General features: G+C 67.4%; 55 protein-coding genes (1 of these 55 running past the window's edge). 33 read left to right on the top strand and 22 right to left on the bottom strand.

The window, feature by feature from the left end:
• The 5 genes from E1263_RS04075 to E1263_RS04060 all read right to left on the bottom strand — a co-directional run.
• Window positions 1-923, bottom strand: partial view of a hypothetical protein gene (locus E1263_RS04075; RefSeq protein WP_132165483.1) — the 5' portion only. It extends 28 nt beyond the left edge of the window; only the first 923 of its 951 coding nucleotides appear in the window; the start codon lies at window positions 921-923; the stop codon falls past the left edge of the window.
• The gene (locus tag E1263_RS42520) at window positions 920-1093 is read right to left on the bottom strand and encodes a hypothetical protein (RefSeq protein WP_165956456.1); all 174 of its coding nucleotides are present in this window, start codon (window positions 1091-1093) and stop codon (window positions 920-922) included. Before E1263_RS42520 ends, E1263_RS04075 begins: the two co-directional genes overlap by 4 nt.
• 89 nt (window positions 1094-1182) lie before the next feature.
• Window positions 1183-2013 carry a DUF72 domain-containing protein gene (locus tag E1263_RS04070; RefSeq protein ID WP_132165481.1) on the bottom strand — a complete coding sequence of 277 codons (831 nt, stop codon included), beginning with the start codon at window positions 2011-2013 and terminating at the stop codon, window positions 1183-1185.
• Between the two features lie 10 nt (window positions 2014-2023).
• Complete coding sequence (locus tag E1263_RS04065; RefSeq protein WP_132165479.1) at window positions 2024-3103, bottom strand: inositol-3-phosphate synthase; 1080 nt, start codon at window positions 3101-3103, stop codon at window positions 2024-2026.
• Window positions 3100-3681 carry a PadR family transcriptional regulator gene (locus E1263_RS04060; RefSeq protein WP_132165477.1) on the bottom strand — a complete coding sequence of 194 codons (582 nt, stop codon included), beginning with the start codon at window positions 3679-3681 and terminating at the stop codon, window positions 3100-3102. The genes E1263_RS04065 and E1263_RS04060 overlap by 4 nt, the downstream gene beginning before the upstream one ends.
• 225 nt (window positions 3682-3906) lie before the next feature.
• On the opposite strand from E1263_RS04060, the gene E1263_RS04055 reads away from it, so the two are divergent.
• The 5 genes from E1263_RS04055 to E1263_RS04035 all read left to right on the top strand — a co-directional run bounded on the left by E1263_RS04055 (window position 3907) and on the right by E1263_RS04035 (window position 10470).
• Entirely contained in the window at window positions 3907-5406 is a 1500-nt protein-coding gene (locus E1263_RS04055; RefSeq protein ID WP_132165475.1) for a short-chain fatty acid transporter, read from the top strand.
• A 111-nt stretch (window positions 5407-5517) separates the two neighbouring features.
• Complete coding sequence (locus E1263_RS04050; RefSeq protein ID WP_132165473.1) at window positions 5518-7749, top strand: transglycosylase domain-containing protein; 2232 nt, start codon at window positions 5518-5520, stop codon at window positions 7747-7749.
• A 103-nt stretch (window positions 7750-7852) separates the two neighbouring features.
• Window positions 7853-8950, top strand: coding sequence for a mannosyltransferase family protein (locus E1263_RS04045; protein WP_132165471.1), 1098 nt, complete (start codon window positions 7853-7855; stop codon window positions 8948-8950).
• 270 nt (window positions 8951-9220) lie between these two features.
• Entirely contained in the window at window positions 9221-9733 is a 513-nt protein-coding gene (locus E1263_RS04040) for a SigE family RNA polymerase sigma factor (RefSeq protein ID WP_238161064.1), read from the top strand.
• Window positions 9730-10470, top strand: a complete 741-nt coding sequence (locus E1263_RS04035) for a hypothetical protein (RefSeq protein ID WP_132165469.1) — start codon at window positions 9730-9732, stop codon at window positions 10468-10470. The genes E1263_RS04040 and E1263_RS04035 overlap by 4 nt, the downstream gene beginning before the upstream one ends.
• Before the next feature lie 21 nt (window positions 10471-10491).
• On the opposite strand, the gene E1263_RS04030 is transcribed toward E1263_RS04035, so the two are convergent.
• Window positions 10492-14427: a GH92 family glycosyl hydrolase gene (locus E1263_RS04030; protein WP_238161063.1), complete on the bottom strand. Its 3936-nt coding sequence runs from the start codon at window positions 14425-14427 to the stop codon at window positions 10492-10494.
• Window positions 14428-14651: 224 nt separating this feature from the next.
• Here E1263_RS04030 and E1263_RS04025 point away from each other — a divergent pair, with 224 nt between their 5' ends.
• Window positions 14652-15482 carry an NAD-dependent epimerase/dehydratase family protein gene (locus E1263_RS04025; RefSeq protein ID WP_165956455.1) on the top strand — a complete coding sequence of 277 codons (831 nt, stop codon included), beginning with the start codon at window positions 14652-14654 and terminating at the stop codon, window positions 15480-15482.
• Here E1263_RS04025 and E1263_RS04020 read toward each other — a convergent pair.
• Together E1263_RS04020 and E1263_RS04015 are read right to left on the bottom strand one after the other, a co-directional pair.
• Window positions 15419-15919, bottom strand: coding sequence for a GtrA family protein (locus E1263_RS04020; RefSeq protein WP_165956454.1), 501 nt, complete (start codon window positions 15917-15919; stop codon window positions 15419-15421). The genes E1263_RS04025 and E1263_RS04020 overlap by 64 nt on opposite strands.
• 102 nt (window positions 15920-16021) lie before the next feature.
• Complete coding sequence (locus tag E1263_RS04015; RefSeq protein ID WP_132165463.1) at window positions 16022-16744, bottom strand: methyltransferase domain-containing protein; 723 nt, start codon at window positions 16742-16744, stop codon at window positions 16022-16024.
• Window positions 16745-16865: 121 nt separating this feature from the next.
• Here E1263_RS04015 and E1263_RS04010 point away from each other — a divergent pair, with 121 nt between their 5' ends.
• On the top strand, window positions 16866-18275 hold the full coding sequence (locus tag E1263_RS04010; protein WP_132165461.1) for an amidohydrolase family protein: 1410 nt from the start codon (window positions 16866-16868) through the stop codon (window positions 18273-18275).
• Here E1263_RS04010 and E1263_RS04005 read toward each other — a convergent pair.
• The 3 genes from E1263_RS04005 to E1263_RS03995 all read right to left on the bottom strand — a co-directional run bounded on the left by E1263_RS04005 (window position 18272) and on the right by E1263_RS03995 (window position 21393).
• Entirely contained in the window at window positions 18272-19273 is a 1002-nt protein-coding gene (locus E1263_RS04005) for an alanine racemase (RefSeq protein ID WP_132165459.1), read from the bottom strand. The two genes, E1263_RS04010 and E1263_RS04005, sit on opposite strands and share 4 nt — an antisense overlap.
• A gap of 4 nt (window positions 19274-19277) precedes the next feature.
• Window positions 19278-20408: a lipid II:glycine glycyltransferase FemX gene (locus tag E1263_RS04000; protein WP_132165457.1), complete on the bottom strand. Its 1131-nt coding sequence runs from the start codon at window positions 20406-20408 to the stop codon at window positions 19278-19280.
• Window positions 20409-20475: 67 nt separating this feature from the next.
• Window positions 20476-21393 carry an SDR family NAD(P)-dependent oxidoreductase gene (locus E1263_RS03995; protein WP_165956453.1) on the bottom strand — a complete coding sequence of 306 codons (918 nt, stop codon included), beginning with the start codon at window positions 21391-21393 and terminating at the stop codon, window positions 20476-20478.
• Window positions 21394-21519: 126 nt separating this feature from the next.
• On the opposite strand from E1263_RS03995, the gene E1263_RS03990 reads away from it, so the two are divergent.
• The 3 genes from E1263_RS03990 to E1263_RS03980 are packed head-to-tail and all read left to right on the top strand — an operon-like array spanning window position 21520 to window position 24052.
• Complete coding sequence (locus tag E1263_RS03990) at window positions 21520-22089, top strand: TetR/AcrR family transcriptional regulator (RefSeq protein WP_132165453.1); 570 nt, start codon at window positions 21520-21522, stop codon at window positions 22087-22089.
• Between the two features lie 4 nt (window positions 22090-22093).
• Window positions 22094-22810, top strand: coding sequence for an SDR family NAD(P)-dependent oxidoreductase (locus tag E1263_RS03985; RefSeq protein WP_132165451.1), 717 nt, complete (start codon window positions 22094-22096; stop codon window positions 22808-22810).
• A gap of 33 nt (window positions 22811-22843) precedes the next feature.
• Window positions 22844-24052 (top strand): MFS transporter, encoded by a 1209-nt coding sequence (locus E1263_RS03980; RefSeq protein WP_132165449.1) that lies wholly within the window; start codon window positions 22844-22846, stop codon window positions 24050-24052.
• Here the strand turns inward: E1263_RS03980 and E1263_RS03975 are convergent.
• Window positions 24021-24563 carry an NUDIX hydrolase gene (locus tag E1263_RS03975; RefSeq protein WP_132165447.1) on the bottom strand — a complete coding sequence of 181 codons (543 nt, stop codon included), beginning with the start codon at window positions 24561-24563 and terminating at the stop codon, window positions 24021-24023. The genes E1263_RS03980 and E1263_RS03975 overlap by 32 nt on opposite strands.
• A 36-nt stretch (window positions 24564-24599) precedes the next feature.
• On the opposite strand from E1263_RS03975, the gene E1263_RS03970 reads away from it, so the two are divergent.
• Window positions 24600-25106, top strand: a complete 507-nt coding sequence (locus tag E1263_RS03970; RefSeq protein ID WP_132165445.1) for a hypothetical protein — start codon at window positions 24600-24602, stop codon at window positions 25104-25106.
• Here E1263_RS03970 and E1263_RS03965 read toward each other — a convergent pair.
• Window positions 25103-25906 (bottom strand): deoxyribonuclease IV, encoded by an 804-nt coding sequence (locus E1263_RS03965; RefSeq protein ID WP_132165443.1) that lies wholly within the window; start codon window positions 25904-25906, stop codon window positions 25103-25105. The two genes, E1263_RS03970 and E1263_RS03965, sit on opposite strands and share 4 nt — an antisense overlap.
• A 58-nt stretch (window positions 25907-25964) precedes the next feature.
• Here E1263_RS03965 and E1263_RS03960 point away from each other — a divergent pair, with 58 nt between their 5' ends.
• From E1263_RS03960 to rplI, 5 genes are all read left to right on the top strand, one after another.
• Window positions 25965-26624, top strand: coding sequence for a DUF4241 domain-containing protein (locus tag E1263_RS03960; protein WP_132165441.1), 660 nt, complete (start codon window positions 25965-25967; stop codon window positions 26622-26624).
• 211 nt (window positions 26625-26835) lie between these two features.
• Complete coding sequence (rpsF, locus tag E1263_RS03955; protein ID WP_132165439.1) at window positions 26836-27126, top strand: 30S ribosomal protein S6; 291 nt, start codon at window positions 26836-26838, stop codon at window positions 27124-27126.
• A 92-nt stretch (window positions 27127-27218) separates the two neighbouring features.
• A complete protein-coding gene (locus tag E1263_RS03950) occupies window positions 27219-27815 on the top strand; it encodes a single-stranded DNA-binding protein (protein ID WP_132165437.1) in 597 nt (198 codons plus the stop codon).
• An 80-nt stretch (window positions 27816-27895) separates the two neighbouring features.
• Complete coding sequence (rpsR, locus tag E1263_RS03945; protein WP_012924539.1) at window positions 27896-28129, top strand: 30S ribosomal protein S18; 234 nt, start codon at window positions 27896-27898, stop codon at window positions 28127-28129.
• Between the two features lie 14 nt (window positions 28130-28143).
• Window positions 28144-28590 (top strand): 50S ribosomal protein L9, encoded by a 447-nt coding sequence (rplI, locus tag E1263_RS03940; RefSeq protein WP_132165435.1) that lies wholly within the window; start codon window positions 28144-28146, stop codon window positions 28588-28590.
• 82 nt (window positions 28591-28672) lie between these two features.
• Here the strand turns inward: rplI and E1263_RS03935 are convergent, their stop codons facing one another.
• Window positions 28673-28915 (bottom strand): hypothetical protein, encoded by a 243-nt coding sequence (locus E1263_RS03935; protein ID WP_132165433.1) that lies wholly within the window; start codon window positions 28913-28915, stop codon window positions 28673-28675.
• Complete coding sequence (locus tag E1263_RS03930; RefSeq protein WP_132165432.1) at window positions 28912-30348, bottom strand: hypothetical protein; 1437 nt, start codon at window positions 30346-30348, stop codon at window positions 28912-28914. The genes E1263_RS03935 and E1263_RS03930 overlap by 4 nt, the downstream gene beginning before the upstream one ends.
• 252 nt (window positions 30349-30600) lie before the next feature.
• Here E1263_RS03930 and E1263_RS03925 point away from each other — a divergent pair, with 252 nt between their 5' ends.
• The 9 genes from E1263_RS03925 to E1263_RS03885 are packed head-to-tail and all read left to right on the top strand — an operon-like array spanning window position 30601 to window position 41553.
• A complete protein-coding gene (locus E1263_RS03925) occupies window positions 30601-31218 on the top strand; it encodes a DUF6668 family protein (protein ID WP_132165430.1) in 618 nt (205 codons plus the stop codon).
• Window positions 31219-31232: 14 nt separating this feature from the next.
• Complete coding sequence (locus E1263_RS03920) at window positions 31233-31517, top strand: conjugal transfer protein TrbC (RefSeq protein WP_202868712.1); 285 nt, start codon at window positions 31233-31235, stop codon at window positions 31515-31517.
• Between the two features lie 29 nt (window positions 31518-31546).
• The gene (locus E1263_RS03915; protein ID WP_132165428.1) at window positions 31547-32386 is read left to right on the top strand and encodes a DUF8175 domain-containg protein; all 840 of its coding nucleotides are present in this window, start codon (window positions 31547-31549) and stop codon (window positions 32384-32386) included.
• Window positions 32386-33294, top strand: coding sequence for a hypothetical protein (locus E1263_RS03910; protein ID WP_132165426.1), 909 nt, complete (start codon window positions 32386-32388; stop codon window positions 33292-33294). The genes E1263_RS03915 and E1263_RS03910 overlap by 1 nt, the downstream gene beginning before the upstream one ends.
• A 1-nt stretch (window position 33295) precedes the next feature.
• On the top strand, window positions 33296-34921 hold the full coding sequence (locus tag E1263_RS03905) for a TrbL/VirB6 family protein (protein WP_202868711.1): 1626 nt from the start codon (window positions 33296-33298) through the stop codon (window positions 34919-34921).
• Window positions 34908-36416 (top strand): SCO6880 family protein, encoded by a 1509-nt coding sequence (locus E1263_RS03900; protein WP_202868710.1) that lies wholly within the window; start codon window positions 34908-34910, stop codon window positions 36414-36416. The genes E1263_RS03905 and E1263_RS03900 overlap by 14 nt, the downstream gene beginning before the upstream one ends.
• Window positions 36413-39340: an LAGLIDADG family homing endonuclease gene (locus E1263_RS03895; protein WP_132165424.1), complete on the top strand. Its 2928-nt coding sequence runs from the start codon at window positions 36413-36415 to the stop codon at window positions 39338-39340. Before E1263_RS03900 ends, E1263_RS03895 begins: the two co-directional genes overlap by 4 nt.
• A complete protein-coding gene (locus E1263_RS03890; RefSeq protein WP_132165422.1) occupies window positions 39333-41189 on the top strand; it encodes a type IV secretory system conjugative DNA transfer family protein in 1857 nt (618 codons plus the stop codon). The genes E1263_RS03895 and E1263_RS03890 overlap by 8 nt, the downstream gene beginning before the upstream one ends.
• The gene (locus tag E1263_RS03885; RefSeq protein WP_132165420.1) at window positions 41179-41553 is read left to right on the top strand and encodes a DUF4913 domain-containing protein; all 375 of its coding nucleotides are present in this window, start codon (window positions 41179-41181) and stop codon (window positions 41551-41553) included. The genes E1263_RS03890 and E1263_RS03885 overlap by 11 nt, the downstream gene beginning before the upstream one ends.
• On the opposite strand, the gene E1263_RS03880 is transcribed toward E1263_RS03885, so the two are convergent.
• Window positions 41550-42077 carry a hypothetical protein gene (locus tag E1263_RS03880; RefSeq protein ID WP_132165418.1) on the bottom strand — a complete coding sequence of 176 codons (528 nt, stop codon included), beginning with the start codon at window positions 42075-42077 and terminating at the stop codon, window positions 41550-41552. The genes E1263_RS03885 and E1263_RS03880 overlap by 4 nt on opposite strands.
• A gap of 26 nt (window positions 42078-42103) precedes the next feature.
• Window positions 42104-43426: an MATE family efflux transporter gene (locus tag E1263_RS03875; protein ID WP_132165416.1), complete on the bottom strand. Its 1323-nt coding sequence runs from the start codon at window positions 43424-43426 to the stop codon at window positions 42104-42106.
• A gap of 360 nt (window positions 43427-43786) precedes the next feature.
• Here E1263_RS03875 and E1263_RS03870 point away from each other — a divergent pair, with 360 nt between their 5' ends.
• From E1263_RS03870 to E1263_RS03860, 3 genes are read left to right on the top strand one after another with little or no spacing between them, the layout of a single operon-like run.
• The gene (locus E1263_RS03870) at window positions 43787-46921 is read left to right on the top strand and encodes a replicative DNA helicase (protein ID WP_420323369.1); all 3135 of its coding nucleotides are present in this window, start codon (window positions 43787-43789) and stop codon (window positions 46919-46921) included.
• A 44-nt stretch (window positions 46922-46965) separates the two neighbouring features.
• On the top strand, window positions 46966-48351 hold the full coding sequence (locus E1263_RS03865) for a hypothetical protein (protein ID WP_132165414.1): 1386 nt from the start codon (window positions 46966-46968) through the stop codon (window positions 48349-48351).
• A complete protein-coding gene (locus E1263_RS03860; protein ID WP_132165412.1) occupies window positions 48348-48854 on the top strand; it encodes a hypothetical protein in 507 nt (168 codons plus the stop codon). Before E1263_RS03865 ends, E1263_RS03860 begins: the two co-directional genes overlap by 4 nt.
• Here E1263_RS03860 and E1263_RS44005 read toward each other — a convergent pair.
• A complete protein-coding gene (locus E1263_RS44005) occupies window positions 48851-49474 on the bottom strand; it encodes a MerR family transcriptional regulator (protein WP_132165410.1) in 624 nt (207 codons plus the stop codon). The genes E1263_RS03860 and E1263_RS44005 overlap by 4 nt on opposite strands.
• 78 nt (window positions 49475-49552) lie before the next feature.
• Between E1263_RS44005 and E1263_RS03850 the strand changes: the two genes are divergently transcribed.
• A complete protein-coding gene (locus E1263_RS03850) occupies window positions 49553-50026 on the top strand; it encodes a DoxX family protein (protein ID WP_132165408.1) in 474 nt (157 codons plus the stop codon).
• Window positions 50023-50424: a hypothetical protein gene (locus tag E1263_RS03845; protein WP_132165406.1), complete on the top strand. Its 402-nt coding sequence runs from the start codon at window positions 50023-50025 to the stop codon at window positions 50422-50424. Before E1263_RS03850 ends, E1263_RS03845 begins: the two co-directional genes overlap by 4 nt.
• On the opposite strand, the gene E1263_RS03840 is transcribed toward E1263_RS03845, so the two are convergent.
• Window positions 50414-51382: a helix-turn-helix transcriptional regulator gene (locus tag E1263_RS03840; protein ID WP_132165404.1), complete on the bottom strand. Its 969-nt coding sequence runs from the start codon at window positions 51380-51382 to the stop codon at window positions 50414-50416. The two genes, E1263_RS03845 and E1263_RS03840, sit on opposite strands and share 11 nt — an antisense overlap.
• Before the next feature lie 42 nt (window positions 51383-51424).
• Between E1263_RS03840 and E1263_RS03835 the strand changes: the two genes are divergently transcribed.
• Window positions 51425-52672: an FAD-binding oxidoreductase gene (locus E1263_RS03835; RefSeq protein WP_202868709.1), complete on the top strand. Its 1248-nt coding sequence runs from the start codon at window positions 51425-51427 to the stop codon at window positions 52670-52672.
• Here E1263_RS03835 and E1263_RS03830 read toward each other — a convergent pair.
• The 3 genes from E1263_RS03830 to E1263_RS03820 are packed head-to-tail and all read right to left on the bottom strand — an operon-like array spanning window position 52656 to window position 54433.
• Window positions 52656-53051 carry a RidA family protein gene (locus E1263_RS03830; protein ID WP_132165400.1) on the bottom strand — a complete coding sequence of 132 codons (396 nt, stop codon included), beginning with the start codon at window positions 53049-53051 and terminating at the stop codon, window positions 52656-52658. The genes E1263_RS03835 and E1263_RS03830 overlap by 17 nt on opposite strands.
• Before the next feature lie 33 nt (window positions 53052-53084).
• Window positions 53085-53504, bottom strand: coding sequence for a protein-tyrosine phosphatase family protein (locus E1263_RS03825; RefSeq protein ID WP_132165398.1), 420 nt, complete (start codon window positions 53502-53504; stop codon window positions 53085-53087).
• A gap of 35 nt (window positions 53505-53539) precedes the next feature.
• Window positions 53540-54433, bottom strand: coding sequence for a LysR family transcriptional regulator (locus E1263_RS03820; protein ID WP_132165396.1), 894 nt, complete (start codon window positions 54431-54433; stop codon window positions 53540-53542).
• Window positions 54434-54514: 81 nt separating this feature from the next.
• Between E1263_RS03820 and E1263_RS03815 the strand changes: the two genes are divergently transcribed.
• On the top strand, window positions 54515-55735 hold the full coding sequence (locus E1263_RS03815) for an MFS transporter (RefSeq protein WP_132165394.1): 1221 nt from the start codon (window positions 54515-54517) through the stop codon (window positions 55733-55735).
• Window positions 55736-55745: 10 nt separating this feature from the next.
• Window positions 55746-56435, top strand: coding sequence for a dienelactone hydrolase family protein (locus tag E1263_RS03810; RefSeq protein WP_132165392.1), 690 nt, complete (start codon window positions 55746-55748; stop codon window positions 56433-56435).
• Window positions 56436-56792 lie beyond the last annotated feature (357 nt).

Raw genomic sequence — 56792 nt, 5'->3', positions numbered from 1 at the left:
GCAGGCCGGGACCTCGGAGCAAGCCCAGTCGAGCCAGGTGCGGGTGGCGGTGTGGCGGTGGGGCTAGCGATACCGGCGAACGCTGTGTGAGTGGGATGGGGCGGGTAGAGCGACTCGGCTCGGGCGATTTCGGTGTGGAGCTGAGAGAGGAAGGTCTGGGTGACGGCTTGGGCGCGGGCGGTCGCTTGCGGGTGCGGCTGGAGCACGAGCGGGTCGAGGGTGCTCAGGTGCTTGCGGAGCAGGTAATCGAGGTGGAGACGGGTTTGCGGACCTGAGGGCTCCAGCTCGGGGAGGCGGGTGGAGTTGTAGTAGAGAGTGCTGAGCACGTCGAACTGGCGCTCGGCGGTCTGGTTGTTGAGGGCGGTGAGGACTGTGCCGGGGGTCAGGGCAGCGCGCGATTCGAGATCTGACGTGAGCATCCGGACGGCAGCGACGTACGGGGCGTAGTGGCCGTTGGTCCGGAAAGAATCGATGCCGGGGGCAACCTTCTCGATGCCTAGGCGGTGCAGATACTCGTTGAGGTGAGCCTGGGACCAGGCCTCGGCTACGCCTTCTTCGAGTTGGCGGCTGCCGGGGCGGATGAAGCCCTCGCGGGCCGCCTCCTGGGTTGCGCCGTCGGGGCCGAGGAAGTGCGAATGCTCGTGGAGGATCGTGGCGATGGCCTCGCGGTAGCGGGCCAGGTGCGGAGTGGGGTGGTGTTTGCCGGCCAGGGCATACATCTCGCGGACCGGGTCGAGGATGGACTCGCGGTCGAGATGCAGCGTGCCGTCCCAGTGGGCGAGGCCGAGGACGTCGCCGTCCGACTCGACGATCCGGCCGTTCCAGGCGGACTGCTGCGCACCGGACAGCTCGAGCGCCGCCGATCCACTGCGGAGCAGGAGCTCCTCGAGGGAGGCCGGCGGAGTGAGAGCTCGGGTGCTCACGGCCGGTACGCCGTCGCCAGGCGGATGAGAGAGTCGGCGGAGCGCCGGATTCGGGCTCGCTCGTCCGGATTGTCGGTGGTAGCGGCGATCTGCTGCAGCTCCGCGACTAGCATCTTTGCGCGGGCTCGATGCTCGGCGACAGTGCTCCGGGGTGTCTCGACGTGCTCCATGGGTTTCTCCTCCGAGGTCGAATCTCGGCAGAGAAGATACGAGGATTCACCTCGCGTTCAGCAGGAAACTTTCTTCCTGTGGATAACCCTCAGAACAGCGTGGGCGGTTCGAGCGAGACCGGCTCGGGCAGCGGTTCCAGCAAGGGCAACCGCTGCCGAAGAGTGCTGTGGAAGAGGCGAGCGAGGTTGAGCGCCTCGGCGTTGTCCGGCGTGTGCAGGAAGATCGTCGGCGAGCGGCCTTCGGTGAGCCAGGTGTGCACCAGCTCGACGAGGTAGGTCCACCCCTCGACGGTCTCGTCGACGGAGTCGCGGCCGATGTAGCGCACGATGGGGAAACCGGTGAGCGCGACGGCACGGCGAGCGACCCGGGGTTTCTTCATCCAGGCATCACGTTCAGCCAGGCTGCTCGCGGGGCGGCCGAACAGAGTGCCGGTGTCGAAAGGGACCCACTCGGCCCCGGTCTCGGCCAGGATGGATTCCAGCTGCTGCGCGACGCGGGGATCGTCGAAGAACGCACGGTGGCGGACCTCAACGGCGTACCGGTGTTCGCGGGGTGCGCCGCGCAGGAAGGCGGCCAGTGTGCCCAGGTCGCCGGGCGCGAACGATGCGGGGAGTTGCACCCACATCGCGTGATTGCGGAGACCGAGCGGCTCGACCGCGGCAGCAAACGCGTAGAACTCGGCCGCGATGGCGCTCAGACGACGTTCGTGCGTGATGGTCTGCGGCAGCTTCATGACGAAGCGGAAGTCGGGCGGCGTCTGCGCGGCCCAGTTCTCCACCGACGAGCGCGCGGGGATCCCGTAGAAGGTGGTGTTGCCCTCGACGGCGTTCACCCACGTCGCGTACGACGCGAGTTTGTCGCGGGACGGTTGCGGCCACGCGGGATGCGTCCATTGAGCACATCCCACGTGGAGCCGCATACCTTAAAACCTAGCGCTCGACCTCACCGCGGATGAACTTCTCCACCAGGTCGCGGCAGACGTCGTCGGCGTACTGCTCCGGCGGCGACTTCATGAAGTACGACGACGCGGACAGGATCGGGCCGCCGATGCCGCGGTCCTTGGCGATCTTCACCGCGCGGATCGCGTCGATGATGATGCCGGCCGAGTTCGGCGAGTCCCACACCTCGAGCTTGTACTCCAGCGACAGCGGGACGTCGCCGAAGTTGCGGCCCTCGAGCCGGATGAAGGCCCACTTGCGGTCGTCCAGCCAGGCCACGTAGTCCGACGGGCCGATGTGCACGTTGCGCGGGTCGATGTCGTCGACCAGCTGCGAGGTGACGGACTGGGTCTTGCTGATCTTCTTGGACTCCAGCCGGTCGCGCTCCAGCATGTTCTTGAAGTCCATGTTGCCGCCGACGTTCAGCTGGTAGGTCCGGTCGACGGTGACGCCGCGGTCCTCGAACAGCTTGGCCAGCACGCGGTGCGTGATGGTGGCGCCGATCTGCGACTTGATGTCGTCGCCGACGATCGGGACGCCCGCGGCGGTGAACTTGTCGGCCCACTCCTTGGTGCCGGCGATGAAGACCGGGAGCGCGTTGACGAACGCTACGTTCGCGTCGATGGCGCACTGGGCGTAGAACTTGGCCGCCTGCTCCGAACCGACCGGCAGGTAGCAGACCAGTACGTCGACCTGGGCCTCACGCAGGGCAGCTACTACGTCCACGGGGGACGCGTCGGACTCGGTGATCGTCTCGCGGTAGTACTTGCCGAGACCGTCCAGGGTGTGACCGCGCTGCACGGTGATCCCGCTCGGCGGCACGTCGCAGATCTTGATCGTGTTGTTCTCGCTGGCGCCGATGGCGTCGGCGAGGTCGAGGCCGACCTTCTTGCCGTCGACGTCGAACGCGGCGACGAACTCGACGTCGCGGACGTGGTACTCACCGAACTGGACGTGCATCAGACCGGGGACGCGCTCCTCAGGCTTCGCGTCACGGTAGTAGTGCACGCCCTGGACGAGCGAGCTGGCGCAGTTGCCGACGCCGACGATCGCTACCCGGATCGAGGTCATCTGGAATCTCCTTGGTCAGGCGGTGGGGGATGTTGGGAGGAATGCTGACGCCGCTCGCCGTCGATCAGCTCGTTCAGCCAGCGGACCTCGCGCTCGGCCGACTCCAGGCCGTGCCGTTGCAGCTCGAGGGTGTAGGTGTCGACCCGTTCCGCGGTCCGGCTCATCGCGGCCCGGAAGTTCGCCAGCCGCTCCTCCATCCGGGCGCGCCGGCCCTCGAGGATGCGCAGCCGGGTAGCCGGATCGGTCCGGCCGAAGAACGAGAACCGGACACCGAACGTGTCGTCCTCCCAGGCCGACGGACCCGCATCGTGCATGGCGTGCGCGAAGTGGTCCTTGCCGTCGGCGGTGATCGTGTAGACGATCTTCGGCCTGCGCCCGGACTCCGGCGTACCGGGGTCGGCGGTGATCAGGCCGTTGCGGAGCATCACCTTCAGGCACGGGTAGAGCGATCCGAACGACAGCACGCGTCCCCAGCCGAACTGGGCGTTGACGCGCTTGCGGAGCTCGTAACCGTGCATCGGCGCTTCGTGCAGCAGACCGAGTACGGCGAGCTCCAGGACTCCACTGCGGTTTCCCATGACCCACCTCCTCGATCCAGTTTGTCAGAACCTGATGTATCGGTTCGATACATCGCTCCGCCACTGTAAGCAGAGCTCCGACCTGTGGACAACTCATGACAAAGGTCAGCTTTGTCACCTCCCGACTGAGTCATCACGGGGCGCGCGCCGAGGAAGCTGTTACGTCAGGCGCCGATCTGCGTTAATCGGGTGACACCCAGCGTCGCGATCCAGGAGCACAGCGTCATGACCGACCACGGAAAGCACGCCAAGCACGAGCTCGAGGCCGAGACCCCGCTGGCCCGGGTGGCGCTGCGGTTCACCGCCTTCACCGAGAAGTGGTTGCCGGACGCCTTCGGCTTCGTGCTGGTCGGCACCTTCGTGGTGCTGCTGTTCGGGCTGGTGACCGGTGAGCCGTTGCTCAAGCGCCCGGATGATCCGGCCGCGACCAAGGGGTTCGGGATGGTCGATGCCTGGGGCATCGGGTTCTGGAGCCTCATCACGTTCACGCTGCAGATGGCGATGATCATCATCGGCGGGTACGCCGTCGCCACCAGCGGACCGGTCGCGCGGCTGATCACGCGGTTGGCGCGGATCCCGAAGAACCCGCGGAGCGCGGTGGCGTTCGTGGCCGCGGTCGCGATGCTCGCGTCGTACCTGAACTGGGCGTTCAGCCTCATCTTCGCCGCGATCCTGGCGCGCGAGGTGGCGCGGAATGTGCCGAAGGCCGACTACCGCGCGTTGGGCGCGATGGCGTTCCTCGGGCTCGGAACGGTGTGGGCACAAGGATTGTCGGGTTCTGCGGCGCTGCAGGTTGCCAGTGCGAGCAGCAGTCCGGCGCCGGTCCAGGAGGTCATCAAGGCAGGCGGTCGCGCGAGTGGTCTGATTCCGCTGAGCGACACGATCTTCACCTGGCAGGCCTTGCTGGCAACGCTTTTCGTGTACGTCGTAGGTGTGGTGATGGCGTGGTTCATCGCACCGGGTGAGGGCAGTGCGCGGACCGCGGGCGATCTCGGGGTCGAGCTCAAACCCCTTGTCGGGCGTGGATCCCCCTATAAGAAGAGTGGAGCCAACGGTCAGCACGAGGAGAGCGCGAAGCGCCGGCCGGGTGACTGGCTTGAGCATTCGCCACTGTTGAGTCTGTTCATCGTCGCGCTCGGTGTGATGTATCTGATCCGCTACTTCGACGGCAAGAGCTTCGTCAGTGCGCTGGATCTCAACACCGTCAACCTGATCCTGTTTCTGCTCGCCCTCCTATTACATTGGCGACCGTGGCGGATGGCGCGCGCAGTGCGCGACGGCGCTCCCGCGGCGGCCGGCGTACTGCTCCAGTTCCCCTTGTACGGCGGCATTTTCGGAATGATCGCGTATACCGGCATCTCCGCCCGCCTGGCCGGCTGGTTGGTGCAGGCAAGTAGTCAGTTCCTGTTCCCGCCGCTGGTGGCGATCTACTCGTGCATCCTCGGAATCTTCGTGCCGAGTGGTGGCAGCAAGTGGGTCATCGAGGCGCCGTACGTGCTGCAGGCGGCCAATGAACTCAAGGTCGACGCAGGCTGGATGGTCATCGTCTACGACCTCGGTGAGGCGAGCGCGAACCTGTTGCAGCCGTTCTGGATGTTGCCGACGCTCGCTATTTTGGGGCTCAAGGCCCGCGACATCATGGGCTACACGTTCACCATGTTCCTGGCCTGTTTCCCCGCAGCGTTACTCGCTGTGACGTTCCTGGCGCCGCATGTCATCGGATGATTCGCCCCGGAACTCCTGACTTGGTAGCCTCCGGAGCGGATTCGGGCCCGTTACCACACCCGCCGTAGTCTGTGGGGCAATGACTTCCGCGAGATCGTCGAGGATTGCACAGTGAGTGAAGCTCGTAGAAAGGCCGCCCCGGCGCGCAAGGCCTCCAAGCCTGGTCGGGTCAAGAGGCACTGGGCGCTGCGCGTTCTCGGCTGGCTGCTCGCGCTGGGATTCCTCGGCATCATCGCCGGTACCGCGGCGTTCTTCATCATTTACCAGCGGACCGAGATCCCGGACGTCAACAAGGAGTTCGAGGCCAACACCACGACGGTGAAGTTCGCCGACGGGGCGCAGCTCGGCCGGTTCTACGACCAGAACCGGACCTCGGTCCCGTTGAAGCAGATCCCGAAGCGGGTCCAGGACGCGATCCTGGCCGCCGAGGACCGGACCTTCTGGACCAACCCCGGCATCTCGCCGACCGGCATGGCCCGAGCGGCTTTCAACATCGCCAAGGGCGAGCAGTTGCAGGGTGGTTCGACGATCACCCAGCAGTACGTGAAGATCATGTACCTGAACCAGGACCGCACGGCGTCCCGCAAGTTCAAGGAACTGTTCATCGCGACCAAGCTGAGCCGCCAGCAGGACAAGAGCGAGACCCTCGAGGGCTACCTCAACACCATCTACTTCGGTGAGGGTGCGTACGGCGTCTCGGCCGCTGGGCAGGCGTACTTCAAGACCCCCGACCCGAACAAGCTGACCGTCCCGCAGGCCGCCTTCCTGGCCACGGTGCTGAACAACCCGACGCTGTTCGACATCGACAACAAGGCGAACCACAAGCGGATCCTCGAGCGGTACCGCTACGTCCTCGACGGGATGCGGCTGAGCGGCACGATCACTGAGGCTGACCAGACGAAGTTCGCGAAAGCGCTGCCGAAGATCAACAAGCCGGAGAAGAACAACAAGTACCGGGGCCCGAAGGGCTTCCTGCTCGACATGGTGAAGAAGGAACTGCTGCGCCGCGGCTACACCGAGAACCAGATCACCAGTGGTGGGTACACGGTTGTCGCGACCTTCGACTCCAAAGAACAGCAGAAGATGGTCAATGCGGCCGAGAACGAGTTGCCGAAGAAGCGGGACGGCCTGCACGTCGGCATGGCGGCGGTGAAACCCGGTACCGGTCGGCTGATCGCGATGTACGGCGGCCCGGACTATCTGAAGAGCCAGTTGAACTGGGCCACCTCCAAGGCCCGCCCCGGGTCGTCGTTCAAACCGTTCGCGGTGGCCGCAGCGCTCCAGGACGGCTGGACGATGGGTACGCAACTGCAGGGCAACAGCCCGATCGAGATCCAGGGTCAGGAACTCAACAACGAGTTCAACCATGACTACGGTCCGGTCGGTCTGCGGATGGCGACCCAGGAATCGATCAACACCGCCTTCTACGACCTGGTCGACAAGCAGATGACGGACGGGCCGGACAAGCTCGTCACCGCCGCGGAGGCGGCCGGTATCCCGAAGGGCAAGTACCTCGAGGACGGCCGGAACAACCCGTCCACCGTGCTCGGTCCGGACCCGTACGCGTCCGCGGTCGACATGGCCAACGCCTACGCGACCTTCGCCGCCGGTGGCAAACAGGTCGAGCTGCACACGATCAAGAGCATCACCGACCACGACGGCAAGGTCATCTTCACCGACGAGAAGCTGAAGGAAACCCAAGCCTTTCCCCCGGACCTCGCCGCGCAGGTCAACGACATCCTGGTCGACGTCGTCAAGAAGGGCACCGGTGAGGGCGCCAAGGACCTCGACCGCCCGGTGGCTGGCAAGACCGGTACCGCCGGTGGCGTTGCGGCCGAGCACCGCGCCGAGGACAAGAAGTGCAACGGCTGTCTGGCCGGCGGCGACACCCTGACGTCCTGGTGGACCGGATACACACCGGACCTTTCGACCTCGGTGGTCTACCGGGCGGGTAAGGACGGTGAGTCCGACCTCGACCCGTACTCGAAGGACGACGCGTTCTTCGGTGGTAACTGGCCGCTGAAGACCTGGCTCGAGTACATGAAGACGTCCCCGTCCCTCGACGGGAAGGACACGCCGTTCGCGGACGTCAAGGAGACCGACGACTTCGAGGATCCGGTCATCCCGTCGAAGACCCCGACCAGCACGCCGTCGAGCACGCCGACCAACACCCCGTCCGGCCCGCCGACCGGCACCCCGACGAAGACACCGAGCAACACCCCGTCCGGCCCGCCGACCAGCACCCCGACGAAGACGCCGACCAGGACACCCGGCTGGCCGACCTTCACTCCACCGGGCGGTGACCCGGAGAATCCGGAGAACCCCGGCGGCGGTGGCCAGTAGTCCAGCCGCCCCGCCCCCGCAGACGCCGACCCCGACACGGGTAGGGCGCGCGCGACGGGCGCGGGTGGACGGGGTCGGGCTGCGGCGGTGGTTGCCGGCGGCGATGACGCGGGAGGTGCTCGGGTGGTGGCTTGCCACTCGGGTCGGGCTGTTCGTGCTCTCGGTCTCGGCGCCGCTGCTCTTCAACCGCGGGTCCGACTATCCGGATGTCAAGCGGGCCTGGGTGCAGTGGGATGTCTGGCACCTGAAGGCGCTCGCGGAGTTCGGCTACACGCATGGTGAGCCCTCGCAGGCTCCGCTGGCGGCGTTCTTCCCCGGCTTCCCCCTGCTCGTTCACATCGTGCAGTGGTCAGGGATCGGGTACTTCGGTGCCGGCATCGCGGTGTCCGCCGTGGCGAGCGCGGTCGCGGGCGTCTACCTCGCGCGACTGGCGCAGTACGAGTTCCCCGAGCTCAAGGGACTCGGCCCAAATGCCGCAGTGGTCTGGTACGGCGCTCCGGTCGGAGTGTTCCTCGCGGCTGGGTACACCGAGGCGCTGTTCTGCGCGTTCGCCTTCCCAGCCTGGTTAGCCGCAAGACAGGGCCGATGGGCGCGGGCTGCGCTGTTCGTTGCGCTGGCGGCAACGGTCCGGGTCTCGGGGATTTTCCTGGCGTGCGCGCTGATCGTCGAGTTCATCACCTCGAAGAAGCGGGATTGGCCGTCGGCTCCCTGGCTGGCGCTGCCGGCGATCCCAGTCGTCGGCTACATGGCGTACCTGAAGGAGGTCTACGGCTCCTGGTTCGCCTGGCAGGAGGCGCAGGAGAAGGGCTGGGCGCGCGAGTTCACCTGGCCGTGGGACTCGATCATCCACACCTGGGAAGCCGCCTCCCGAGGCCATTTCCCGGGGGAGCGCAGCGACTGGACCTGGATGTTCCGGGCTGAGCTCGTCACGCTGGTGATCGGCCTGCTGTTGCTCGCCTGGCTGCTCTGGCGCCGTTCCTGGGGTGAGGCCGCCTGGATCGCCGCCACCGTCGGCGCCTTCTGTACGTCGTTCTGGATCTACTCGCTCACCCGGGCGACCCTGCTGTGGTGGCCGCTCTGGATCGGCTTGGCCGTCCTCGTTCACCGACATCGCTGGCTCGGCCGCTTCTACCTCGCCATCGCGATCCCGCTGGCCGCGATCTGGGCCGCCGGCTTCTTCACCGGCCGCTGGACGGGCTGACGACGGCAGTTTGTCCGCGATGTGGACTTTTTGGATCGGTAGGCAACCCTCCGGCGATTCCGGCCGTCGATAGGGGTGAAGGGGTGGCAGTCCGGGCGGGGACCGCCACCCCTCCTCAATTTCCGGCGGAACCTCTCAGGGGCAGGCTCCGCCGGGTGGACCAGAACGGGCGGCGACCGGACGACGGTCGCCGCCCGATGGCTTTGCAACCTCCTTCGGGGTGCACCCAGTAGATGCAGGGTGAGATCACCGACGAAGGGAGGGCAGACCGTGAGCGATCGCGAAGCGGAGTTCCTCGAGTATGTGAGCGCACATCGCGGCCGAATGCTCAGGACCGCGCGGCTGCTGGCCTCGGGGGACGACCATTGGGCCGAAGATCTGGTGCAGGTCGCGCTGACCAAGCTCTACGTGCACTGGGCGAAGGTCCGGCGGGACGAAGGCGCAGAGCGGTATGCCCACCGCATCCTGGTCAACGCCTTCCTCGACGAACGGAAGCGGATGTGGCGCCACCGGGAGGCCACGACCGAACGCCTGTACGACGCCTCGCCCCCGACCGGCGCGGATCCGGCGGACCGGTTGACGGTGCTGGCCGTGCTCGCCAAGCTGCCCCGTCGGCAGCATGCCGTGGTCGTGCTGCGGTTCTTCCGCGACTTCGACGTCCGGACCACCGCAGAGCTGATGGGCTGCACCGAAGGCACGGTCAAGTCCCAGACGTCCCGCGCCCTCGCGACGATGCGCGATCTCCTGCACGAACCCCTCGAGACGATGGAGAGCCTGCGATGACCGACCTCAAGTCCCTGCTCGACGACGCCGCGGGCCAGGAGCCCGCCCTCACCGACGCCGACCTGACCGGCGACCTCGACCGCGGCCGGCGCGCCGTACGACGCCGCCGGATCACCGGGATCGGCGCCGGAGCCGCGGCGACCGCCGCCGTGATCGGCGTCGGCTGGGCCCTCCTGCCGGGGCTCTCAGCGGCGAACACCCAGCCGCAGGTCGCGACGACCACAACGCCCACCCCGCAGCCGACCACCGATCACCCACCTGGCCGGCCGACTGGCCCGCTGCCCCCGAAACCCGCCGTACCGGTGGAGTTGGTGGCCAGGACCACGCAGTTCCCGGGTCGGCTCACGTGCGACCTGGTCCCCAAGGGATGGACGACCAAGCTGCTCCTCAGGGGCGACGACGAGCAGGTCGAGCTTTCCGACCCCAACCTGAGCAACCCCGAGCAGTACCGCGAATACACGTACCAGATCAGGTTGCGCTGGGCGACGATGCGGGACGAGGGCCACGGGCTGATACCGGACAAGTACAGCGAACCGTGGTCGGAGCTGCCGCACGTCATGGCCGGCACCAAGGAAGCCGTGAGTACCGGCAAGAGTGCCTACGACGGGCGCACAGAAGTTTTCGTCCGGCAGGAAAAGACCGGCCCGCGCGTCATTGTGGTGACCGACGGCGCAGTGAACCTCGGCTGGGACGAGAAGACCTTGCTGAAGTTCGCCGGTTCCTGCAGCCACAAGTAGCGCAGGAACCGGCGACTCGGATCAGCCGTAGTTGCGGTCGATCGACTGCGAGGGTGTCGGGCTCGGGCGGGTCTCGGCGATCCGCTTGTCGCTCGGATGTGTGCCGGTCTCGATGCCCTTCAGTGTGCCGAGCAGTTCGAACTCGGCCAGGGTCACGCCCGTCGCGTCGGCGGGCGTCAGCACCAGGCGGTACTGCGTGTAGGCCTTCGGCGACTTGACGCTGAACGACCGCGTGTACGACGTCCAGGGCCAGGTGACCCCGGTCCGTTGGTCAACGGTTGCCCAGGTCGTGCCGTCGTTGGACCCTTCCAGCACCCAGCTGGCAGGCGCCGTACCGGTGGCTCCGTTGGTCAGCGTGTACATGCCGACCGGCCGGCCCTGCTGGAGGGCGACGGTGACGGTGGGCTTGGCGCCAGTGAGGGTCACCTGCGTCTTGGCGTTGTTGTCGGTCAGGGCAGCGACGTCAGCGCCGTCCGCAGTGACGACCGCACCCTCGTCGGAGGTGGAGTCCCGCCAGGTGGTCGGGTCCTCGCCGGGGGTGGTGATCGACGGCGGCGCGGAGTTGCGACCCGAGCCCCAGGTGGACGGCTTGTCCGTCATCTCGAACTCGATCTTGCCGCCGCTGGCGATCAGGTCGTGCGGCAGGTTGGTCGACGTCCACTTCTTGCCGTTGATCCGGACGCCCTTCACGTAGACGTTCTTCGCGCTGTTGTCCGGAGCGCTGACCACCAGCTTCTTGCCGTGTGGCAGCCGGACGGTCGCCTTCTTGAACAGCGGTGAACCGATCGCGTACGTCGGCGAACCCACCTGCAGGGGGTAGAAGCCGAGCGCGCTGAACAGGTACCAGGCGGACATCTCACCGTTGTCCTCGTCACCCGGGTAGCCCTGGCCGATCTCCGAGCCCAGGTAGAGCCGCGACACGGCCTCGCGGACGAGCGCCTGCGTCTTCCAGGGCTGACCGGCGAAGTCGTACATGTAGGTGATGTGGTGCGACGGCTGGTTGCTGTGCCCGTACTGACCCATCCGTACGTCGCGTGCTTCGAGCATCTCGTGGATCGTGCCGCCGTAACCGCCGGGGTGCAGCGCGTCCTCGGGAGTCGCGAAGAACTCGTCGAGCTTCTTCGCCAGCCCGTCGCGACCGCCGTACAGGGCCGCGATTCCGGCGCCGTCCTGCGGAGCCGAGAAGGCCATGTTCCACGCGTTGGTCTCGGTGTAGTCGTGACCCCAGTCGCGCGGGTCGAACTGCGCCGGCGACGTGCCCCAGACCCCGTCCGGTCCCTTGCCCTGGAAGAAGCCCAGCGTCGGGTCGAACAGCGTGACGTAGTTGCGGGCCCGGTTCAGGAAGTACTTGTAGTTGTCCAGGTACTCCTGCTTGCGCGGGTCGCTCTTCTTGGCCTTGTCGTACAACGCCTTCGACAGGTTCGCGATGCCGTAGTCGTTGATGTAGCCGTCCATCGACCAGCTGTAGCCCTCACCGGTGGTGTTGGCCGTGTAGCCGTTGAACGTGGCCCGGTCCATGCCCTTGCGACCAACGTTCTCCGACGGCGGTACGACGCTCGCGTTCTTGACCGCGGCGTCGTACATGGCCGGTACGTCGATGCCCTTGATCCCCTTGAGGTAGGCATCGGCGAAGGCCACGTCGGACGACGTACCGACCATCAGGTTGGCGTAGCCCGGCGAGGACCAGCGGGAGATCCAGCCGCCGTCCTTGTACTGCTGGACGAAGCCGTTGACCAGATCGGCCGCCTCGTCCTGCGCGAAGAGCGAGTACGCCGGCCACACCGTGCGGTAGGTGTCCCAGAATCCGTTGTTCACGTAGGTCTGACCGGCCACGATCTTCGAGCCGGTCGTGGTCGGGGTGTCCGCGCCGACCTTCGGCGAGGTGGGCGAGGCGTAGGTGATGACCGGCTTGGACTTGGTGCCGGTGTTCTCCGAACCGTTGTTCGGGTAGAGGAACAGACGGTAGAGGTTCGAGTAGAGCGTGGTCAGCTGGTCCGTGGTGGCACCCTCGACCTCGATCGTGCGCAGCTTGGCGTCCCATTGCGCCTGCGCCGCGTCCTTCACCTTGCCGAACTTCGAGCCGGCCGGGAGCTCCATCTCGAGGTTCTTCTGCGCCTGCTCAGTGCTGATCAGCGAGGTCGCGAGCCGCAGCTGCACCTGGGTGACCTTCGGGTCGAAGCCGAAGTAGCCACCGACGTTGGCGCCGCCACCGTTCGCCAGCTTGCCGGACGACGCGACCTTCTGGTCGACGACGCCATACACGAACAGCCGGCCGGCGCCGGTCGACAGCCCGCTCTTCACGTCGGAGAAGCCAGTGACGACACCGGTCTCCGGGTCGAGCGTCAGGCCGCCTTCGTTGGTCGCGTTGTCGAAGACCAGCGACGCGCCACCCTTCGGGAAGCTGAAGCGCAGCAGCGCAGCGTGGTCGGTCGGCGCGATCTCGGCGGCGTTCCCATTGTCGAACTCGACACCGTAGTAGTACGGCCGGGCGACCTCGTTGTCATGGCTGAACGTCCACGCCCGGGCCGCACGGTTCGCGGTCGGCGTGGCGGCCGTCGACGGCATCACCTGGAAGGTCTGCCGGTCACCCATCCACGGGCTGGGCTCGTGGCTGATCGACAGCGCCTGCAGTGACGGGCGGTTCTCGGCGTCGTTCGCCTTGGCGTAGTCGTACAGCCAGGAGCGCGAGCCGGCGTTCGTCACCGGAGTCCAGAAATTGAAACCGTGCGGTACGGCGGTCGCGGGGAAGTTGTTTCCGCGCGAGAACCCACCGGTCGCGTTGGTGCCACGCGTGGTCAGCGCGAGGTCGGACGGGTGCTTGGCCGCCGTGCGGGCAGCCGCGTCGTCGGGGTTGATGGCCCCGGCGATCCGGATGTCGTCCACCCAGCCGCGGAAGTCGGCCGGCCCGGTCGGCTTGTCGTAGCCGATCAGGATCCGCTTGATCGTTTTGCCGCCCGCGACCTTACCGAGGTCGGCCTCGATGTTGTTCCACTGGTTCGTGGAAAGGCTCTTGGAGTCGCCCTGACCGCGCGGGCTGAGCCCGAAGCCGTGGTGGTCCTTGGCCTTCAGGTCGCTCAGGTACGTCCCGTCGGAGAACAACAGGTCGATCGCGGTGTAGGTGCTCGGGTAGCTGAGGTCGCCCTCGATGTGCTCGGGGAAGATCTTGTACGACAACCGGGTGTCCCGGCCGACCTTGAGGTCGACGTCCGAGATCTTGTTCCAGGTGTAGCCGCGGCCCTCGGTGGTCTGGTGACCGGCGAACCGGAACGACTTCACGCCGGTGAAACCGACCCGCGCGCGAGCGTTGTAGGCGCTGGTCGGGCCCGAATCCAGGCGCGACTCGGCGGCTTCACCAGGAGGCGGCAGCGGGGCGCCGTTCGACAGGTACCAGTCGGCGAGCTGGACGATGTCCTCGCCGTGGTTGCGCGTGACGTCCAGCTTGAAGAACTTGTACGCCGTGTCGTTCGCGAAACTGAATTCCTTGGTCTGGAACCGGTTCTCGAAGCTCTGACCGGTCTGCGTGTCGAGCACGGTCCAGTCGGTGCCGTTGTTCGAGCCCTGCACGGTCCAGTCCTGCGGGTCGCGGTCCTCGGCGTCGTTGGCCGAGGTGAGCGCGTACTTCTTGATCACGACCGGGGCTGAGGTCTCGTAGTTCACCCAGCCGACATTGGTGAAGACGAGCCACTTGGTGAACTTGTCCCCGTCGGCGACGTTGGAGGCGATCTCGCCGCCGCCGGTGTTCTCGCCGCTCGCGGTCACCTTGGTGACCTTGTCCATCTCGCTGCCGCCGATCCCGGTCGGCGTCGGGCCCTGGACCCCGTCGGCCTTCTCGGCGATATCGGTGTAGCCGGGCTGCGGCTGCCCGGACTCGAACGAGGTGAAGAACGACCCGCCGCTCACGACAGGCTCGTTGTGGGTGGCCGAGGTACTGGGTGGGACGGCATGCGCTGACGTCATAACAGGTGACAGTGTCACAACTAGCCCGAGCGACGCGACGAGCCCCAATGGGCGGCGGAGAATCATCCACGCTCCTTGCTGGGTGATTTAACGCGGCCCCGATGACAAGGTTGTCAGCCCGCGTCCGGGGTGATCTTCCCTATCTTCATGACGCTTGGTCAAGGCCTTGTCGCAGTCCGCTTCCGGCTGCCTTGCGGTTGCTCCGGCGGCGGTAGGTTGCTCCTATGGCGGAACGGGTGCTGGTGACGGGCGCGGCAGGATTCATCGGACGCGCGGTGGTGGCGGCGCTCCGGGAGCAGGATGTCCTGGTCACGGCCGTCGATCGGGAGGCGCCGGACCCGGCGTGGGACGAGGGCGTGACCGTGGTGACCGGGGACCTGGCGTCCCAGCAGGTCTGTATCGGGGCCTTCGAGACCCGGCCGACCGTGGTCCTGCATCTGGCCGCGTTGACCTCGGTGGAGCGGTCGATCGAGGCGCCGATGGCGACGTTTGCGCAGAACGTGACGATCACGCAGGTCCTGCTCGAGCTGTCCCGCGGGAGTGGCGTCGGCCAGTTCGTGCTCGCGTCGACCACGCTCAGCCCACAGACGCCGTACGGCGCGACCAAGGCGGCTGGCGAGGCGCTGTTGGCGGCGTACTCGGGTAGCTACGGCCTGGCCGGCGCCACACTGGGGCTGACGGATGTCTACGGACCGGGGATGCCGGACAAGGACGACCTCGTGTCGCGGGTGATGCGGGCGGCCCAGGCTGGGACCGGCGTCGAGATCGGGCCGCAACGCCGCGATCTCGTCTACATCGACGACGTGGTGAACGGCGTACTGATCGCACTCGACAACCAGTACGACGGCCGCTTCGTCATCGGGTCCGGTCGTTCGGTGACCGAGCTCGAGCTGGTCGAGGCGGTGCGCGCGGTGACCGGGAAACCGCTGCCGGTCGAGCAGATCGACGTACCGGTCGAAGAGGTGGTTGTGGACGTTGCCAACGACCTTGGTTATGCGCCGACGGTGTCGCTGGAAGACGGGCTCGCGCTGACCTGGGAGTACTTCAAGGGCTGAACAGGCGCGGCGAAAACCCAGCTGTCGAAGAGCCAGAACTTGACCACGAACAGCGCCGCGAACGTGGCGAAGTACGAACCGCTGACCGCCATCGTCTGCCAGAACCGGGAGTCGACCCAGGCTTGCGCCGCTTGGTCGGCCAGCGTCGTCGTCAGCGCTGCCACCGCAGCACTTCCGACCACGATGATTGCGTAGGGCAACATTTGGCCGCGGCGGTTCCAGGCCCAGCGGCGGCTGAGGGCGTAGTTCGGGATGCCGCCGGCCATCCAGGCGATCACCGTGGCCCACAAGGCCGCAGCGCCGAAGAAGTAACACAAGGCGAAGGCAACTTGACTGACTGCAGTCGATATCGCCTGCGACGCCGAATACTTTGCCCACAGCACCATCCGGCTGCGCCGCAGGCCGAAGCGCGCCGCGAGTCGGTAAAGGATGCGCACGGCATCCATTGTGCACGTCAACTATTGCGGGTTGATCTTTGACCGGACAAGTTCTGCGCGGCGTGGCCGACCGGTTGCACTAGGTCAACGCTAAGAGGGCGTCTAACGCCGAGCGCTGACCAGCAGCGTCGGAAGAACGGTGAGGAAGCGGTCGGACCGGCCTCTGGTTTCCTGCTCGGCCAACCAGCCGTCAGCATCGGCCCGCGTGATCAAGGCCTTGCCGACGGCTGCCGTCGCGGCGGCCGCGAGCTGCGGCGCCAGGGCGGCGTAGTCGGTGACGGCATCGGTGTGTACGACGACCTCGGGGTCACGGAATCCGGCGTCCAGGAGGAGATCTCGGAGGTTCCGGACCGCGCGCGGAGCGACCGAGCGCGACTCGAGACCGAGCAGGATGACGTCGGTCAGGTCCTGATCGGAGCTGTCGATCAGCAGGAAACCGTAGTCCTGGCCGCCGACCACGATCCGCCCGCCGGGGCGCAGCACCCGATAGGCCTCGGTGACCGTCGGGACCGGATCTTCGAGCAGATGGAAGAGCCGCAGCGCCCGGTAGCCGTCCATCGACTCGTCGGCGAGCGGCAGGTCGCCGGAATGTGCCACGTGAAACATTGCGCCCGGGACGCGGGTCCGGGCGGCCGCGATCGCCTCGGAATCGGCGTCCAGCGCGGTCACCTTCAACCCTTTGGCCGCCAGTTCCTCGGCCGCGTGCCCCGCGCCACAGCCCACGTCGACCACGCTCGCGCCGCGCTTGAGACCCAGCAGCCGGTACGACTCGGCCCGAAGCTCGGCGGCTCCGGGCTGTTCCTCGATCCGTTCCAGAAAGCCCATGGCCTCACGATGCAACTTCAGGTGCACCTGAAGTCAAGAACCTGCGCGATCAGGCAGACAAGGTTCGACCGAGCTGGAAAGGGGTGGGGCACCGGACCTGGCAAGAGTTAGGTTCGGCGCCATGATCACCAGGCGCAACGCCCTCGCCCTTGGACTCACCCTGCTGGCCGGTGTCGCGGTGCCGGTAGGCGCCAATCAACTGGATCAGCCCGATGCGCGCGGTTACGACGGCACCGCGAAGGTGCTGATCCGCGACGCATCGATGGTTCTCACGATGGACCCGGCCCTCGGCCAGGGATCACTCGGCATGCTGCAGGATGCCGACGTACTGATGACCAAGAACACGATCACCGCGGTCGGCAAGGATCTGCCGGCCACCGCCGGTGCGCGGGTGATCGACGGCCGCGGCAAGATCGTGATGCCCGGCTTCGTCGACCTGCACACGCACACCTGGCAGTCGCTGATCCGCGGTTGTGCCACCGACAAGGAGCTCAACGGCTGGCTCGCCGAGTGTGTGCTCCCGCTGTACGGCAACCAGCCGTCGGCTGCCGACGCGTACGCCGGGACCCGCCTCTCCACCCTGGACGCGATCGGCACCGGCATCACCACCACGACCGACTGGTCGCACAGCTTCTCCGCCGACTTCGCGAACGGCAGCCTGAAGGCCCTCGCCGATTCGAAGATGCGCTTCTTCTTCTCGTACACGGCCAACACCAAGCCGGCCACCCTCGACGAGATCCGCCGGGTGAAGAAGCAGGTCATCGACCCGAACCCGCTGGCGCACCTGCAGGTCGGTCAGCACCCCACGCTGCAGAACCTCGCCAGCACGGCCGCCGCGGAGAACCTGGCCAAGGAGCTCGGTGTCGCCCTCAACGTGCATGTCCACGAGTCGAAGACCGACCCGGCCACCGGCCAGATGGAGGCCCTGCGCAAGGTCGGTGCCATCCGGCCCGGTCTGTTGATGAATCACGCCGTCCAGATGACCGACGCGGAGCTCGATGAGCTGGCCGCCAACGACATCCGGGTCGCGCACAACCCGCTGTCCAACATGCGCCTGGCGTCCGGTGTCATCCGGCTGCCGGAGATGGCTTCCCGCGGAATCAAGGTCGGTCTCGGGATCGACGGCGGGACCAACGACACCACCGACATGTTCAACGACATGCGCGCCGCGGTCGGCCTCCAGCGCGCGACCGCGATGGACCCGACCCGCTACCCGCAGCCGGCCGACGTACTGCGGATGGCCACTCTGGGTGGCGCCGAGGCGCTCGGGATCGATCAGGAGATCGGCTCGCTGACGCCGGGGAAGAAGGCCGACCTGCAGATCATCGACCCGCAGGCCCTCAACTTCGCACCCAACGGCAACTGGGTCAGCCAGCTCGTCTTCAACGCCCAGCCCGTCAACGTCCAGTGGGTCTTCGTCAACGGCGTCGCGGTCAAGCGCGACGGTCACCTGATCGGCGTCGACACCGCGAAGGTGATCCGCGACGCCGATGCGGCCAGCGACCGCATCGACGTACTGCTGGGTCGTTAATCCATCGAGACGCGGTCGAACGAGGTCGTGGTGAAGCGGACGTCGACTCCTATCGTGTCGCCGACCGCGGGGGGTGCCACGGCCGACGGCAGGAAGAGCATGCTCGCCTGCATGTGCGGCGGCTCGGCGAACCAGCGCTGCTTGCCCTCGATGGTGAACGGCGACAACGCCATCCCGGCGGCGTCCAGGCTGCCCTTGGCCATCGCGATCGCGCGCTGCCGGACGGTCGCCGCCGCGGTCGGGGCCTCCAGGCCGACACCGTGCGCGGTGCCACCGGACACAACCAGGATGTGGCCGTCGCCGCTGACCCGGCGCTGCCGGTAGCCGACGCGCTCACCACGGCGGACCGAATGGACGTCGAGCACGGTCGCACGGACGGTCAGCGCACCACGGTCGCCGAGCCAGAGCGCCGTACCCATCCGGAGCTTGACGTTCTCGCCGATGTCACCGAGCTTCTGGGCCGGGACATGTGACACCCACAGCGGTCCACGCCGTACGTCGGTTGCCTGCTTGGCGAGTTGAGCCGCCTCGCGGACGTTGGCCGACGTACCGCCCGCGCCCATCGGGAAGTGCAGTGACCAGCCCTCGAAGCGGATCCGGTCCAGGGCGTTCAGCAGCATCGTGTGCCGCAGCTCGCGGGCGCCGATCCCGTGCCGGCGCATCGACGTCTGGACCTCGATCAGCACCCGGCTGCCGGCCGGGATCGAGACCAGGTCGGCCAGCCGGCTGACCGTGTGGATCACGTTCTTGCTCTGCGACATCTCCAGGAACGGCCGCCACGGCGTCAGTACGACGACGTCCTCACGAGGGTCCGGCGGGACCTCGAAGTAGGTACCGACCGCGACCGTGCGAGCACCCAGCGCCCGCGACTCGGCGATCAGCCGGTGGTTGCCGAACCCGTACCCGTTGCCCTTGGCGACCGGGACGATGTCGGGGTTCCACGTGGAACGGAGGTGATCGCGCCATCGATCGGAATCGACGTGCAGGGTCAGGGGCATGGTGTCAACGCCGTCTCATGTAGAGGTCGAATGCGGTGTAGAGCGCCTTGTTCAACGGCAGATCCCACTCACCGACGTACTCGACGGCTTCGCCGCCGGTGCCGACCTTGAACTGGATCAACCCCACATGCGGGTCGTTCGGGTCCAAGGTGTCGGTGATGCCCCGTAGGTCGTACACGGTCGCACCCTCGGCGAGTGCATCCGACATCATGCGCCACTGGATCGCGTTCGATCCACGCACGTCCCGCTTGGCGGTCGAGCTGGCTCCGTAGGAGTACCACGAATGACCACCGACCCGGATCCAGATCGTCGACGCGACCAGATCGCCCTCGTGATGGGCGTTGTAGACCCGGAAGTCACAGCATCCGGCGGGCTGACTCGCCATCGCCGTGTACATCTTCTCGAAGTACGGCAGCGGGCGCGGCGTGAAGTGGTCCCGCACGGCCGTCTCGAGGTACAGCTGGTGGAAGGCCTTCACATCCTCGAGGCCGCCTTGGGTGACCTCGACGCCCATCTTGTCGGCCTTCTTGATGTTGCGCCGCCAGAGCTGGTTCATGTTCTTGAGCAGGTCTTCCGGGCCGAAGCCGGCGAGCGGGACCTGGAAGACGAACTGCGGCTGACCGGCCGCGAAGCCCTCGCCGACGCGCGGAGCCTTCCAGCCCAGTGCGTTCAGCTGGTTCGCGACGGTGGCGCCGGACGGCTCGATCACGTCCGGCCGGACGTCGCGGAGCCGTGGCTGCTGGCCGCCGGCGATCGCGTCCTTGATGGTCTTCGCGCTCCAGCGCCGGGTCGGCACCGGGGGGCCCATCCGGAGACCGAACGCGCCCTGGGCCGCCGCGTGCTCGGCCAGCGGCCGCAGGTAGCGGCCGAGGTCGATCGCGTCCCAGTCGATGACCGGCCCCTCGGGCAGGTAGGCGAGGTAGCGCTTCACCTTCGGCATCTGCCGGTACAGCACCAGGCCGACGCCGACCAGCTCGGCCGGGTTGCTCGGCTCGTACCAGCCGAGTGACTCTGCCTTCCACTCGCTCTTCACCGCCGCCCAGCCAGGCGTCTGCAGGAAGCTGGCCGACGGACGTGCCGCGATATAGGCGGCGTGCTCGTCGGCCGAGATGATCCGGATGCTCAAGTCACTCACGGTCGGTCAGGTTACCGGCCCAACCTGAGGAAACCCCAGCCGAGTCAGCAACCTGATCGAACGCACCTTACTTGCTCAAAAGTTCGAGTGAGCTCTCCCACAGCTTCGTGGCCGTCTCCGGGTCCAGCGCGTACGGCGCCACACCGGTGTTCTCGCCGGGGACGTTGGGCAGCGCTTCGTTGTTGTCCTCGAAGTACCGGCCGGTCACACCCTGGACCAGGGGAGAGGCGGCCAGCAGGACAGAAGTGGCCGCGCCCTGCTCCGGCGTCTTCCAGGGGAAGTCGTCCCATTGCTGCAGAGTTTCGGCCGAAACGTGCCGCTGCAGTGCGGTCCGGATCCCGCCTGGCATCAGGGCGTTCGCGACGATTCCGTCACTCGCCCAGCGCTTCGACGCCTCGACCGCGAACAGGATGTTCGCCGTCTTCGACTGCCCGTACGACGACCAGGCGTCGTACGGGCGGTTGTCGAAGTGCAGGTCGTCGAGGTGGACGTCCGAGCTGAGGTGCGCGCTCGAACTGACCGCAACCAGGCGAGCGTTGCCGGCCGCAGCCAGTGCGTCGTGGAGGGCGAGCGCGAGACCGAAATGGCCGAGGTGGTTGGTGGCGAACTGGTGCTCCCAGCCCTCGGAGGTGCGGTTCAGCGGCTCGGCCATCACGCCGGCGTTGTTGACCAGGATGTGCAGCGGCCCGTCCCAGTTGGCGGCAAACGCCCGTACGGACGCCTGGTCGGCCAGCTCGAGCGGAGCGACGTACACGCGGCTGTTGCCAGTGGAATCAATGATTCCTGCGGCCACGCGCTCGCCGACGACCTGGTCGCGGGCGGTCAGCGTGACCTCGGCGCCGGCCGATGCCAGTGCGCGGACCGTCTCCACGCCGATGCCGGACGCGCCACCAGTGACTACCGCGCGACGACCGGTCAGATCGACGCCCGCGATCACCTCGGCGGCAGTGGAGTCATAGCCGAAGGGGGTGGTGATTCTGCTCATCAGGGTTCATCCCGTTCTACGAGCTAGTCTTAATACCGGAGGAGCCTCCGGATAGCTCCAGTTAAGCGGAGGGGCCTCCGGATATCAAGTCCGCTAGGTTTTGGTGAGTTGGGGTGAGGAGGGGAAATGACGGAACCGAAGACGCGGCCGCTCCGGGCCGACGCTCAGCGCAACCGTGACCAGGTGCTGGCCGCGGCGGCCCGGGCGTTCACGAAGTGCGGGCTGGAGGCGACGCTCGAGGGCATCGCCAAGGACGCCGGCGTCGGCATCGGCACGCTGTACCGGCACTTCCCGACCCGCGAGGCGCTGATCGAAGCGGCGTACCGCAAGGAGCTCGCGACTGTCTGCGAGGCCGCCCCCGAGCTCCTCGACAAGCTCCCACCCGCCGAAGCACTGCGGGCTTGGATGGACCGCTTCGCCGACTACATGCACCGCAAGATGGGCATGGCCGACGCCCTGCGCGCGATCATCGCGGCCGGAGCCAACCCGTACGACCAGAGCCTCGAGCTGCTCGTCGGTGCGATCGAGCCGCTGCTCGCCGCCGGTATCGCCGCCGGTGACATCCGCTCCGACATCTCCGCGGACGACGTACTCAAGGGCATCAGCGGCGTCGCCCTCGCGGCCGGCGACAACCGTGAAACAGCCGGTCGGCTCCTCGACCTCCTCCTCGACGGCCTGCGCTACCGATCTTCCTAATCCGATGGCGAAGGTTGCGTTGGTGACGGGGTCGGTCTCGGGGATCGGGGCCGGGGTCGCGCGGCGGTTGGCGGCGGACGGGTTCACGGTCGCGGTGCATTCGCGGGTGAGCCGGGATGCTGGGATCGCGCTGGCGGCGGAGCTGGGTGGGTCGTATCACCAGGCTGACTTGGCTGATGACGCTGCGGCTCAACGGTTGGTGCCGGAGGTCGTGGGCGAGCACGGGCGGCTCGACGTACTGGTGAACAACGCGGGGATCAGCTGGCCGGTGCCGCATGCCGAGCTCGACGGGCTGTCGGCCGACGACTGGCGGCGGTTGCTCGACGTCAACCTGATCGCGCCTTGGTTGCTCTGTACGGCGGCACTTCCGGCCCTGCGCGAGTCCGGCGGCTGCATCGTCAACGTGACCAGTCATGCGGGTGTGCGGCCGAAGGGAAGTTCGATCGCGTACGCCGCCAGCAAAGCCGCTCTGAACCATGTGACCAAGCTGCTCGCGGCTGCGCTCGGACCGGAGATTCGGGTGAATGCCGTGGCACCGGGGCTTGTGGATACACCGATGACCGCTGACTGGACGGACGCTCAAGACCTGTGGAAAACCTTGAGCCCGATGCGTCGTGCCGCCCAACCTGCAGACGTGGCTGACCTGATCTCGGCACTTATCCACAACAGCTATGTCACCGGTGAGATCGTCCTGCTCGACGGTGGCCTGAACCTGCGCTGAGTTTCTGTCGGTAGGCCCTCCTACGATCGCGAGATGTCTTTGGGGCCGGACTTTCGGCGGTTGAGGTTCGCGTACGCGGTCAGCGCACTGGGGTCGGGGATCGGGTTCGGCGCGCTGCCGCTGATCGCCGTACTGGTTCTTGATGTCAGCACGCTGCAGGTGTCGATGCTGGCGGCAGTCTCGGCCCTGGCGGGCGCGGTGCTCGCGCTGCCGATGGGCGACTTCATCGAACGGCGCCACAAGCGGCCGGTGATGATCGCCGCGGACCTGATCCGGTTCGCGGCGTTGCTGAGTGTGCCGGTCGCGGCGGCGTTCGGAGTGCTGAGTTATCCACAGCTGTGTGTGGTCGGCGTCCTGCAGATGGCGGCGCTGATCGCGTTCACCAGCGCGAGTGGCGCGCATCTGAAGACGCTCGTCGGGCCCGAAGGGCGAGCGGAGGCGAACGGCAAGTTCGAGCAGGTCTTCTGGCTGACCATGAGCGCCGGGCCGGCGATCGGTGGTGGTCTTGTCAGTCTGGTCGGCGCACCCCTGACGCTGGTGGTGGATGCGGTGTCGTTCCTGCTGTCGGCGCTCGGCATCCGGCGCATCCGGCAGCCCGAGCCCACTCCGGCCGAGCACACCGGTAAGCGCGACCTCGCCGCCGGCTGGAAGTACATCTTCGCGAATCGCGGGCTGGCTGTGCTGTTCGTCAACGCGCAGCTGTTCGGTGGCCCGCTGATGATGGTCTCCCCGCTGCTGACAGTCTTCATGCTGCGCGAGCTGCACCTGGCGCCGTGGAGCTACGGCGTCTTCTTAGGCGTCTCATGCCTCGGGGGCGTGCTCGGCGCCTGGATCGCGCCGGCGCTCACCAGGCGGTTCGGACTCCACCGCATGCTGCTTTGGTTCGGCGTACTACGGACTCCGTGGACGCTGCTGCTGCCGCTGGCTCCGTCCGGGATGGCCGGATTCGTGTGGCTGCTGGTCGCCGAGACCGCGCTGCTGGTGGCGGCCGGTGCGTTCAACCCGTCCTTCGCGACATACCGGATGGAGGTGACGGATGACAGTCACATGGCTCGCGTGCTGACGTCCTGGTCGATCACCTCACGGAGCGTCCAGCCCGCGTTCATCGCGCTCGGCGGCGTGCTGACCGCCGTACTGGGGTTGCGTGGCGCGATGTATTTCGGCGGTGCAGTCGCGCTGCTCACTGCCGCCATCCTGCCGTGGAAGTCGGCTAAACCAGCCCCATTGCCAGAGCCAGTCTGACGATCGGGCCCATGATGCCGTCGGGCTGCTCCTCGAGCCACGCCGCCGCCTCACTGGGCGGAAGCACGAGCACCTGAGTCACCTGCTCGCCGTCGTCGGGGTTGGTCGGCGCCTGGTCGATGACCACGTCCGCGACGACGTTGGCCCAGTACGACAGCGGGTGCGGCAGATGCGGCCGGTACGGCGCCGGTCGCCGATGGTCTGCGCGATGGGCACCGAGCCAAGTCAGCGGACCGGTGATCCGGGCACCGGCCTCTTCGATGAGCTCCCGCTCCACCAGCTGCTCGATCGTCTCGCCTGGCTCACGCGTTCCGCCGGGGAGGAACCGCCAGCCGAGATCGTTGCCGCAGGCAACAATTCCGCCCTCGGTCCGGCAGATCACGTGGACGTTGCTGATCAGCTCGTCGGCCGGCTCCGCGGTGCTGAAGCGGACGTCGAGCTCACCCCAGGGCCAGTAGCCGGGAGCGAAGAGCTCGGGGAGTTGCTCGGCCCAGGATTCCTCGGTCTGCATGCCGCCATTGTCCTTTCGTGCGCTACCGTCGCCGCCATGGCCCCAGCAGATCCCGCGCCCGACGCCGAGCCTGACGCAGAACCCGATCCGGGGCCCGCCAAGCAGAGCCCGAACAGCCTGTACTGGGTCTGTACGGGGGTCACCTTGCTGATCGGCGCCTTCCAGTACACCCACACCTTGAGTGGGATGAACGGCTTCGACGCCCTCGCTGTTCTCGGTCTGGCGGTCCTGACGCTGTTGCTCCTCGGCCTGGCGAGCATCTACGCGCGGTGCGCCTTGGAGCGCGCCGATCTGCACGACCGCGCGTACGGCCGGTTCGATCTGTTCCAGGTGACGACGCTCCTGGCCGCGGCGGCGGTGCTGGTCGGCGTACTGATCCCGCCGCGCACCACCACCGTGCTGGGGCTGCTGCTGCCGTTCGGTATCGGCTACTGGCTCTACCACCTCGCGGCCCAGAAAGCCGCGGAAGAGCAGAAAGCCGCGGAAGAGCAGAAAGCCGCGGAAGAGCAGAAAGCCGCGGAGGCGGAGAGCGAGCAGGACTAGTTCAGATGTGAGCGCAGGTAGTCGAGGTCGGTCTTCTGGCCGTTGTCGACGTTCGGCGTCTCGACCACGACCGGTGCACCGGCGGCCTCGACGACCGCGACGATGTGCGCCGGATCGATGTGCCCGACCTCGAAGTTGGCGTGCCGGTCCGCGCCGGAGCCGAACTCGTCTCGCGAGCCGTTGGCGTGCACCAGGTCGATCCGGCCGGTGATCGCCAGCACCTTCGCCACGATGCTCGGCAGCTCTTCACCGGCAGCGTGGAAGTGACAGGTGTCCAGGCAGAAGCCGACGTTCTCCAGGCGGTCGTTGCCGGAGGCCTGCACGGCCTCCCACAGCCGCTCGATCCGCTCCAACTGGCGGGCCATCGCGTTCTCACCGCCGGCTGTGTTCTCGATCAGCAACGGGACCGGCAGCTCGGCGCGCTCGATGCACTTGCGCCAGTTGTCGAAGCCGGCCTCGGGATCGTCCTCGTCGCCGACGTGACCGCCGTGCACGATGACGCCCTTGACGTCGATCTCGGCCGCTTTGTCGAGTGTCTGCTGCAGCAGTTTGCGGCTGGGGATCCGGATCCGGTTGTTCGTGTTCGCCACGTTCAACCGGTACGGCGCATGCACGTACAGGTCGACGCCTGCCGCGGCGGCCCGCTCGCGCAGCGCCTCCTCGCCATCGGCATACGCGACCTTCGGCGCCTTGTAGTCCTGTGGATTGCCCAGGAAGAACTGCACCAGGTCGGCGCCCCGATCGGCCGCCTCGGCCAGCGGGTCCTCCTGGTCGACATGTGCACCCAGCTTCAAACTCATGACCCCACCCTAGAACTGTCGTCCGACAGTTTCCGACCACCGGGCCTAGGCTGGCCGGGTGATCACCCCGAGCCTGTTCCGTGCCCTGCGCCCCGGCCCCGTCGAGGTCGACCGCCGTACCTGGTCGTTGACCGTCCATGAGCTCGGCGTGCTGCGGGTTCCGAGTGGGCGGCTCGAGGCTTCCGACCCGTTCGTGACACTGGGCGAGGGCCCGGTCGTCGACGTACCGCCGGGGGACTATCCGGTGTTCGTGACCGTGGCCGACGTGTCCGACGCACAGGACGGCAGCCACCTGCGGGAGGCCTACCTGTCGCTGCTGGTGGCCGAGGGGGAGGTCGCCAAGGTCGAGGCGGCGACGAGCGGCGGCGAAGAGCTCGGTGAGGACGAGTTCTGGCTGGTCCCGGTCGACGCGGGCACCGTCGCCTTCGCGGATGCCGAGGCGGTCCGGGCCAAGATGCCGGAGGGCGACTGGTACGAAGACCTCTTCGAGACCGGCGAGGACGACAGTTGGTTCGCGCTGATGGACTCGCCCGACCACCTGCGGGAGGGCTGCGCCAACATCGTCTTCCCGCTGGCCACGGAGGGTGAGAATCTCATCCTCGCCCACTCCGGCTGGGGTGACGGTGCGTATCCGGTGGTGCGCACGGTGGACGCCGAAGGCCGCACGCTCGGGATCCATATCGACCTGCTGGTCGTGGGTCCGGAGAGTGACGACTGATCCACCCGCGGTGACAGTGGCCGCTGCTGCTGCCCTGTGGATATGGTCAATCCGGCATCCGAACGCTGGTATTCTTTGGATGTGGCCCGGTCCATCGACCGGGCTCGTTGCTTGATCCCAGCGGCAAGTGCTGGGGTGAAGTGCAATCGCATCGCCCTCCTGCCACGGAAAGACCGTGGCCGCCAAAGTCCGAAGGAGGTGGAGTTCGCGCATGCGTCGTTATGAAGTCATGGTGATTCTCGACCCGGAGCTCGACGAGCGCACGGTTGAGCCGTCCATCGACACGTACCTGAACATCGTCCGCAAGGAGGGTGGCACCGTCGAGAAGCTCGACATCTGGGGCCGCCGCAAGCTTGCGTACGACATCAAGAAGAAGGCCGAAGGCATCTACGCCGTCATCGACCTGACCGCGGAGCCCGCGGTGGTGAAGGAGCTCGACCGTCAGCTCGGTCTGAACGAGTCGATCCTCCGCACCAAGGTCCTCCGGCCCGACCAGCACTGAGCCTGGGGTCGTCAGCAGCCATTGGAACTGTCGGCGCAGGCCGATACCAATAGCTGTAGACACAGTCACACCCGAAAGCAGGAGGAACGGCAATGGCAGGCGAAACCGTCGTCACAATGGTCGGCAATCTTGTCGACGATCCGGAGCTCCGGTTCACGCCGTCCGGTGCGGCCGTCGCGAACTTCCGGATCGCGTCGACCCCACGGACGTACGACCGGCAGTCCGGTGAATGGAAGGACGGCGAATCGCTGTTCCTGAGCTGTTCCGTCTGGCGCCAGGCCGCGGAGAACGTGGCCGAGTCGCTGCAGCGCGGAATGCGCGTGATCGTGCAGGGCCGGCTCAAGTCGCGCTCGTACGACGATCGTGACGGCACCAAGCGCACGGTCTTCGAGATCGACGTCGACGAGGTCGGCCCGAGCCTGCGCAGTGCCACCGCCAAGGTCACCAAAGCCATGCGGTCCGGTGGCGGCGAAGGCGGCGGCGGCAACTTCGGCGGTGGCGGTGGCGGTGGCGGTAACCAGGGCGGTGGCAACAACTTCGGTGGTGGTGGCGGCCAGGGTGGCGCTGCTCCGCAGAACGACCCCTGGGCGACCCCGCAAGGCGGTGGCGGCGGCGGTCAGGCCGCTCCGCAGAACGACCCCTGGGCTGCAGGCCAGGGCGGCGGCTCGATGGAGGAGCCTCCGTTCTGATCCGCCCTCGGATCGAGTTCGGTAAGTCAGACCATTCCGGTATCCGTACCGGGCTCTGGAAGTAGGAAGAGAGCACCACAATGGCCAAGATCATTCGGAAGCCCAAGAAGAAGGTTTGCGGCTTCTGCAAGGACAAGGCGACGTACGTCGATTACAAGGACACCGCGCTGCTGCGCAAGTTCATCTCGGACCGCGGTAAGATCCGCGCCCGCCGGGTGACTGGGAACTGCGTGCAGCACCAGCGCGACGTGGCCACCGCTATCAAGAACGCTCGTGAGGTGGCTCTGCTGCCCTACACGAGCACCGCTCGCTGAGGGAGGTCCGACACATGAAGCTCATTCTGCAGCAGGAGGTCGAGGGCCTCGGAGCCCCCGGCGACATCGTTGAGGTCAAGGACGGCTACGGCCGTAACTACCTGGTTCCGCGTGGTCTCGCCCTCGGGTGGACCCGGGGCGCCGAGAAGCAGATCCAGTCGATCAAGCGGGCGCGTGACGCCCGGGCGATCCAGGGCAAGGAGCACGCGAGCGAGGTCAAGAACCAGCTCGAGCAGCTCACTGTCACGCTGGGCGTCAAGGCCGGTGAGACCGGTCGTCTGTTCGGTTCGGTGACCCCGGCCGACATCGCCGGTGCCATCAAGGCCGCCGGCGGCCCGCTGGTCGAGAAGCGCGCGATCAGCATCGCGTCGCCGATCAAGACCACTGGTAAGCACCAGGTCGCAGTGCAGCTGCACTCCGACGTGGCGGCGACCGTCCGCATCGAGGTTGCGGCCGGCTGACCCAGCTCCACTTCAAAGGCCCGCGTTCCCCCCAGGGGACGCGGGCCTTTGCGTGGTTGGTGGGACGAGCTCCGGTGCTGGTTCAGCCCGGGGTCGGAGCGGGCCAGCTGACCGGCTTGGGATCGTCGTTGCCGCCGGTCGTACTCGGCTTCTCGATTCTTGGGTACTTCGCCGGTCCCGGATCACTGGTGTTGCCGCCGTTGTCCGGGCGCTGAACCTGCGGGTACTTCGCCGGCTTCGGGTCGTCCTCGGCGGCGACGGCCGGCGTCAGGCAGACGGTAGCGGCCACCACCCCCGCGGCCAGAGTCGCCAGCAGGCGTTTCACTTCTTGGCCAGGGCGTAGACGACCGAGTCGTGCATGATGATCGCGTGGCCGCCGGCAATACCCCACGGCCGGGCGGTGTCGGCCGCCAGTGTGCTCGGCTTCCCGCCGGGGGTGATCGCGAGCAGGTTGATGCCGTTCGTCCCGTAGATCGTCGTCCCGGAGATCGAGAGCGGCTGGAAGCTCGGGGAGACAAAGGTCCGGCCGTTGCTGAAGTTGATCAGGCACGGGCCCCAGGCAGCGATCTTGCGGTTCGGGTCGGGCAGCCACTGCCAGTTCTCGGTGCTGTTCTCCTGCGCAGGTCGGCAGGTGGCGGCAACCGCACCGGTCGTGGTCGAGTGCACGGTCGGGATCACCTCGCCCGCCTTCGCGCTGTGCCAGAAGGCCAAGGCGAAATCGGGGCTCGCGGCCACCACGTGATCGATCGTCTTACCGCCACCGGGCGCCTTGAGGTTGAGCTTCTGCAAGTCCTTACCCGGCTCACTCCAGTACAGCGGACCGGCGTACCGCGACATCAACGCTCTGGTGCCTTGGGCAAGTAACACGGTGGACGACCGGGGCTGGTTCGGGACTGCCTTCAGCTCGCTGCCGGACACCACGCTGGCGCCGGCATCTCCGGCCAGCTCGATCAGGGGCGACGTACCGAAGAACTGGACGTCGGACGAGTTCGGCAGCTCGACCTCGACCGCTTCGGTGCCGCCACCGGGCCAGTAGTACAGGATGTCCTCGGACGCCACTGCCAGCACGGTTTTGGAGTCGATGGTCGTGTAGACCGGGCTCTTGGCGCCAGTCGGCACCTTGTCCTGCCAAAGGACCTTGCCGTTGCTGTCGAAGACCGCGATCTTCTTGTCCGGTGTCAGAACTGCGACCTCGGTGCCGTCGGGGGAGACGGCCGGCTCGCTGTTCGCGGCGATGTCGACCGACCAGTCGGCCTTGGCCGACCAGCCCGGTGGCACCGGGCGATCGCTGAACTCATCCGGCCCGACGCTCGGCTCCGGGAGCGTGGGCAGCTTGCCCGGCTCGGTCTGGACAACGGGCTTGTCGGTCCGATGCCGCCACACCGTCAGGTACAGCGTCGTACCGAAGATGAGGATGCCGGCCATCACGAACGCGACGATGATCGGCCAGATCGGCTTCTGGTCGCTGCTGCCGCCACCACCGCTGCTGCCCCCGCGCTTGCGGGTGTCGGTCGCGACGGCCTCGACCTCACCGTCGGGGTGGATGACGAGCGGCCACGACGTGCCGTCGGCCTCGACCGCAGTCGCCTTCATCGCCCGGCCGAGCTGGGCCGCGCGCTCGGTCACCAGCGCGATCGCGGCCTGCCGCGGATCGTGGTGGTTGACTGGGTGGCTGCGCCCGGCGATCTTGACCTCGGCGTTGTGGTCGTCGTAAAGCCGAATCGTGACCTTCGGCCACGATGGGATCTTCTCAGCCACGACGACCTCTCATTACAGCCACAGATCTCCCTCGTTCATCCGGAGCCGACGCACTCGTTCTAGCATGTCCCCCGCACGTGAAGGCATGCCAGGAGACTTCCGGCAGGCAGAAACCCCGTGAGCCCGGCGGCTCCGCTGACCCCGACAAGGGGGTAGAAACATCCTCGCCTGTGGATGGGTCACGACCGTACACCTGGAAAGCGAGACAATACTGTGGGCGACAGCCAGTGACACAGCGGGAGAGGAGGTCTCATGAGTCAGAATCCGTGGACCCGGCAGCAAGAGCCGGAGCCAGGTCCGGCGCTGGGGCCTGCCCAGCCTGTGGACCTGTCGCGGCGGGGGCCCTCGGCCCCCCAGCACGGTGTTCCGGCGCCCGCCGAGGACGAGCGGCTGCCGAAGTTCGCGATCCCGGCGGCCGACACCTTGTGGTGGGTCGGTGTGCACGGTGGCTCGGGCGAGTCGACCATGGCGCAGTTGCTCCCGGGGACCCGGGCAGCCAACCACCGCTGGCCGATCCCGCCGCCGCCGGTGCCGACCCCGGTGATCCTGGTCGCCCGGACGAACGGCGCCGGCCTGCGCGCTGCCCAGCGGGCGGCGACCGAGTGGGCCTCCGGTGTCGTGCAGGGAGTGGCCGTGCTCGGCCTGGTGCTGATCGCCGATGCCAAGGGCCGCCTGCCCCGCGTGCTCGACGACTTCGCCGACATCGTCGGCGGCGGTGTCCCCAGAGTCTGGGAATTGCCCTGGATCGAGGAGTGGCGCCGAGGGGAGGCGGCCACGCCCGAGAACACCCCCGACGAGGTTTTCGAAGTTCTTGAATCCATCTACGCTCTACGCGCGTCAAACCCAGCGGACTACCCCGCCCCGTACTGAAAGGCTGTACTTCGATGATGTTGGCACACCTGATCTCGGAGATTCCCTCCTTGCTCCCGATGGGCGACGGCCCCGGCACCCGCCCCCCGGGTGCGGAGAAGCTCGACCTGGTCATCGACTGGATCCGCTGGATCGCGTTCAGCATCTGCATCCTGGGCATCCTGATCGCCGGCGCGATGATGGCGGTTGGTCAGCGTCGCGGTGAGGGTGGCGAGCACGCTGCCCGGCTCGGCTGGGTCCTGGCGGCCTGTGTCGTGATCGGCTCGGCGTCGCTGCTCGTCGGCCAGCTGAAGACCTGACGACGTCCTCGACGGGAGCCTGATCGACAGTGGGGCTGTTCAGCAAAGGTGACGACGGCGACGGTGACGAGGCATCCGGCTTCTGGCAGGAGCGGGGTTTCGTCGCCGGTGCCGTCGTGCTCGGCGCGGTGCTGGTCTGCGTGTTGCTGTGGATCTTCATTGGCGGCTCCGGCGGCAACGAGGCCCAGCCGCAGCCGACACCGGTGCCGACGGCAACCGGCGGCCCGACCTCCGATCCCTCTGATGACCCCACCGGACCGCCCGCCACGCCGTCCGATGACCCGACCAGTACGCCGACGCCCAAGCTCCCGAAGCCGGGCAGTGGCGGCTGCAAGACGGCCAAGCCCAGTCAACTGATCCCGCGGGTGGCACCAGTGGGCGTCGTTTGGCAGTTCGAGGACGACATGCTGTTCCCGCTCCAGCAGGAGGCCGGGCCGGCGCTGACGGACCGCAAGGGCGTTCGCTCCTGTTTCGCCCACTCGCCGACCGGTGCCGTGTTCGCGGCCTTCGCGCTGCTCGCCCAGATCAAGAACCCGGTGCTGACGACCGACGTACTGGCCACCCGGGTCGCTCCGGGACCGGGCCGGGACATCGCGGTTCAGCAGAACCGGGCCACCCCGACCCCGCGCAACGAAGGTAAGCCGGGGCAGTTCGCCGGCTTCAAGGTGGTCGACTACGAGCCGACTCGCGCGATCGTCTCGATCGCCGTCCGGTACGACGAACGCACCACCGGCGCGCTGCCGGTCACGATGGTCTGGGACGGCAAGGACTGGAAGGGCAAGCTGCAGACCGACGGCAGCTTCAACGGCAGCACCGAGCCGGACCTGCTCGGATCGCTGGAGAGCTACGTCGGATTCCAGGGGGCCTGATGCTGGCACTCGGCTGTTCGCTCGCGCCCTGGGACTGGGACGACTGCGTCGCGGAGTTCCTCGGCGAGGTGGTCGACAGGACGCTCTCGCCGATCTTCAAGCTGCTGCTCGAGGCGATCGCCAAGGTCGTCATCGAGGCCGTCGAGGCGGTCATGAAGGCGGTCGCGTTCCTGTGGATCTACATCCCGACCGGGGATGTTCAGAACAACGGCGCGATTTCGTGGATCCACACCCGGACGACCTTCATCATGATCTCGGTGGCCACGCTGGCCGTCATCGTCGGCGCGATCCAGATGGCGGTGTCACACCGCGGCGAGCCGCTGCGGGACATCCTGAAGTCGCTGCTCACGATGGTGGTGGTGAACGCCGGACTGCTGTCCGTCGTCGGTGCGCTGGTCGACTATGCCGACCAGTTCTCGGGGTGGATCATCGGCGAGGCTCTGGCCACCAACAAGCATGACTTCGCCAAAGAGCTCACGATCCGGATGGTCGAGCCACTGAAGTCTCCGACGGAGCTCCTGGGTTTCGCGATGATCATCTTCGTCGGCATCCTGATGGTGATCTGCGCCATCATCCAGTTGGCCCTGATGGTCGTCCGGTACGGGATGCTCGTCCTGCTGGTCGGCATCTTCCCGATCACCACCGCGGCGACCAATACCGAGATGGGGATGATGTGGTTCAAGCGATCACTGGCCTGGCTGTTCGGGTTCATCCTCTACAAACCGGTGGCCGCGCTCATCTACGCGGCGGCCATCACGATGATCTCCACGCCGGCGGCGCCCAAGGGAGTCACGCCGCCCAAGGGCACCCCCGAGATGCTGAACATCGTCATGGGCGTCACCATGATGCTTCTCGCCGTGGTCGCGCTACCGGCCATTCTCCGTTTCGTCTCACCGAAGACCTCCTGACGTGAACCGCCTCTACCTGATCCCGCTGTGTGGCAACTGGCTGGACTGTGTCTGGGCCAAGATCACCGAGTGGGTCGGCGACCAAGTGAAGTGGTTGATTGGCATGATCTTCCAGCCGATTCTCGATGCGATCTCCCAAGCCGTGACCGTGGTGATGGGCACCATCGCCACCTTCTGGGTCTACGTCCCGACCATCGCGGTCGGCTCCCCGACGATGGGCGACAACCCGGGGCAGCCCGCCTCCGGCACGGTCGCCTGGGTGTGGTCGCACACCCACTACATCGCCTTCTCCGTCGCGATCGTCGGCGTGCTGATCGCCGGGATCAAGATGGCCTACAGCCAGCGGGGCGAGTCGGCCCGCGACCTGCTCCGGTCGCTGATCACCCTGGGCGTCGCGTCGCTGCTCGTCGTCGGCGTGACGCAGGCCCTGATCGAGTTCGGTGACCAGTTCTCCCAGTGCATCGTCAACACCTCCTTGTTCGACGATCCGAAGCTCGGCTGGCAGTGCGAGCTCAGCGACCTCACGAAACCGAATGCCCCGAAACACACGACGTTCGGCGCCGCGATGACCACGATGCTGGCGGTCTCGTCGCGGGTCGGGCCGATGGGGATCGCGCTGCCGATCGCGATCGGGATCCTGGCGATCATCGCCGGGGTGATCCAGATCATCCTGATGGTGGTGCGCAGCGCGATGCTGATCCTGCTGGTCGGCATGCTGCCGATCGCGGCGGCGGCGACCAACACCGAGATGGGCCGGAACTGGTTCAAGAAGATCCTCGGCTGGATGTTCGCTTTCGTGCTCTACAAACCGGTGGCCGCGATCGTCTATGCGACCGCGATCAGGCTGACGTCCAACAACGGCGGCGGCCTGAACCTCACCTCCACCACGGCGGCGGGCAACTCGGTGATGAACATGGTCACCGGCCTGACCCTGCTGGTGCTTGCGCTGTTCGCACTTCCCGGTCTGATGCGGTTCATCGTTCCGATGGTCGCTGCGACCGCGGGACAGGCCGGCGCCGGCATGATCGCCGCCAAGCTGGTCGGTGCGGACAAGCTGGCCGGCAAGCTGCAGGACTCGCTCCAGGGCGAAGGCGGTAGCGGCAGCGAGGGTGGTGGCGGCGACGGCCCGACCGGCTCCAAGAACGTCGGGAAGGCCAAACAGCAGGCGCCGAGTACGGGTGGTCCGAAGGGAGCTCCCACAGGGGGCGCTACGCCACCCCCTGCAACGGCCGGCGCCAGTGGCGGTGCTGCGGGCGGTGCTGCGGGCGGTGGAGCAGCGGCCGGTGGAGCAGCGGCCGGTGGCGGCGCGGCAGCCGGTGGTGCGGCGGCCGCAGCAGGCCCAGCGGCCGCTGTGGCGGCGCCGATCGCGATCGTTGCGGCCGGTGTCAAGGCGACCAAGCAGGCCGGCGAGATGGCCGCGCAAGAGACGCTCGGCGACGATGCCCCGCAGGGCTCCGGTGGCGGCGGCGGGAGCGAAGGCAGCAGCGGCGGTGGTGGTGGTGGCGGTGGTGGACCGTCCGGCAGTGGCGGCTCACAGCGGGATGTGAACCGGGAACGGCAGCGGGAGCAGCGCCAGCCCCGCGACGACCACAGACGAGATTCGGACGGACCACGTGGCAGCAGCTGACAACGTACGAAGCGTTCCGCGCACCTACGGCAACTGGCGGCAGCCCGCCTCGGCGGGTATCGCCGGCCTGGGAACGCTGGGCACCGGCATCATGATGGGTGGCCTGCTGGCCACGATCTTCTCGATGATGGCGGGCGGAATCCTCGGTGCCTTCATCTGTCTGCTGGTCGTCGGCGTGATGCTGCTGCTGCTGATGACAAAGGACAAACACAACCTGTCCGCCCTGCAACGGCTCTCGACCCGTATTGGATGGCAACGAGCAAAGATGGCGAAGCACAACATCTACCGTTCCGGTCCGCTCGGCCGCACCGCCTGGGGCAAGTTCCAGATCCCTGGCCTGGCCGCCGCCTCGCAGCTGAGCGAGTACAAGGACTCGTACGGCCGGCCGTTCGCGCTGCTGTTCTACCCGAGCACGCGGCACTTCACCGTCGTGATCAACGCCGAGCCGGACGGCGCGTCGCTGGTCGACGACGACCAGATCGACAACTGGGTCGCGCACTGGGGCCAGTGGCTCGCCTCGCTCGGCCACGAGCCGGGCATCGTCGCCGCCTCGGTGACGGTGGAGAGTGCACCGGACACCGGCATCCGGCTGCGGCGCGAGGTCAACCACAACATCCAGCCCGGTTCCCCGGCGATCGCTCAGGCGATGCTCGCCGAGGTCGTGCAGAGCTACCCCGAGGGTTCGGCGCTCGTGTCGGCCCGGGTCGCGCTGACCTTCAAGGGCACCGACCGCAACGGCAAGCGGCGCAAGGAAGAGGACATGGGCCGGGAGCTCGCGTCCCGGCTTCCCGCGCTCACCCAGAGCTTGAACGCGACTGGCGCCGGAGCGGCTCGCCCGGTCACTGCGCAGGAGCTATGCGAGACGATCCGGATCGCCTATGACCCGGCGTCCGCCGTACTGATTGATGAGGCTCGGAGCCAGGGCATGGCGCCCGAGCTGCAGTGGACCGATGTCGGTCCGGCTGGTGCACAGGCGTTCTGGGACAAGTACCGGCACGACTCCGCCTGGTCGGTGACCTGGCAGATGACGCAGGCTCCGCGCGGCGAGGTGTTCTCGTCCGTGCTGTCGCAGTTGGTCGGTCCGCACAACGACATCGACCGCAAGCGCGTCACTCTGCTCTACCGGCCGCTCGACGCGGCCACCGCGGCCCGCATGGTCGAGGCCGACAAGCGCAACGCATCCTTCCGCGCGACGACCACCGCCCGGCCCTCGGCGCGCACGATGGCCGAGGCCCGCGCTGCTGACCGCACCGCGCAGGAAGAGGCGCGCGGGGCCGGTCTGGTGAACTTCGGCATGATCGTCACCGGAACAGTGATGACGGCCGAGCAGATCCCGGACATGATCGCCGCCATCGACAACCTGGGCGCGACAGCTCGGGTGCTGCTGCGACCGGCGTACGGATCGCAGGACTCGTCGTTCGTGGCCGGGCTGCCGCTCGGCGTCGTACTGCAGAGCCACCTGTCCGTTCCGGCCGGTCTGCGGGAGTCGCTGTGAGCAAGCCGAAGCCGGAGAAGGCCGTCGACCCGACCCGGCGCGGCAAGCGGCCGATGCCGCGTGGCTGGCCGGGGATGGGCGGCGGGTACTCGACCTACCTCCAGGCTCCGCAGGAGTGGCGCGGTACGACGGTCCAGGTCTGCGGGATGTGGCCGTTCTCGGCCGGCACCGGCAGCCCGATGGTCGGCGTACCGATCGGCCGCAACATCCTCTCCGGCGCAACCATGTGCTGCGACCCGATCAGCTGGTTCATGCGCGCCAAACTGATCTCGAACCCATCGATGTTCGTCCTCGGTAAACCCGGTCTGGGTAAGGCGCTCGACGTCGACACCCAGATCCCGACGCCGGACGGATTGCGACGCATGGCTGACTTGCAGCCGGGCGATTTCGTCTTCGGTGCGGACGGCCTGCCGACGGCGGTCGTTGCGGTGTCCGAGGTGATGAACGAGCGCGACTGCTGGGAGCTCACTTTCTCCAGCGGTGAGACCATCGTCGCCGACGCCGAGCACCTGTGGGTGACGGAGACAGCTGAAGATCGTCGGCGAAGCTGGGTGGAGCACAACGTGCCGCGCAAGCGGCTTCCGGTCGGTACGGACGCCGAACTCACGGCTGTTGGTGCCGCCCGGACGAGTCTTGGCGCCGAGCCGGTTACGGTCCGGGATCTGACCCGTGCCCTCGGCTGGAACGGCACCACCCGTGAAAGCTCGGTCTACCGCTGGGCGAGCACCGTGGAACCGGTTCGCAGCAAGGGCAGCCGACGCTGGTACGACCCATCCACCTTGGTCGGTGCGGTGGACGAGGCGCTGCGCCGGACGAAGAATGATCAGCGTGACCGGACGCCGCAGAAGGAGGCCGTCACGACGGCCCAGATCGCAGCAACCCTGGTCGCGGGCGGCAAGGCCAATCACGCTGTCCGGGTGATGGAAGGTCTTGTCCTGCGCGAAGCCGGTCTGCCTCTGGATCCGTACGTGCTGGGCGCCTGGCTGGGTGATGGGCACAGTGCGGCGCCGCGACTGACCTCGATCGACCAGGGCATCGTCGATCGGATTCGGGCCGCAGGAATTGAATGCGAGCAGACCGGGCCGATGCTCTACCGGCTGACGATTCCCGGGACCTACCGGCAGAAGGGAATCGGCCTCACGCAGGTCCTGAGTGAGCTTGGCGTTCTGAATGCCAAGCACATTCCAACGACCTATCTGCGTGGATCGGACCGACAGCGGCGCGACCTGCTCGCCGGTCTGCTCGACACCGACGGCACGGTCTCACCGGCGGGTGGCCAGGTCCAGTACACCGCGACCAACCGGCGGTTGGCTGACGACGTACTGGAACTCGTCGCGAGCCTTGGCTATCGCCCGACCCTTCGTGAGGGACGGGCGACAGTGAACGGCAAGGACTGCGGTCCGAAGTGGACGATCGGATTCACCACCACCGACGAGGTGTTCGGACTGCGTCGAAAGCACGAGACGCACGCAGAGAGGACGGTCGGCAACCCGGCCCGGACCTCACATCGGTACGTCGTGTCGGCGCGCAGAGTCACGTCCAGGCCGGTCCGGTGCATCCAGGTGGCGAACTCCGATGGCCTCTACCTGGCTGGTCGCACCTTCATCACCACGCACAACTCAACGATCACCCGGCGGATGGCGCTCGGCCTCGCCGGGTACGGCGTTCAGCCGTTGGTGCTCGGCGATCTGAAGCCCGACTACAAGGACCTGATCGAGTCGCTGGGCGGGCAGGTCATTCAGCTCGGCCGCGGACGCGGGCATCTGAACATCCTGGACCCGGGGGAGTCGCGGGAGGCCGCGCTGCGGCTGACCGGCAAGGCTCGCGAGGCGATCCAGGCCGACGCGCACGGCCGCCGGCAGACGATGGTTTCGGCGCTGATCTCGATCATGCGCTCGGCCCCGCCGACCGACCGCGAAGAGACGATCATCGACGAGGCCCTCAAGGTCCTCGACGAACGCCACACCGGTACGCCGGTCCTGCGCGATCTGCTCAAGGTTGTCCAGGACGCGCCGGACCGGGTGCGGAACGTGGCTCTGGACCGCGGCAGCCTCGACCGGTACCGGCAGATCACCGAAGGTCTCGAGGCCTCGCTGATCGGTCTGGTCGGCGGTGGCCGGCTCGGCGAGATCTTCTCCGAGCAGACCGACAACCCGATGAAGATGGACCGTCCGGTCGTCTTCGACGTGTCCAACATCGACGACTCCGAGACGAACCTGCAAGCCGCCGTACTGCTGGCTTGCTGGTCGTACGGCTTCGGTGCGGTCGCGGTCGCACAGGCGCTGGCCGATGCCGGGCTCGAGCCGCGGCGGCACTACTTCGTCATCCTCGACGAGCTGTGGCGGGTGCTGCGTGCCGGGCGTGGTCTGGTCGACCGCGTCGACGCACTGACCCGCCTGAACCGGCAGCGTGGTGTCGGGATGGCGATGATCTCGCACACCATGTCCGACCTGCTCGCGCTCGAGCACCCCGAGGACCGGATGAAGGCCAAGGGTTTCGTCGAGCGGTCCGGCATGGTCGTCCTCGGCGGTCTGCCGCGGGCCGAGATGGAGAACCTGACCGAGGTCGTGCCGATGTCGCAGGAAGAGCAGAACATGCTCATCGGCTGGCAGGACCCGCCCGCCTGGGACCCGGCCACCGGTGAAGAAGCGGCGCCCCCAGGTCGCGGAAACTTCCTGATCAAGGTCGGTGGCCGCCCGGGTATCCCGGTGCACGTCGGCCTCACCTCGGTGGAGCGCGAGATCAACGACACGAACAAGCTGTGGAAGACCGGCGCCGACGGACGGCCGTTGAAGGTCGAGGTCGCCGAGGACGGGACGGAGGAGGTCGTCGAGGAGTACAGCTTCGACGACCCCGCGATGCTGCCGCCGCCCGACCCGACCACCCGGGTCGTCGCGCGGCCGGAGGTGACGAACAATGGCTGACGGCAAACGCACGACCGGACCGGGCGGCCTGTCCGTCGAGACGGTCCTGATCTTCATCGGCTGCGGCGTGCTCGTGGTCGCCGCCGGCACGATCTGGGGTGCCCTGAAGGCAACGGCCTCGATCGACGGCACCCGCGCCGTACCGGCGAACCCGTTCAGCGCGCTGTCGCAGTTGATCCAGGGCCGGTTGCGCTGGTCCGGCGCAGCGACCGGCGTACTGATCCTTGAGCTCGTGCTGCTGGGCCTGCTCGTCGGCCTGGGGTGGTACCTGCTCCGCCGCCGGAAGGCGTCGGGCGGTCGGGTGGACCGGCAGGCGTTCCTGATGTCGAAGCGGTCGGAGATCTTCAAGCTGACCCGCGAAGGCGCGCAGGGCATCGCGAACCGGCTCGGCGCCGGACATGCCGGTCCGGGCATCCTGATCGGCCGGACCGTCCGGGACAACCTGGAGGTCTTCGGGTCCTGGGAAGACATGCACATCGACATCTGGGGCCCGCGGACCGGTAAGACGACGTCCCGCGCCGTACCGGCGATTCTGGATGCTCCTGGCTCCGTGGTCGCCACCTCCAACAAGCGCGACATCGTGGACGCCACCCGCGGCCCGCGGCTCGACAAGGGCCCGGTCTGGGTGTTCGACCCGCAAGAGGTCTGTGAGGAGCCGCCGAACTGGTGGTGGAACCCGCTGTCCTACATCACCGACGAGACCAAGGCACGGGAGCTGGCGGAGCACTTCGTCGCCTCACAGCGTCAGGTCGGTGCACAGACCGATGCGTTCTTCGACTCGGCCGGTACGGACCTGCTGGCTGGGCTGTTGCTCGCCGCGGCGGTTGCCAAGCGTCCGATCACGCAGGTGTACACGTGGCTCGCGGACCAGCGCAACGACGAGCCAGAACGCATCCTGCGGAACACTCCGGGCCTGCAGCTCTCCGCCGACGCACTGTCCGGTGTCATCAACGCACCTGACAAGCAGCGCGCCGGTGTGTACGGCACGGCGCAGCAGAGCGCCCAGTTCCTGGTGAACCGCAAGGTGACCCGCTGGGTCATCCCGCAGGGCCCTAACGACACGCGTCCGCAGTTCAACCCGCACGAGTTCGTCCGCAAGGGCGGCACGCTCTACAGCCTCTCCAAGGAAGGCGCCGGTACGGCGGGTCCGCTGGTCACCGCGTTGACCGTCGCCGTCGTGGAGGCGGCCGAGGAGTACGCCAAGGGCTGCCCGATGGGCCGGATGCCGAACCCACTGGTCGGCGTGCTGGACGAGGCGGCGAACGTGTGCCGCTGGAAGAACCTCCCCGACCTCTACAGCCACTTCGGCTCCCGCGGCATCGTCCTGATGACGATCCTGCAGTCCTGGGCGCAGGGCCAGGAGTGCTGGGGCGAGCACGGCATGGAGAAGCTCTGGTCTGCCGCCAACATCCGCGTGTACGGCGGTGGCGCGTCCGACGCGAACTTCCTGGAGCGGCTGAGCAAGCTGATCGGCGACTACGACATCGTCTCCAGCTCGGTCTCGTACAACGAGGGCAAGCGAGGGACCAGCCGGCAGACGCAGCGGCAGAACATCCTCGAGATCTCCGACCTGGCAGCGATGCCGCCCGGCCGGGCGGTGGTGTTCCCGTCCGGCATCCCGGCCACCATGGTGAAGACGGTGCCGTGGTTCACGCGCGCGGACGCCGGAGCGGTCAAGGCGTCGCTGGCGAAGTACGACCCGGGCGCGACAGCGCCGCAGTTGTCGCAGGGTGGGCCTGGAGCTGGAGCGAACCCCTGGGTGACTGGTGGGCAGCAGGGCGGTCCGCCGCCGATGCCGACCGGCGTACCGGTGTGGGAGCAGACTGAGGAGCAGCGTCGTGGATGGTGAGCAGGAACTCTTCTACCCGCACGTCGCGGCGTTCGTCGAGGACCGGTTGATCTACCTGTACTCACGCCGGATCGGGCAGCAGTACGTGTGGTGCCCCGAGTGGTTCCGGCACGCCGAAGCCCTGAGCCGGCTGGACTCGATCTGGCGCGCCTGGGAGCACCTGCGACTGGACCCCGCGACCGGGATGTCGGTCTGGTGGCGTGACCACGCGGACCCGCACATGATGACGCTGCTCGACCCCGACGGCCCGTTTGCGGCCTGCCGGGGTTCGCACACCGACTACCCGGTCCCGCCGCTCCCAGTGGAAGAGCCGCCGGCTGGCCTGTTCTTCGACCAGCGCCAGCCGCCCGTGCGGGGCATCTAGAGGTCTAGATCCAAGCCCGTGTTCTTCTCGCGCTTCTTGGCCTTGCGCGGCTGGACGAACTTGCGGGCCTCAGGAGGTTGAGCGGGGCGCCGGGCGGCATCGCTGGCCGGCGCCTGATCACGGCTCGCGTCGGCATACCGGTCCGCGACACGATCGTCGTACGACGCCGCGCGGTCCTCGCGGTCGCCGGCGCGCTGGTAGCGGCGACCGGCGGCAGCAGTGGCGTCCGCACCGGGCTCGTCCGGGCGGGCTGCCGACTCGTCGAGCAGATGGTTGCCGTGGGCATGGTCGCTGCGGGCCTGGCGCCGTTCGCCGTCGGCCAGCTCGCGGTGCCGCGCGCCAGCGGCCTCGTTGGCCTCAGCGAGCCGGATGGCCTCAGCGGTCTCCGCGGTGGCATCGAGTGTCTCGCGGCGGTTGCGGATCTCCTCGAGCTCGCGCTCTTCGCCCGCGGCCCGCTCAAGCTCTTCCTCGTTGAGTTCAGCGGCTTCGCGGTCCTCGACCAGTTCGTCATCCTTGTCGGCCATGGCCCCACGATGCCGTATTTCCAGGGTCAGCGGGTAGCCCCGGTGACCAACCACGCGTCCCGGCGCTCGCGGGTGACCAAGGTGATGAGCCGGAGCAGCATGAACCCGTTGAACGCCCACCAGAGAGCCACCACGCTCCCGTCGAACCACAGCACGCTCAAAGCCAGCGGTACGTAGAGAACCAGCGCTATGACGCCTGCGATTGCCAGATAGCGACCGTCACCGGCACCGATCAGCACGCCGTCCAGGACGAAGACCACGCCGTTCAGGGGCTGCCAGATGGCCGCGACGACGATGATGGCGGAGAGCGTGTGGCGCACCTCCGGGTCCGTGGTGAACCAGGGCACGTAGACCGAGTGCAGGCCCCAGAGCATGAGTCCGCAGACCACTCCGGACCACAGACCCCACCACATCATCCGCCTGGTGATGGAGCGCGTACTCGCGACGTCGCCTGCGCCCAGTGCGCGGCCGGTGAGGGCCTGGGCGGCGATGGCGATGGCGTCCAGGGCCAGCGTCAGGAAGTTCCACAGCGTGAACGCGACCTGGTGGGCGGCGAGAGACGTCGTACCGAGTCCGGTGACGACGTAGGTGAGCAGGAGGATCGCCGCACGCAATGTCAGCGTCCGGACGACCAGTGGCAGGCCCATCTGGGCGGAGGCGAGGATGCCGGGCAGATCGGGCTTGAGCTTCGCACCGTCACGGCGAGCGCCTCTGACCACCACGACGACCAGCGCGACACCGGCTCCGGTCTGGGCGATCACGGTACCGAGGGCGGAGCCTGCGATGCCTAGATTCAGGCCATAGACCAGCAGCAGGTTCAGAACGATGTTGGCCAGGTTTGCCGAGATGGCGACGACCATCGGGGTCTTGGTGTCCTGCAGGCCGCGCAGCACGCCGGTGGCCGCGAGCAGGAGCACCATGGACGGGATGCCGATGTAGGAGATGCGCAGATACGTCAGTGCGTGCTCAGCGACATCGGGGGACGGGTTGAAGACGCCGATGGCTTGGGGAGCGAACACCACTCCGGCCACTGCCAGTACGACGCCCAGCAGCAGTGCCAGCCAGAGTCCGTCGATGCCCTGCGCCAGCGCACCGCGGTGATCGCCCGCGCCGATCCGACGGGCGACGGCCGAGGTGGTTCCGTAGGCCAAGAAGATGCAGAGGCCGACCAGCGTCTGCAGAACCGTCCCTGCGATCCCCAGGGCGGCCAGCTGGGGCGTGCCGAGGTGCCCGACGATGGCGGAGTCCGCGAGCAGCATCAGCGGCTCTGAAACCAGGGCCACGAAGGCGGGAACGGCCAGCCGCAGGATCTCCCGATCCTGGTTGCCGACCCAGCGGTTACGACTCACTGGAGGCAGGTTACCCACGGCTGTGGGCAGGCCTGTGAACAAGCTGGCCGACTTTTTTCTCTCCACAGTTGTGCATGGACGAAACCGCAGGTCAGAGGCCTGTGGAGAAATCTTGCCCACAGATATCCACAGGGTTGTTCCCAGCCTGTGCACAGGCGTTGGCGGGTTTTCCCACAGCTCTTCCACATCCCCTGTGGACGGCTGGCTACCACCTGGGGACAAGACCGGCGTACGGTCGCGTGCCTGGGTGTCCAGGCGGGCGGCAGAAAATTGTCAGTCCATGCGGCTACGGTTCGATCAGGTGTTCGAGCCCCGGTCGTCGGTGGTTCGGGGGCAGCGGCGAACGATGGAGGTCGGACAGTGAGCGTGGCGGAGTTCCGCGGTGGTCAGGACGGCGGCCGCGAAGAGCGCAACCCCGAGATGGGGTTCGATCGCACGCCGCCGCAGGATCTGCCCGCAGAGCAGTGTGTGCTCGGCGCGATGATGCTGTCCAAGGACGCGATCGCCGACGTGATCGAGACCCTGCGCGGGACGGACTTCTACCGCCCGGCGCACGAGTCCGTCTTCGACGCGATCACCGATCTGTATGCCCGCGGTGAGCCGGCCGACGCGATCACCGTCGCCGCCGAGCTGAGCAAGCGCGGCGACATGGCCCGGATCGGTGGCGCGCCGTATGTGCACACCCTGGTCGCCTCGGTGCCGCTCGCCGCGAACGCGGGCTACTACGCGCACATCGTCCGCGAGAAGGCGATCCTGCGGCGGCTGGTCGAGGCCGGCACCAAGATCGTCCAGCTCGGATATGCGGGGGAGGGCGAGGTCGACGACGTCGTCGACGAGGCGCAGGCCGAGATCTACCAGGTCACCGAGAAGCGCACCACCGAGGACTACGCGCCGCTGAAGGACATCATGGAGGGCGCCCTCGACGAGATCGAGGCGATCGACTCCCGTGGTGACTCGATGGTCGGCGTACCGACCGGCTTCACCGACCTCGACGAGCTGACCAACGGCCTGCACCCCGGCCAGATGATCATCGTCGCCGCCCGTCCCGCCATGGGTAAGGCGCTCGCGCTCGACACCCCGCTGCCGACGCCCACCGGCTGGACCACGATGGCCGAGGTCGCCGTCGGCGACCAGCTCCTCGACGCCGAAGGCCTGCCGACCACCGTCGTCGCGGCCACCGAGGTCATGGTCGACCGCCCGTGCTACCGGCTCTCGTTCTCCGACGGCAGCGCCATCGTCGCCGACGCCGAGCACCAGTGGCTCGTCGAGGACGGCCGCTACCCGATCATCTGCACGACCGCCGACCTGTTCACAGCCATGAAGGCAAGCCCCGGCCTCACCCCGCCGATCCCGGGCTCAGCCCCCCGTCAGGTCACCGGCCACGGCTTCCCGGCCGCGCTCTCCGACGAGACCGACCGCCGGATCGAGTGGATCGACGAGGTCGCGAGCGTCCCCGTTCGCTGTGTCGAGGTCGACAACGCCGCCCATCTCTACCTGGCCGGCAAGACCATGATCCCGACCCACAACTCCACCCTCGGCCTGGACTTCGCCCGCTCCGCCTCGATCAAGCACGGCCTCGCCTCCTGCGTCTTCTCCCTGGAGATGAGCCGCAACGAGATCACCATGCGGCTGCTGTCGGCCGAAGCCAAGGTCCCCCTGCACCACATGCGCAACGGCAAGATGACCGACGAGGACTGGGCCCGCCTCGCCCGCAAGATGGGCGAAGTCTCCGAAGCCCCCCTCTTCATCGACGACTCGCCCAACCTCACCATGATGGAGATCCGCGCCAAGGCCCGCCGCCTCAAACAGCGCCACGATCTCCGCCTCATCATCATCGACTACCTCCAGCTGATGACGTCGGGCAAGAAGGTCGAGTCCCGCCAGCTCGAAGTCTCCGAGTTCTCCCGCTCCATCAAGCTCCTCGCCAAAGAACTGGAACTCCCCGTCGTGGCGATCTGTCAGCTCAACCGTGGCTCCGAACAACGCGCCGACAAACGCCCCATGTCCTCGGACCTTCGTGAATCGGGATGTCTGACCGCGGACACGCGGCTGATGCGGGCCGACACCGGTGCGGAGATCTCGCTGGGTGAGCTGCTGGCCACGGACGCTCGCGACATCCCGGTCTGGTCGCTCGACGACCGGCTGAAGCTGGTGCCGCGCACGCTGACCCACGCCTTCCCCAGCGGGGTGAAGGAAGTATTCCGGCTGAAGTTGGCCTCCGGTCGCGAGATCAAGGCAACGGCAAACCACCCCTTCCTCACGTACGACGGTTGGAAGCCGCTCGGTGAGTTGGCCCCGGGCGCCCGGTTGGGCTCGCTGCGCCACGTCCCGCCGCCGCTCGAGGTCACCCCGTGGGACGAGGACGAGCTCACGCTGCTCGCCCACCTGACCGGTGACGGTTCGTTCGTCAAGCGGCAGCCGATTCGCTACGCGAGCATCGACGAGGCGAACCTGACCGCAGTCGGTGAGGCGGCCAACCGCCGGTTCGGCATCACGCCGATCCGCGACGAGTACGCCGCTGCCCGCGTCACCACGCTCCGCCTCCCAGCGCCGTACCGGCTGGCCCGCGGCAAGCGGAACCCGATCGCCGCCTGGCTCGACGGTCTGGGCTTGTTCGGCCTGCGCAGCCACGAGAAGTTCGTCCCCGACGGCGTCTTCGGTCTGCCAAAGGAGCAGGTGGCGCACTTCATCCGCCACATCTGGGCCACCGATGGCTCCGTCCGCTGGGACGCGAAGGTCGGCCAGGCTCGCATCTACTACGCCAGCACCAGCCGCCGCCTGGTCGACGACCTCGCTCGGCTGCTGCTCCGCCACAACATCTTTACCCGCATCAAGGTCGCTAAGAAGGCGGGTTATCGCGACGGCTACCACCTGCATATCTATGGCGCGGCCAACCAGCTTCGCTTCTGTGACGAGATCGGTGTCCACGGACTGCGCGGCTTGAAGGTGCTCGAAGTCGCCACGGCGCTGCGTGATGTGAAGGGCAACACCAACCTCGACACGGTGCCGAAGGAAGTCTGGTCGCAGGTGCGTCAAGTCCTCGCCGACCGCCAGGTCACCCACCGCGAGTTCGCCGCAGCCATGGGCACTCAGTTCTCCGGCTCCACCCTGTGGAAGCACGCCCCCAGCCGCCAGCGCCTCGCCAAGGTCGCCGACGTCCTGGACTCCGCCGACCTTGAGGTCCTCGCCACCAACGACATCTTCTGGGACGCCATCACCTCGGTCGAAAGCCTCGGTGAGCAGGAGGTGTACGACGCCACCGTCCTCGGCACCCACAACTTCGTTGCCGAAGGCATCGCTACACATAATTCCCTGGAACAGGACGCTGACATGGTGATCCTGTTGCACCGTGAGGACGCGTACGAGCGGGAGTCGACGCGACCGGGCGAGGCGGACTTCATCGTGGCCAAGCACCGTAACGGCCCGACCGCCGACATCACGGTGGCGTTCCAGGGTCACTACTCGCGGTTCGTCGACATGGCGCACGACAGCTAAAGGCTTCGCGTCGGCGGTGTGCGGTCGGCGATCATCGAGGGGTGATGACGCCGACTGAAGTGGATGCTGCCCTCGAGGGGCTTCGGGCAGCCTGCCTCGGCGCTGACGATGAGGCGCGTGCCAAGGGGCTTGTCTGGCTGGCTCAGCTTTCGCCGGTGGAAGTGCTGTTGCTCAGCGAGCGTGGGCGCCGGATGTATTGGTGGTGGTATTCGGAGGCCTGGGGAGGGACGCCGTTCTGGAGTGATGCTCTGGGGCGCGGTGACCTGCTGACCGAGTGTGTGGCGTCGCTCCATGCGAACGGCTATGTGCGTGAGCATGCGGTGCGGTTGCTGGCGGATCGCGAGGGTGGGGTAGGCGCGCGTTGTTTGGCCTTGCGGGCTGTGGATCACGTGTCGCAGGTGCGAGAGCCTGCGCTGAAGGCCTTGGTCGAGCGCCCGGATGTGGTGGCGCTGGGCGTGCTCCTTCGGCTGCGAAATCGCTTCCATGGGCCGGCTGCGCTGACGTCGTACGGCGAGCGTTTCGAGGCGCGGGAGCTGTTGGCATCGCCCGACCTCGTGGTGCGACGGTTTGCGTACGACGGAGTGCTGGCGGAGATGGCCTCCGGCGAGATCGGGGAACAGCTTGAGGTCGAGACGGATCAGTGGTCTCGGCGGCGGTTGGTCGAGCGTTGGATGGCCGTCGACCCCGTGGTCGCGAAGGAACGCCTGCTGGGATCCCGGTACGTCGAGGGTCGACTGATGGTGTTGTACGACGGCTCTGACGAGCTGTTCGAGCGCGATGAGCTCGAGGAGCGGATGCTCGACCGGTCAAGCAGAGTCCGCGCGGCCGCGTGCTGGCGATATCGGCGCGCCGGCCACGAGCCCGCGCCGTACTATCGCGCCGCCTGGGAAGAGGACGGCGCCGCGGAAGCTCTCGCCGGACTGCACGAGACCGGTCAACGCTTCGGCGCGGCCGAAGCTCAAGAAGCCTTGGCGAGCAGCGATTCGCGCCTACGATTGGCGGCCTTGCAGATGTGGCCGCCGGAGCGGCCGTCCAAGCAACTCCTGCTCACCCTGCTCGCTGATCCGAGTGGCGCGGTCGTCAGGTACGCCGCTCGTCTGCTGGCCACCACTCCCGGCATCCGGTACGACGACGTCTCGGCGGCCGCCGCTTCCGAGCACGCCAATCAGAGGCGGGCCGCCTGGCGGCTGCGGCGTGAGCTGGGTGGATGGAATCGGGTGCGGGCCGACCTCGAGGTCAGGCAGGATGCCGACGAGGAGCTGATGAACGCGGGCAGGCAGGACCTGCACAGCTGGCTCATGCACCACGCAGCCACGACGTACCAGCCTCTCGGTACCGCCGACCGCGAAGCCATCCGAGCGCACCTTGACCGGGCCGACCTGCCCCGAGACGTCGAGGACCGGCTCAGGTTTCTTACGGGGACCCGATGAGGGTCGTTGTGCAGTGGGTCCGGACCACGTGGACCAAGAGGTCGCGCGGTGCGCCGGGCGCGAGTCGACGGAATGCGGTGCCGGTGGGGTTTCGGCTGCCTGAGGATGAGCCGCCGTTCGTGCATGGAGTGGTGATGCAGGAGCAGGACGACTTCAAGGTGTGGGAGGGGACTCAGAGCGGTCTGCCTGGTGAGGTCACGGTGACTCGCGGTCGGGAACGGCTCGAGAGCGGCGTCGAGGTCAGGCCGATCGACGGGCTGGTTCGGGTGCAGTTAACAGTGACGCCGTACGGGATGCCGTTGCGGCCGAACCGGGCACGGGCGGTGAGTTTGGCGCCGGATGAGTGGGTCAGGTGGCAGATCAATTACCGGTACCCGAGTCATTGGGGTGAGGAGTGGGTCTACCGGCTGGACACGCTCAATCTCTTCCACGGAACACCTGAGCGGGATGCGTTTCTCGGTGAGCCGACGTACCAGGTGAAAGAGCTGGAGCGACTGCTCTAGCGCCAGAGGTTGGCGGAGGTGGACTCTTGGGCTAGTAGGCGCATCGAGGTGATAAGGGTTTCGCCGAGGATGGTGCCGATGACTACGGACTCGGCCAGTTGGTCGCGGGTGGGGGCTGCGACGGCTTCGACCTCTAGCTGGGTGAAGCGTTCGACGGCTTCGGCGTAGGCGTCGAGGAAGGCCACCAGGTTGTCCTGGCCCAGGGTGCGGAGGGCAGCGACCGTTTCGATCAGGGTGGCGAGGGCGGGGGCTTCGGGTTCGACGGTCCAGCCGCGGCGGGTGAGGAGGGCGTCGACCTCGACGGCCGCGGCGGCTCGGGCCTCGGGGGAGGCCGTGGGTTTGCGAGCCGGGGTGAGGGCTCGGTGGGCGCGGCCGATCTGGTCGTGCAGGGGGATGTCGTCGGCGTCGAGTGACTCGACGATCTCCTTGACCTGGGCGACGGGCACCTGGGCGAGGTCGACGAGGGCGCGGATCAGGCGCAGCCGGCGGATATGAACTTCGCCGTACGACGCCTGGTTCGGGCTGGTGAGTTCACCGGGCGCGAGCAGGCCTTCGCGGAGGTAGTACTTGATCGTCGGGACCGGGATACCGGTCGCCTTACTGAGTTCACCGATCCGCATCGCTTGCCTTTCGTCGCCGTACGACGGATAGTATCAGTATCCATAAACGGATACCGCTACTATCCATAAGGGGAATCGATGATCGTCCTCGTACTGCTGCTGGCCACAGCCGGCGTCCGGGGTCTGGGGGCGCTAGGCGTACGCCGCTTCGCCGACTGGCGCACGGCCGCCGCCCACGGGATGGCCGTGATGCTGCTGTTCACCGCGAGCGCGCACTTCGTCCCGGCCACCGTGACCGTCATGCCCACCCACGACGACCTGGTCGCGATGGTGCCGCCGTTCGTCCCGTACGCCGACGGTGTCGTCTACCTGACCGGTGTCCTGGAGTTGATGGGAGCGGCCGGCCTTGTCCTGACCGCGACCCGTCGCGCGGCCGCAGCCGGGCTGGCGCTGCTCTTCGTTTCGTTGCTCCCGGCAAACATCTACGCAGCCATCGCGGATGTCAGCACGGCGAGCCCGCTCTGGCAGCGAATCCCCGAGCAGCTGCTCTACATTGCCGCCGCCCTCTACGTCGCCGGCCGGATCGAAACCAAGAAAGAGGTGCACGTATGACCGACGCATCACGGATCCTCGCCGGCGTCATCCTGCTGACGATCGTGACGATCCAGTTCGGCGGCTACTTCATGACCAAGATCGTTCGCGGCCAGGTCCCGATGACCGACTTCCAGAAGTCGTTCGCCCGGGCCGGCCATGCGCACGCCGGCGTCCTGGTGATCCTCGGCCTGGTTGGACTCCTGTACGTCGACCAGACCAGCCTGACCGGCGTACCGCTCTGGATTGCACGGCTAGCGATCCCGCTCGCGGCGATTCTGATGTCCGGCGGCTTCTTCGCCTCGTCCGCGGGCAAGGGCCGAACCTCTCCTAACAAATTCCTCTGGCTGCTCTGGCTCGGCGCCGTGGTCCTAGCGGGAGGCGTGCTGACGCTGGGGATCGGCCTCATCACGGCCTGAACGACTGCAGCCGCTCACCAACGGAGGCGATCATGGCTCGAGTCTCCGGCGACGCTTCGTCGACCGTGAAGTCGGCGCCCAGGGCAACTATCCCGGCGACGAGCTGCAGCAGCAAGGACGGCGTCTCGGCAGAGAATTCGGCGACACACGACGTCGGCCCGGCCGGTGCGATCCGGCCCGGGACGAACCCGTAGAAATGGGCCGCCACCTCGTCGGCCGGCAACTGCACGGTCAGCTGGACGCTGTGCCGGTACGACGCCTGGGCAAACGACTCGACCAGGTAGGACGCCGCGTCGTCGGCTGGAAGCGGACGCGGAGCGAACCGATGCAGCACCGGACTGACCGCGCTGATCCGGTCGACCCGGAAGAACCGCCAGTCGTCCCGGGTCGGATCGAAGGCCAGCAGGTACCAGTGCCACGCGACAGTCAGCAACTGATGTGGCTCCACCCGACGCCGAGTAGACACATCCTGCCGGCTCACGTACTCGAAGCCGACGACCTCATGGTTCCGGGAGCAGCGCGCCAACGTCGCCAGCACGTCTGGATCGACCTGCGGAACACCAAGGCGCGGGATCGCCTCCGCTGACGCCATTGCCGCGAGCTGCGGTCGCAGCCGTGCTGGCAGGACCTGCGTGAGCTTGGCCAGCGCACTCATCGAGCTGGCCGCGATCCCGCTCACCCCGCCGCTCCCCGCGCTCACCAGGCCGAGCGCGACGGCGATCGCCTCGTCGTCGTCCAGTAGGAGCGGCGGCAGCTGGGACCCCGGTCCGAGGCGGTAGCCGCCCGCCGTACCGGTGGTGCCGGTGATCGGATAGTCGAGGGCGCGCAGCCGGTCGATGTCGCGGCGTACCGTCCGCTCGGTGACGCCGAGGTGCTCGGCCAGCTCGCGGCCGGACCACTCGCGGCGGCTCTGCAGCAGTGAAAGCAGCCGGAGCATCCGGCCTGGCATCTCGCTCATTAAGGACAGCCTATGTCCGCAAGGGCCGTTAGCGTCAGATCCATGATGTTGACGAACGAAGCCAAGGGGTACGACGACGCCCGCCTCGGTTACCAGCGGCTGGATCCACACCGGCCCGAGGTGATCTTCGAGGTGACGAGCGCGGCCGAGATCGAGGAGGCGGTTCGGTATGCCGTCGACCACGACCACCGCATCGCCGTCCAAGGAAGCGGCCACGGGCTGACGCAAGGGATCGAGAAGGGCGTGCTGATCGCGACCCGCCGGTTCAACGGCGTCCGGGTCGATGCGGCCGCGAAGACTGCTTGGGTGGAAGCCGGGGCGACCTGGCAAGACGTGATGATCGCGACCGCGCCGTACGGGCTGGCTCCGTTGTCCGGCAGCTCGCCGGGCGTCGGCGCGGTCGCCTACACGCTCGGCGGCGGGATGGGGCTGATGGCGCGCAAGTTCGGGTACGCCGCCGACCACGTGCACCGGATCGACGTCGTGACCGCGGATGGCGTCAGCCGCAAGGCCGAGGCGGATCCGGATCTGTTCTGGGCGCTCCGCGGTGGCGGCGGCAACTTCGGCGTGGTCACCGGGATGGAGATCGCACTCTTCGACGTCCCGACCCTGTACGGCGGCAGTCTGTACTTCGATCTTGCCCAGCACCCGACCGCCGTCGAGGCCTGGCGGGACTGGACGCAATCGGTCCCGGACGAGGTGACGTCGGGGGTCACGATGATCCCGTTCCCGGACATCCCGCAGGTCCCGGAGCCGTTGCGCGGCAAGTACATCGCGCAGATCCAGGTCGCGGTCCTCGCCGGCCCCGAACTGATCGAACCGCTGCGGCGGATCGGGCAACCGGTCCTCGACACCGTCGGCGACCTGCCCTACGTGGAGTCCGGCAAGATCTTCGCCGAACCCGACAACCCGGACAGCTACCGCTCCCACAACGCGCTGCTCAGCGACCTCGACCCGCAGGCGCTGCGCAGCCTCCCGAAGTCAGCGATCGTCGCGATCCGGCATCTCGGCGGCGCCCTCGCCTGCGAGGTCGACAACGCCGTCGGTCACCGCGACGCGTCGTACTCGCTGATTGTGCTGGCGCCCGGCCGCAAGGACGTCGACCGGCGCGTCTTCGAACCGTGGCAGGCGTCGACCGTCGGCCGGTTCCTCAACTTCAGCTACGAGAACCTGACGGCCGCCGAGATCGCCGAGGCTTACGACGACTTCCCGCGGCTGCTAGCCCTCCGCAACCGGTACGACGCCAACCGCAGGCTGGCGCCGAACCACGAAATCACAGCGCTGCAGTGACGTCGATCTCGACGAGCTGACCGGGGAATCCGAGCTGGGCAACGCCGAGCAGGGTGCTGGCCGAGGTGAAGGCGGGAGCGAGCGCAGAGTCATTCAGTTGCGTCCACACCGCCGCCAACTCTGAGCGGTCTGTGCTCTTCACATAGATAACAGTCCGTACGACGTCATCCGGCCGAGCGCCGGCCGCGGACAGAGCGGCCAGGATGTTGTCGATCACCTGCGTGGTCTGGCCAGACAAGGAATCGGAGGCGAGGTCGCCGGAAGGGTCAAGCGGGCATTGACCTGCAAGGTAGATGAGAGTGTCGGCCTGAACCGTGGTCACGTGGTGGTAGCCGGGCGTCGGATGCAGTCCAGAAGGGTTGCTGCGCGAGATCGTCACAGCACCGAGCCAACGGGACCGCGGTTGCTTACGTCAACTGAATTGCCGCACATAGCGCTTCTGCCAGAACGTCTCCACCGCATGCGAGCTGTAGTGGCGGCGCACATAAGCCACCGCGTCCGCGGCCGGCGCACCATCCAGTACGGCGAGGCAGGCGAGCGCCGTACCGGTTCTTCCGCGCCCGCCTGCGCATGCGAACTCGACGCGTTCCGATCCCGAACGCTCCAACGCGTCCAGGAACACCGACCGCGCCTCCGAGCGAGAGGACGGCAAGCGGAAGTCCGGCCAGCGCAACCACCGCGATTCCCATTCCACCGCAGGCGGCTCAGACCCGAGCAGATAAACGCCGTACGCCGGAAATGGCGCCGCCGTCGGGCCGTTGCGCAGACCGCGTCCGCGCACGAGCCGTCCCGACGGCAGTTCAAGCACTCCAGGTGCACCCTTAGGCCACATCCACCAAGCCTAGGGCGTCTCCCCGGTCAAGCAGGTCAGAAGTAGCCCGGCCGGACTGCATCGGCGAACAGTTCCTGCAGCGCAACCACGGCCCGGCTCGGCGTCCGGCCGGCGATCGTTGCCACCGACAACGTCCACGCCAGCGCCGGCCTCGCCAGCGGCAGGTGCACCACCCCGGCAACCGACGGCGAAATATCCGGTACGACGGCGATCCCGAGCCCCGCGCGGACGTATTCCGGCACCTCGCTCAGGTCGGGCACCTCGACCTGCACCTGCCGCGGAATCCCGGCCCGCTCGAACGCCTGATCCACCATCCGCCGGTTGCCGAACCCGCGCAGCATGTCGACGAACCGCTCCCCGGCCAAATCCTCCAACGCAACCGATGCCGCTCCGGCCAGCCGATGCGAAGGCGGAACCAGTACGGCGAACGGCACCGCAGCCAGCTCGCGGACATCCAGCCCACTCAGCTCCGACGGCGGTAGGCCGAGCAACGCGACATCGAGCCGCCCATGCCGTACGTCGTCCGCCAGCCCACTAGACCCAGTCGGCGACGTCGTCACCTGTACGTCGACCAGCGGATACTTGAGGTGGAAAGCTCCCAGCAGCTCAGCGAGGTCAACCAGCCCGAGCCGGGTCATCGTGCCGATCCGCAGGTTCCCGCGCAGCCCGGTCGACGCCTCCTCGACCACCGCGCGAGCCCGGTCAAGAGCCTCCAGCGCAGCCTTCGCCTCCGGCAGGAGCGCGGCGCCCGCGGTCGACAGCGTCACCCGTCGGGTCGACCGGTCGAACAGCGTGACCCGAAGGTCGGTCTCCAGGGCGCGGATCGCGGCCGACACCGTCGACTGCACGGTGAAGAGTCGCTGCGCCGCCCGGGTAAAGCTCAGCTCTTCCGCGACCGCGACGAAGTATTCGAGCTGCCGACTGTCCATCCAGCAATTATCGCCAGGAGTGATAAGACAGTGCAAGAACTTTCGTTGGACTCGATAGATCAACGGGCGCATGCTGTTGATATGTCCACAACGCTGACGCCGTCCCGCCTGGCCGACTCCCGGGTGCGCTTCGCTCATCAACCCGGGTTCTGGGTGATCGCGACCGCCTTCCTGATCACGATGGCCTTCTCCACGGTCCCGACCCCGCTCTACGCCCTCTACCAGCGGCGCGACGGATTCCCGACGTACCTGATCACGATCATCTTCGCGGCCTACGCGGTCGGCGTGATGGTCAGCCTGTACCTGGCCGGCCACGTCAGCGACTGGCTCGGTCGCCGCCGGGTCGCCCTCCTCGCCGTACTGGCCGAGGCCGTTGCCGCAGCGATCTTCCTGATCTGGCCGGACGTGCCCGGGCTACTGCTCGCGCGCTTCATCTCCGGTGTCGGCGTCGGCGTGCTGACCGCGACCGCCACCGCGCACCTCTCCGAACTGCGCAAGATCGCGCGGCCGGAAGAAGATCCGAGCCGGTCGGCGCTGATCTCCAGCATGGTCAACCTCGGTGGTCTGGCGTTCGGCCCGCTCGTCGGCGGCATCCTGGCCCAGTACGTCGCCTCTCCGCTCGAGCGCCCGTACGAGATCTTCCTGGTTCTGCTCCTGCTGAGCGCAGTCGGAATCGCGCTGGTTCCCGAGACTGTCGAGCGGCTGGAAGAGCGTCCGGCGTACCGGCCGCAGCGCGTCGCTTTACCGGCTGCCGCGAAGCCGCTGTTCTTCGCCAGCGCGATCGGCGCCTTCGCGGCGTTCTCGATCTTCGGACTGTTCACCTCGCTCGCGCCGACGTTCCTGGCAGGCGTGCTGCACCAGCCGTCGCGGATCCTGGCCGGCGTGGTCACCTTCGCGGTCTTCATCGCCGGAGCTGCCAGCCAGGTGATCTTCGTCAAGATGGAACGCCGCAACCAGCTCCGCCTCGGCCTGGCCTTCATGTCGGTCGGCCTGGTCGGCATCGCGATCGGCGGCCTGATCCCGAGCCTCGCGCTCTTCGTCATCGGCGGCGTGATCGCCGGAGCCGGCGTCGGCCTGGTCTTCCGCGGCGCGGTCGCGACGGCCGCCTCACTCGCCGACGCAGGCTCGCGCGGTGAAGTCCTCGCCGCACTCTTCCTGATCGCGTACGCCGGTCTGGCGCTACCCGTCCTCGCGATCGGCCTCGGGATTGCGCTCCTCCCGGCAGCCACGGCCCTGCTGATCTTCTCGGTCCTGATCCTCATCCTGGTCAACGCAGCTGTCCCGCGGATGATCAAACACTAAGCTCCGCTACATGGGTGTGACTGTGAAAGTTGGGGACCAGGACGCATATCTGGCGCGCGTCGGCCGGGCAGGGATGTTGCTGCTGCCGATGATCACCGGCATCGGCGAGCAGATCCGCGAGTGGGCGGACGAGCTCGCCGCCGCCGGGATCACTGCGTTGGTCTGGGATCCGTTCAAGGGCCGGAGCACGGATAACTCGACGCGGGAGGAGCTGTCCGAGCTGCTACTCCAGAAGGACGACGACGAGGCACTCGCTGAGCAGCAAGCCCTGCTGGACTACCTCGTCGACGACCTCGGCTGCAGCAAGGTGGGCGTGATGGGCTGGTGCCTCGGCGGACGGTTCGCGCTTCTGCTCGGCGCGCGTGACCAGCGCCTGGCCAACGTGGTCGCCTTCCACCCAACGAGCCCGTCGGAGCTGCACCCGCAGCACACCCACGACACCATCGCCGATGCGGTGAGCATCACCGCGCCAGTGCTGGTCAGCTACCCGAGCGCGGACACACTCGTGCCGAACGCCGACTTCGAGGCCCTGCAGACCGCCCTCCAGTCCCGCTCCGCCGGAGCCACCTTCACCCAGTACTTCCCCGGCGCAGCCCACGGCTTCACCGACAAGTCCCGCCACGGCGACGAGGTCAACGCCACCGCGTACAAACTCGCCTGGCCGCAGGCGCTCGCATTCATCAAGGCGACCACTACCTGAGACCGCGGGGGCCGGATCGCGGGATTGGTCGCTTTGTGGATCCTGGTGGGCGGCTGGTGGCCTTGGCGGTCCACAAAGGCGGGGGTTTGCGCGGGGTTCGGCCGCCTGACGGCGGCCACTGAGCCTTCGGGTGGGCCGATCCGGTGGCTGAGCTGGATGGCGAGGCCGCGACCGCGGTGAACGTTGCTTGAGGTGACGTTCTGTGGTTGCTCTAGTGGTGCGGTCGCGTGGAAAGTGGCGGTTGCTTGAGGCTGGGGAGCATAACTAGCCGATTTTGGGGTGTGATGTGAAGGGACATGTCGGACAGTGTCGGAGGGGACATGTCGGACAGTGCGTGTGTTAGGTCGAGGGTAGGGG

The organism is Kribbella antibiotica (genome assembly GCF_004349055.1).
GTDB classification, from domain to species: Bacteria; Actinomycetota; Actinomycetes; order Propionibacteriales; family Kribbellaceae; genus Kribbella; species Kribbella antibiotica.
The sequence above is the reverse complement of the archived record's forward strand: the minus strand, read 5'-3'. Positions and strand labels throughout refer to the sequence as shown.

Bases quoted from the DNA above. Each gene is read 5' to 3' on its own strand.
- E1263_RS42520 (WP_165956456.1), bottom strand. From the start codon at position 1,093: ATGGAGCACGTCGAGACACCCCGGAGCACTGTCGCCGAGCATCGAGCC.
- E1263_RS04070 (WP_132165481.1), bottom strand. From the start codon at position 2,013: ATGCGGCTCCACGTGGGATGTGCTCAATGGACGCATCCCGCGTGGCCG.
- E1263_RS04065 (WP_132165479.1), bottom strand. From the start codon at position 3,103: ATGACCTCGATCCGGGTAGCGATCGTCGGCGTCGGCAACTGCGCCAGC.
- E1263_RS04060 (WP_132165477.1), bottom strand. From the start codon at position 3,681: ATGGGAAACCGCAGTGGAGTCCTGGAGCTCGCCGTACTCGGTCTGCTG.
- E1263_RS04055 (WP_132165475.1), top strand. From the start codon at position 3,907: ATGACCGACCACGGAAAGCACGCCAAGCACGAGCTCGAGGCCGAGACC.
- E1263_RS04045 (WP_132165471.1), top strand. From the start codon at position 7,853: ATGACGCGGGAGGTGCTCGGGTGGTGGCTTGCCACTCGGGTCGGGCTG.
- E1263_RS04035 (WP_132165469.1), top strand. From the start codon at position 9,730: ATGACCGACCTCAAGTCCCTGCTCGACGACGCCGCGGGCCAGGAGCCC.
- E1263_RS04030 (WP_238161063.1), bottom strand. From the start codon at position 14,427: ATGACGTCAGCGCATGCCGTCCCACCCAGTACCTCGGCCACCCACAAC.
- E1263_RS04025 (WP_165956455.1), top strand. From the start codon at position 14,652: ATGGCGGAACGGGTGCTGGTGACGGGCGCGGCAGGATTCATCGGACGC.
- E1263_RS04015 (WP_132165463.1), bottom strand. From the start codon at position 16,744: ATGGGCTTTCTGGAACGGATCGAGGAACAGCCCGGAGCCGCCGAGCTT.
- E1263_RS04010 (WP_132165461.1), top strand. From the start codon at position 16,866: ATGATCACCAGGCGCAACGCCCTCGCCCTTGGACTCACCCTGCTGGCC.
- E1263_RS04005 (WP_132165459.1), bottom strand. From the start codon at position 19,273: ATGCCCCTGACCCTGCACGTCGATTCCGATCGATGGCGCGATCACCTC.
- E1263_RS03995 (WP_165956453.1), bottom strand. From the start codon at position 21,393: ATGAGCAGAATCACCACCCCCTTCGGCTATGACTCCACTGCCGCCGAG.
- E1263_RS03990 (WP_132165453.1), top strand. From the start codon at position 21,520: ATGACGGAACCGAAGACGCGGCCGCTCCGGGCCGACGCTCAGCGCAAC.
- E1263_RS03985 (WP_132165451.1), top strand. From the start codon at position 22,094: ATGGCGAAGGTTGCGTTGGTGACGGGGTCGGTCTCGGGGATCGGGGCC.
- E1263_RS03980 (WP_132165449.1), top strand. From the start codon at position 22,844: ATGTCTTTGGGGCCGGACTTTCGGCGGTTGAGGTTCGCGTACGCGGTC.
- E1263_RS03975 (WP_132165447.1), bottom strand. From the start codon at position 24,563: ATGCAGACCGAGGAATCCTGGGCCGAGCAACTCCCCGAGCTCTTCGCT.
- E1263_RS03970 (WP_132165445.1), top strand. From the start codon at position 24,600: ATGGCCCCAGCAGATCCCGCGCCCGACGCCGAGCCTGACGCAGAACCC.
- E1263_RS03965 (WP_132165443.1), bottom strand. From the start codon at position 25,906: ATGAGTTTGAAGCTGGGTGCACATGTCGACCAGGAGGACCCGCTGGCC.
- rpsF (WP_132165439.1), top strand. From the start codon at position 26,836: ATGCGTCGTTATGAAGTCATGGTGATTCTCGACCCGGAGCTCGACGAG.
- E1263_RS03950 (WP_132165437.1), top strand. From the start codon at position 27,219: ATGGCAGGCGAAACCGTCGTCACAATGGTCGGCAATCTTGTCGACGAT.
- rpsR (WP_012924539.1), top strand. From the start codon at position 27,896: ATGGCCAAGATCATTCGGAAGCCCAAGAAGAAGGTTTGCGGCTTCTGC.
- rplI (WP_132165435.1), top strand. From the start codon at position 28,144: ATGAAGCTCATTCTGCAGCAGGAGGTCGAGGGCCTCGGAGCCCCCGGC.
- E1263_RS03925 (WP_132165430.1), top strand. From the start codon at position 30,601: ATGAGTCAGAATCCGTGGACCCGGCAGCAAGAGCCGGAGCCAGGTCCG.
- E1263_RS03920 (WP_202868712.1), top strand. From the start codon at position 31,233: ATGATGTTGGCACACCTGATCTCGGAGATTCCCTCCTTGCTCCCGATG.
- E1263_RS03910 (WP_132165426.1), top strand. From the start codon at position 32,386: ATGCTGGCACTCGGCTGTTCGCTCGCGCCCTGGGACTGGGACGACTGC.
- E1263_RS03890 (WP_132165422.1), top strand. From the start codon at position 39,333: ATGGCTGACGGCAAACGCACGACCGGACCGGGCGGCCTGTCCGTCGAG.
- E1263_RS03880 (WP_132165418.1), bottom strand. From the start codon at position 42,077: ATGGCCGACAAGGATGACGAACTGGTCGAGGACCGCGAAGCCGCTGAA.
- E1263_RS03865 (WP_132165414.1), top strand. From the start codon at position 46,966: ATGACGCCGACTGAAGTGGATGCTGCCCTCGAGGGGCTTCGGGCAGCC.
- E1263_RS03860 (WP_132165412.1), top strand. From the start codon at position 48,348: ATGAGGGTCGTTGTGCAGTGGGTCCGGACCACGTGGACCAAGAGGTCG.
- E1263_RS44005 (WP_132165410.1), bottom strand. From the start codon at position 49,474: ATGCGGATCGGTGAACTCAGTAAGGCGACCGGTATCCCGGTCCCGACG.
- E1263_RS03850 (WP_132165408.1), top strand. From the start codon at position 49,553: ATGATCGTCCTCGTACTGCTGCTGGCCACAGCCGGCGTCCGGGGTCTG.
- E1263_RS03845 (WP_132165406.1), top strand. From the start codon at position 50,023: ATGACCGACGCATCACGGATCCTCGCCGGCGTCATCCTGCTGACGATC.
- E1263_RS03840 (WP_132165404.1), bottom strand. From the start codon at position 51,382: ATGAGCGAGATGCCAGGCCGGATGCTCCGGCTGCTTTCACTGCTGCAG.
- E1263_RS03835 (WP_202868709.1), top strand. From the start codon at position 51,425: ATGATGTTGACGAACGAAGCCAAGGGGTACGACGACGCCCGCCTCGGT.
- E1263_RS03825 (WP_132165398.1), bottom strand. From the start codon at position 53,504: ATGTGGCCTAAGGGTGCACCTGGAGTGCTTGAACTGCCGTCGGGACGG.
- E1263_RS03820 (WP_132165396.1), bottom strand. From the start codon at position 54,433: ATGGACAGTCGGCAGCTCGAATACTTCGTCGCGGTCGCGGAAGAGCTG.
- E1263_RS03815 (WP_132165394.1), top strand. From the start codon at position 54,515: ATGTCCACAACGCTGACGCCGTCCCGCCTGGCCGACTCCCGGGTGCGC.
- E1263_RS03810 (WP_132165392.1), top strand. From the start codon at position 55,746: ATGGGTGTGACTGTGAAAGTTGGGGACCAGGACGCATATCTGGCGCGC.